Source organism: Enterococcus sp. 12F9_DIV0723 (genome assembly GCF_002174375.1).
Taxonomy (GTDB): Bacteria; Bacillota; Bacilli; order Lactobacillales; family Enterococcaceae; genus Enterococcus_A; species Enterococcus_A gilvus.
Genome location: NZ_NIBK01000001.1, coordinates 468,525 through 526,195, shown reverse-complemented (window position 1 = coordinate 526,195; position 57,671 = coordinate 468,525). Strand labels below are relative to the sequence as shown.

At 43.2% G+C, this 57,671-nt stretch carries 45 protein-coding genes, 1 pseudogene and 1 riboswitch (1 of these 47 only partly in view); of the genes and pseudogenes, 12 read left to right on the top strand and 34 right to left on the bottom strand.

Annotation, left to right across the window (positions count from 1 at the left end; all coding sequences use genetic code 11):
* Window positions 1-24, bottom strand: the start of a protein-coding gene (locus A5868_RS02685; RefSeq protein WP_010781865.1) for a DNA-3-methyladenine glycosylase I. The gene continues 483 nt to the left of window position 1, outside the view; 24 of the gene's 507 nt are visible here — the first part of the coding sequence; the start codon lies at window positions 22-24; its stop codon lies off the left edge, out of view.
* Between the two features lie 168 nt (window positions 25-192).
* Window positions 193-5,073 (bottom strand): SpaA isopeptide-forming pilin-related protein, encoded by a 4,881-nt coding sequence (locus tag A5868_RS02680; protein ID WP_086306135.1) that lies wholly within the window; start codon window positions 5,071-5,073, stop codon window positions 193-195.
* Window positions 5,074-5,897: 824 nt separating this feature from the next.
* Here A5868_RS02680 and A5868_RS02675 point away from each other — a divergent pair.
* Complete coding sequence (locus A5868_RS02675; protein WP_086306134.1) at window positions 5,898-7,367, top strand: helix-turn-helix domain-containing protein; 1,470 nt, start codon at window positions 5,898-5,900, stop codon at window positions 7,365-7,367.
* Window positions 7,368-7,413: 46 nt separating this feature from the next.
* Here the strand turns inward: A5868_RS02675 and A5868_RS02670 are convergent, their stop codons facing one another.
* Together A5868_RS02670 and A5868_RS02665 are read right to left on the bottom strand one after the other, a co-directional pair.
* Window positions 7,414-8,121 carry a DUF975 family protein gene (locus A5868_RS02670; protein ID WP_086306133.1) on the bottom strand — a complete coding sequence of 236 codons (708 nt, stop codon included), beginning with the start codon at window positions 8,119-8,121 and terminating at the stop codon, window positions 7,414-7,416.
* Between the two features lie 59 nt (window positions 8,122-8,180).
* Window positions 8,181-9,065 (bottom strand): LysR family transcriptional regulator, encoded by an 885-nt coding sequence (locus A5868_RS02665; protein WP_086306132.1) that lies wholly within the window; start codon window positions 9,063-9,065, stop codon window positions 8,181-8,183.
* Window positions 9,066-9,176: 111 nt separating this feature from the next.
* Here A5868_RS02665 and A5868_RS02660 point away from each other — a divergent pair, with 111 nt between their 5' ends.
* The 4 genes from A5868_RS02660 (at window position 9,177) to A5868_RS02645 (ending at window position 12,068) form a co-directional block, all read left to right on the top strand.
* Window positions 9,177-9,740, top strand: a complete 564-nt coding sequence (locus tag A5868_RS02660) for a chromate transporter (protein ID WP_176281394.1) — start codon at window positions 9,177-9,179, stop codon at window positions 9,738-9,740.
* 2 nt (window positions 9,741-9,742) lie between these two features.
* The gene (locus A5868_RS02655; protein ID WP_086306130.1) at window positions 9,743-10,291 is read left to right on the top strand and encodes a chromate transporter; all 549 of its coding nucleotides are present in this window, start codon (window positions 9,743-9,745) and stop codon (window positions 10,289-10,291) included.
* A 96-nt stretch (window positions 10,292-10,387) separates the two neighbouring features.
* Entirely contained in the window at window positions 10,388-11,305 is a 918-nt protein-coding gene (locus A5868_RS02650) for an ABC transporter ATP-binding protein (RefSeq protein ID WP_086306129.1), read from the top strand.
* Complete coding sequence (locus tag A5868_RS02645) at window positions 11,298-12,068, top strand: ABC transporter permease (RefSeq protein WP_086306128.1); 771 nt, start codon at window positions 11,298-11,300, stop codon at window positions 12,066-12,068. The genes A5868_RS02650 and A5868_RS02645 overlap by 8 nt, the downstream gene beginning before the upstream one ends.
* Before the next feature lie 43 nt (window positions 12,069-12,111).
* Here A5868_RS02645 and A5868_RS02640 read toward each other — a convergent pair whose 3' ends face one another.
* From A5868_RS02640 to fdrA, 5 genes are all read right to left on the bottom strand, one after another.
* Window positions 12,112-12,963 carry a DUF2877 domain-containing protein gene (locus tag A5868_RS02640; RefSeq protein ID WP_086306127.1) on the bottom strand — a complete coding sequence of 284 codons (852 nt, stop codon included), beginning with the start codon at window positions 12,961-12,963 and terminating at the stop codon, window positions 12,112-12,114.
* Window positions 12,964-13,033: 70 nt separating this feature from the next.
* Window positions 13,034-14,257 carry an amidohydrolase family protein gene (locus A5868_RS02635; protein WP_086306126.1) on the bottom strand — a complete coding sequence of 408 codons (1,224 nt, stop codon included), beginning with the start codon at window positions 14,255-14,257 and terminating at the stop codon, window positions 13,034-13,036.
* A 60-nt stretch (window positions 14,258-14,317) separates the two neighbouring features.
* A complete protein-coding gene (locus A5868_RS02630; RefSeq protein WP_371191122.1) occupies window positions 14,318-15,643 on the bottom strand; it encodes a citrate transporter in 1,326 nt (441 codons plus the stop codon).
* A gap of 50 nt (window positions 15,644-15,693) precedes the next feature.
* Window positions 15,694-16,632, bottom strand: coding sequence for a carbamate kinase (arcC, locus tag A5868_RS02625; protein WP_086306125.1), 939 nt, complete (start codon window positions 16,630-16,632; stop codon window positions 15,694-15,696).
* Window positions 16,633-16,645: 13 nt separating this feature from the next.
* The gene (gene fdrA / locus A5868_RS02620) at window positions 16,646-19,639 is read right to left on the bottom strand and encodes a DUF1116 domain-containing protein (RefSeq protein ID WP_086306124.1); all 2,994 of its coding nucleotides are present in this window, start codon (window positions 19,637-19,639) and stop codon (window positions 16,646-16,648) included.
* 120 nt (window positions 19,640-19,759) lie between these two features.
* On the opposite strand from fdrA, the pseudogene A5868_RS02615 reads away from it, so the two are divergent.
* Window positions 19,760-21,348: pseudogene (locus tag A5868_RS02615) on the top strand (PucR family transcriptional regulator).
* Complete coding sequence (locus A5868_RS02610; RefSeq protein WP_086306123.1) at window positions 21,320-22,132, top strand: alpha/beta hydrolase; 813 nt, start codon at window positions 21,320-21,322, stop codon at window positions 22,130-22,132. The pseudogene A5868_RS02615 and the gene A5868_RS02610 overlap by 29 nt, the downstream one beginning before the upstream one ends.
* A gap of 27 nt (window positions 22,133-22,159) precedes the next feature.
* Here the strand turns inward: A5868_RS02610 and truA are convergent, their stop codons facing one another.
* Complete coding sequence (gene truA, locus A5868_RS02605; RefSeq protein WP_086306122.1) at window positions 22,160-22,897, bottom strand: tRNA pseudouridine(38-40) synthase TruA; 738 nt, start codon at window positions 22,895-22,897, stop codon at window positions 22,160-22,162.
* A 239-nt stretch (window positions 22,898-23,136) separates the two neighbouring features.
* Between truA and A5868_RS02600 the strand changes: the two genes are divergently transcribed.
* On the top strand, window positions 23,137-23,988 hold the full coding sequence (locus tag A5868_RS02600) for a MurR/RpiR family transcriptional regulator (RefSeq protein ID WP_010781883.1): 852 nt from the start codon (window positions 23,137-23,139) through the stop codon (window positions 23,986-23,988).
* A 45-nt stretch (window positions 23,989-24,033) separates the two neighbouring features.
* On the opposite strand, the gene A5868_RS02595 is transcribed toward A5868_RS02600, so the two are convergent.
* From A5868_RS02595 to A5868_RS02575, 5 genes are read right to left on the bottom strand one after another with little or no spacing between them, the layout of a single operon-like run.
* Window positions 24,034-24,918, bottom strand: a complete 885-nt coding sequence (locus A5868_RS02595) for an ROK family protein (protein WP_010781884.1) — start codon at window positions 24,916-24,918, stop codon at window positions 24,034-24,036.
* Window positions 24,919-24,959: 41 nt separating this feature from the next.
* On the bottom strand, window positions 24,960-25,595 hold the full coding sequence (locus A5868_RS02590) for a hypothetical protein (RefSeq protein WP_010781885.1): 636 nt from the start codon (window positions 25,593-25,595) through the stop codon (window positions 24,960-24,962).
* 12 nt (window positions 25,596-25,607) lie between these two features.
* Complete coding sequence (locus tag A5868_RS02585; protein WP_086306121.1) at window positions 25,608-27,740, bottom strand: hydantoinase/oxoprolinase family protein; 2,133 nt, start codon at window positions 27,738-27,740, stop codon at window positions 25,608-25,610.
* A 22-nt stretch (window positions 27,741-27,762) separates the two neighbouring features.
* The gene (locus tag A5868_RS02580; protein ID WP_086306120.1) at window positions 27,763-29,043 is read right to left on the bottom strand and encodes a citrate transporter; all 1,281 of its coding nucleotides are present in this window, start codon (window positions 29,041-29,043) and stop codon (window positions 27,763-27,765) included.
* Window positions 29,044-29,053: 10 nt separating this feature from the next.
* The gene (locus A5868_RS02575) at window positions 29,054-30,463 is read right to left on the bottom strand and encodes an FAD-dependent oxidoreductase (protein WP_254908395.1); all 1,410 of its coding nucleotides are present in this window, start codon (window positions 30,461-30,463) and stop codon (window positions 29,054-29,056) included.
* A gap of 121 nt (window positions 30,464-30,584) precedes the next feature.
* Here A5868_RS02575 and A5868_RS02570 point away from each other — a divergent pair, with 121 nt between their 5' ends.
* A complete protein-coding gene (locus A5868_RS02570) occupies window positions 30,585-31,523 on the top strand; it encodes an aldose epimerase family protein (RefSeq protein WP_086306119.1) in 939 nt (312 codons plus the stop codon).
* 135 nt (window positions 31,524-31,658) lie between these two features.
* On the opposite strand, the gene eno is transcribed toward A5868_RS02570, so the two are convergent.
* The 8 genes from eno to A5868_RS02530 all read right to left on the bottom strand — a co-directional run bounded on the left by eno (window position 31,659) and on the right by A5868_RS02530 (window position 39,536).
* Window positions 31,659-32,930 carry a phosphopyruvate hydratase gene (gene eno, locus A5868_RS02565; protein ID WP_086306118.1) on the bottom strand — a complete coding sequence of 424 codons (1,272 nt, stop codon included), beginning with the start codon at window positions 32,928-32,930 and terminating at the stop codon, window positions 31,659-31,661.
* A 166-nt stretch (window positions 32,931-33,096) separates the two neighbouring features.
* A riboswitch (Fluoride riboswitch) is annotated at window positions 33,097-33,163 on the bottom strand.
* A 102-nt stretch (window positions 33,164-33,265) separates the two neighbouring features.
* On the bottom strand, window positions 33,266-33,775 hold the full coding sequence (locus A5868_RS02560) for a DinB family protein (RefSeq protein WP_086306117.1): 510 nt from the start codon (window positions 33,773-33,775) through the stop codon (window positions 33,266-33,268).
* Window positions 33,776-33,839: 64 nt separating this feature from the next.
* The gene (locus tag A5868_RS02555) at window positions 33,840-34,190 is read right to left on the bottom strand and encodes a hypothetical protein (RefSeq protein WP_086306116.1); all 351 of its coding nucleotides are present in this window, start codon (window positions 34,188-34,190) and stop codon (window positions 33,840-33,842) included.
* A gap of 4 nt (window positions 34,191-34,194) precedes the next feature.
* Window positions 34,195-35,808 (bottom strand): FAD-dependent oxidoreductase, encoded by a 1,614-nt coding sequence (locus tag A5868_RS02550; RefSeq protein WP_086306115.1) that lies wholly within the window; start codon window positions 35,806-35,808, stop codon window positions 34,195-34,197.
* A gap of 121 nt (window positions 35,809-35,929) precedes the next feature.
* A complete protein-coding gene (locus A5868_RS02545) occupies window positions 35,930-36,376 on the bottom strand; it encodes a hypothetical protein (RefSeq protein ID WP_086306114.1) in 447 nt (148 codons plus the stop codon).
* Between the two features lie 138 nt (window positions 36,377-36,514).
* Window positions 36,515-36,901 (bottom strand): C-GCAxxG-C-C family protein, encoded by a 387-nt coding sequence (locus tag A5868_RS02540; protein ID WP_086306113.1) that lies wholly within the window; start codon window positions 36,899-36,901, stop codon window positions 36,515-36,517.
* 25 nt (window positions 36,902-36,926) lie between these two features.
* The gene (locus A5868_RS02535; RefSeq protein WP_086306112.1) at window positions 36,927-37,364 is read right to left on the bottom strand and encodes a GNAT family N-acetyltransferase; all 438 of its coding nucleotides are present in this window, start codon (window positions 37,362-37,364) and stop codon (window positions 36,927-36,929) included.
* Between the two features lie 15 nt (window positions 37,365-37,379).
* Window positions 37,380-39,536 (bottom strand): ATP-dependent helicase, encoded by a 2,157-nt coding sequence (locus tag A5868_RS02530; RefSeq protein WP_086306111.1) that lies wholly within the window; start codon window positions 39,534-39,536, stop codon window positions 37,380-37,382.
* A 201-nt stretch (window positions 39,537-39,737) separates the two neighbouring features.
* Here A5868_RS02530 and A5868_RS02525 point away from each other — a divergent pair, with 201 nt between their 5' ends.
* Window positions 39,738-41,159, top strand: a complete 1,422-nt coding sequence (locus A5868_RS02525; protein WP_086306110.1) for an MFS transporter — start codon at window positions 39,738-39,740, stop codon at window positions 41,157-41,159.
* A 76-nt stretch (window positions 41,160-41,235) separates the two neighbouring features.
* Here the strand turns inward: A5868_RS02525 and A5868_RS02520 are convergent, their stop codons facing one another.
* A complete protein-coding gene (locus A5868_RS02520; protein WP_086306109.1) occupies window positions 41,236-42,615 on the bottom strand; it encodes a CHAP domain-containing protein in 1,380 nt (459 codons plus the stop codon).
* Between the two features lie 458 nt (window positions 42,616-43,073).
* Between A5868_RS02520 and ypfJ the strand changes: the two genes are divergently transcribed.
* Window positions 43,074-43,967 (top strand): KPN_02809 family neutral zinc metallopeptidase, encoded by an 894-nt coding sequence (gene ypfJ, locus A5868_RS02515; protein WP_086306108.1) that lies wholly within the window; start codon window positions 43,074-43,076, stop codon window positions 43,965-43,967.
* Between the two features lie 30 nt (window positions 43,968-43,997).
* Here the strand turns inward: ypfJ and A5868_RS02510 are convergent, their stop codons facing one another.
* The 8 genes from A5868_RS02510 to A5868_RS02475 form a co-directional block, all read right to left on the bottom strand.
* Complete coding sequence (locus tag A5868_RS02510; protein ID WP_086306107.1) at window positions 43,998-45,023, bottom strand: DUF916 and DUF3324 domain-containing protein; 1,026 nt, start codon at window positions 45,021-45,023, stop codon at window positions 43,998-44,000.
* A 27-nt stretch (window positions 45,024-45,050) separates the two neighbouring features.
* Window positions 45,051-45,653, bottom strand: coding sequence for a hypothetical protein (locus A5868_RS02505; RefSeq protein ID WP_240318380.1), 603 nt, complete (start codon window positions 45,651-45,653; stop codon window positions 45,051-45,053).
* Window positions 45,654-45,679: 26 nt separating this feature from the next.
* Window positions 45,680-46,243: a hypothetical protein gene (locus A5868_RS02500; protein ID WP_086306106.1), complete on the bottom strand. Its 564-nt coding sequence runs from the start codon at window positions 46,241-46,243 to the stop codon at window positions 45,680-45,682.
* Complete coding sequence (locus A5868_RS02495) at window positions 46,218-46,583, bottom strand: LPXTG cell wall anchor domain-containing protein (RefSeq protein WP_086306105.1); 366 nt, start codon at window positions 46,581-46,583, stop codon at window positions 46,218-46,220. Before A5868_RS02495 ends, A5868_RS02500 begins: the two co-directional genes overlap by 26 nt.
* Window positions 46,584-46,597: 14 nt before the next feature.
* Complete coding sequence (locus A5868_RS02490) at window positions 46,598-48,856, bottom strand: lectin-like domain-containing protein (RefSeq protein ID WP_086306104.1); 2,259 nt, start codon at window positions 48,854-48,856, stop codon at window positions 46,598-46,600.
* A gap of 544 nt (window positions 48,857-49,400) precedes the next feature.
* On the bottom strand, window positions 49,401-50,411 hold the full coding sequence (locus A5868_RS02485) for a CdaR family transcriptional regulator (protein WP_086306103.1): 1,011 nt from the start codon (window positions 50,409-50,411) through the stop codon (window positions 49,401-49,403).
* Between the two features lie 78 nt (window positions 50,412-50,489).
* Complete coding sequence (locus tag A5868_RS02480; RefSeq protein ID WP_086306102.1) at window positions 50,490-51,626, bottom strand: glycerate kinase family protein; 1,137 nt, start codon at window positions 51,624-51,626, stop codon at window positions 50,490-50,492.
* Between the two features lie 72 nt (window positions 51,627-51,698).
* On the bottom strand, window positions 51,699-52,991 hold the full coding sequence (locus A5868_RS02475) for a GntP family permease (RefSeq protein WP_010781909.1): 1,293 nt from the start codon (window positions 52,989-52,991) through the stop codon (window positions 51,699-51,701).
* Window positions 52,992-53,176: 185 nt separating this feature from the next.
* Between A5868_RS02475 and A5868_RS18915 the strand changes: the two genes are divergently transcribed.
* Complete coding sequence (locus A5868_RS18915) at window positions 53,177-53,344, top strand: hypothetical protein (RefSeq protein ID WP_010781910.1); 168 nt, start codon at window positions 53,177-53,179, stop codon at window positions 53,342-53,344.
* Window positions 53,345-53,630: 286 nt separating this feature from the next.
* On the opposite strand, the gene A5868_RS02460 is transcribed toward A5868_RS18915, so the two are convergent.
* Entirely contained in the window at window positions 53,631-56,009 is a 2,379-nt protein-coding gene (locus A5868_RS02460; RefSeq protein ID WP_086306101.1) for a leucine-rich repeat domain-containing protein, read from the bottom strand.
* Window positions 56,010-56,380: 371 nt separating this feature from the next.
* A complete protein-coding gene (locus A5868_RS02455) occupies window positions 56,381-57,490 on the bottom strand; it encodes a tyrosine-type recombinase/integrase (RefSeq protein WP_086306100.1) in 1,110 nt (369 codons plus the stop codon).
* Window positions 57,491-57,671 lie beyond the last annotated feature (181 nt).

Genomic DNA, 57,671 nt, shown 5'->3' with positions numbered 1-57,671 from the left:
ACTGTACCATTGCGATTTTTTCATTCCTCTGCACCTCCTGCTTTTTGATCCTGCGAAACGACACGCCTTTCACAGGACCACGTTGGATTTTTTTCTGACCGATCTCTGTTTCCATTTCCTTTAAAGATACCATGTGCTGCCTTGAGAGACAAAGATCCGACCAGTCTGTCGACTAGCCGGATCTTTGGTTACTTATTTTTTACGTTTGATGTAGACGATCCCTGCTAAAAGAAGCAACACGACAACACCCATGATCACTAGGATCATTGATTTTTGTTCGCCTGTTTTAGGCAGATACGTATGGTTACGACCACTGTAATTGCTTCCGTATGTGGTGTGTGACTTGTTCGTATCCGTCGTTTGGCTTCCGCCCTTCTCTTTAGCACTCGTCCGTTTCTTGACGTTTTCCTTTTTGACTGTCACTACTCGTTTCTTCGCAGTCGTCAATTGGAAGGTCACTGGTTTCGTGTTCAAGATATAGCCCTTAGGTGCCTCTGTCTCTGCTAGTTGATACTTGCCTGGTTCCAAGTCCGATACAACAAGCGTCCCTGTTTTATCGGTCTTCAAATTTTCTTTTAAGACGTTGCCTCGTTGGTCTTGCAAAGCAAACGTCGCGTCGGCTAAGCCTTCACCCGTTTTGCTGTCTATTTTTCTCAATGCCACGGTACAAGTAAGACCGTCGATCGTCTTGCCCTTATTCGTTTTCGTTACGTGTACAGGACTTGTTTGGTCTGCTTTGATGGTAAATGTCACAGGCTTGGCATCCAGTTGATACCCCGCTGGTGCTTTGGTTTCCACAAATTGGTACTTGCCTGGGGCCAATTTTTCCACTGCTAGACGGCCATTGTCGTCCGTACTCATCGTATCCGTTTTGATCGTTTTGCCTTCTTGCGTTTGCAACTCAAATTCTGCGCCAGGTAGCGGCTGTTTCGTCGCTTCATCGACTTTTTCTAAAATTACTGCGCCAGTGACGATGGCCTTATTGGTCTTTTTCAGTTCGATCGTTTCTGCTTGATCCTTCACTGTAAAGGTCACAGGCGTCGTATCCTTCACGTAGCCTGTTGGTGCTTCTGTCTCAACCAATTGATAGGTGCCGGGCGCCTGTGTTTTAAGGACGATTTTCCCTGATTTGTCGGTCACAAGATCAGACTCTAACACAGTCCCTTTCTCATTTTTCAGCTCAAAGGTCGCACCAGACAATGCTTCTCCCGTTTTTTCGTCCGTCTTCGTTAAGGTGATCGATCCGGGTTTCACAGGTGTCTTCGCATTGGTTTTCTCTACTTCTGCGGCTTTAGACTGAGCTTTCGTGATCGTGAATTCTAATGGTGACGCGTCTTTCTCGTAACCCGTTGGTGCTTGGGTCTCCACAAATTGGTAATCTCCAGGAGCCAGATCTGCAACTTCTAATTTCCCGTTGCCGTCCGTGATCAGATCCTCTTGCAGCGTCTTTCCAGCCTTGTCTTGTAATTGGAAGGTCGCGCCTTTTAGTGTTTCCTTCGACTGCTCGTCCACTTTAGTCAAAATAACTGACCCAGTTGACAAGGTGTTGGTTTTCGTCACATTGACAACTTGACCTTGACGTTCGGTGATCGAGAAGGTCACAGGTGTCTTATTCAGCGCGTAGCCTGTCGGTGCTTCAGTCTCCACAAATTGGTAGTCTCCGATCGTCAGATCCTTCACGGTGAAGCGTCCGTCAGTTCCTGTTTCGTGGTTCTCGCTGATGACAGTGCCATCCGCTTTTTCTAGACGGAATTTTGCACCTGCTAAGACGTCTTTCGTTTGTTCATCCGTTTTAGTCAGCTCGACACTGTTTGCGACCGTTTCTTTATTAACGACTTTGATCGCCGCCATATTCTCTGTCAACGTGATCGCTTTTCCATCTTTATACTCTGGATTGATCTCGTAGCCGTTTGGTGCTTTGCTTTCCTTCAGCAAGTACTCGCCCAGCGGCAAGCCTGTAAAGGACAGTTTGCCCTCGGCATCCGTATCTGCTTTCAAGCCTGTTTCTGTTCCGTCTTCTTTAAGGATCTCAAAGGTCGCACCTGCTAACCCTTGATCCTTCTCATTCACTTTCAACACGTCTAGGTCCGCAGTTTTCACCACACCCGTTCCGCTGCCGTTTGTAAAGCTTAGATTGACAGCCGTATTGACTTGGCGGTAATAGGCATTCAGCGCGCCATAGCTTGAAGAATTCACTTGAGAATTGTTTTTTACTCCGCCTGGAAATTCACTGACGGTATTGTATTTTACTTGAATGTTGCTCTCTGCTTTGTAATCAGAAAACGCAATTTTGAACGTATTTCCTGTAAAGGACAAGCGGTAATGGTCGGTGCTGATCTTTTCACCAGTCGCCGTATCCGTCACAACAAAAGAAGTCGGATCATAGGCCGCATTCGTCGTTCCAGGGGTCAATGTGTCCGTGACCTCAGGATCTTGGACAGGCATGCCTGCTGTAATGTTTCTCGTGGTCACGGTCCAGTTCGCTACATTTTCTTTTACTGGGTCTTTGGCAACGGACTTCAATAGCGCATACTCATAATTGTAGGCATACACGCTTGCTTTGTACTCCGCTGGTGTCTTGTCATCATAGGTAACTTTTGCAACGTTGTCTAAGCGATTGTAGACATACCAGTCGCGTTTGACTCTGGTTCGGTATTTCACGTATACCCGTTTGGCGCCTAAATTGCCAAATTCCAGATTGACCTGATTGTTCGCCGTATCGATCTTCGTTGGGTAAGCGTCGGAATTTTCTGGAACCAGATTGTAGTCCGTACCAAGGTAACGCTGGATGTTGTCGATCATTGATTGACTGGTCACTTCTTCAAAGCGGAGTGAGCCTGGCACAAGTTCTGTTCCTGCTGGCAGACTATCTTGCATTTTCGTTAAGTTGAAGTTGGCTCCGGTCGAATTTACAAAGACCAGCCAGTTTTGATAAAGATAATCGCCAGAAGTACTTGCTGTCTGGGCTAATTTTGCCCCGCCTGTGTAGTACGGATCAGTAAATGTCCCTTTCGCATCATACTCGATGACGCCTGGAGAATTGCCGTAGTTCAACGTCGCTTTGTTTTTGATCTCGGTTTTCTCAGCAGAGGTTTCGATCTTCGTTTTGATCGTGATGACTAAGGTATCCTTCAGCTCGTTGTAATCCCCTAGGAAATCAATGCGCACCCCGCCGTTGAAGCTATCTGGAGCGCCGTTGACATTTGGCTTGGCACCAACCGGCGACCCATTTTCATCAAATTTAGTGACTTTATAGTCCACATTCTCAACTAACGGCACCGATTCCGTGTCAGAGATTTTCTTGCTGATCGTTAATCCCGTATAGTCCTTGACCGCGCCAATGAAGTAGTCATGCACCACTGGATTTGTCATCTTGTATTTTTCAGCATTGACCGTGATCTTCCATTCCATCGTACGATTGAAGATGTCGATGGTCCCCGCTTCTTTTGACAATAGATTCGGAATAAGACTCACTTGCGCTTCTTTTGTTACCGTCCCATTCGTTACTTTGTTCTTGATGACGCGTTCAGTAGGATCGGTAATTTTAGTCGAATATCGAACGATGTACGCTTGTGTCGTCGCCGACTTAGGCGTAAAGCTCAAGGAATCCTTCCCATCAGGCGTGATCGTAAAGTCAGAGGTGCCCTCGCCTTCAGAAACGACCTCGTAATTGTTTTCACTCGTATAATTAAATTTAACTTTTTCAATACTGATCGAACCGTCAACCAGCTCGACACCTTGGTCTTTCAAATTGGCGAGCAACTGAGAAGACGTCGTCAGCGGCTGCTCATTAAAGTTGTATTTGATCTCCCAGTCAATGTTTCCTGTGTCTGGATTGATCTTTCCTTTTGCTTCTAACGGCTGCAGCGTCACAAACGCTTTGCTCGCATTGGTGTAATTCAACTGAGTGCCATTTTCATTGGTATAAGAATACGCATAAAAATAATTGTATTCATTTCCCGCGACAGATTCATCAACATAATTGTTGCCGTCAATGCCGGATACGACTGATTCTGCGATGACCGCTTTTTTCCCGATGGACTTCAGCAGCTTGATTTCTGCGACAGGTCGATTGCTGTCTGCATTTTTATAGGTAATGGTATAATCAACGTCTTTTGTTAATAATGTTTTGCTGCCCACCAGCGTGCCATTGAAATCGACATCGCTGGAATAGACATTGACAGACTCAAAGCTCATTTTGCTGCCATAGTTATAGCCTTCCACTTGGTACATCCGATCGTTATTATCCGTCCGATCCAAATTGAACGCGGAAGTGATCGTCGCCTTCTTCGGATTCAATGTATCCATAGTGAGAGCAGTGGTGTTTTTCCCTGGATCAACACTAGATGTCACATCGATCGAGAAGGTCGTTGGTGTGGGTGCCGTGTCAAAAACGACTTTCTGGTTCTCTTCGTCAATGCCGTTGACCTTTTCCAAAGAGGTAGTCAAGGTCAAATCATAAACTTCTGAGGAAACATTGTCCTCTAAAAAAGTGATCGTTAATTTCTTCGTCGCCGCATCGATCGTCCATTTTGCCGAAGTCATTGGACTAAAATCGCCAGATAAATCTTTTGCGATGGCTACTTGAGCAGGCAATTGTGTCGTGAAGGTATCTCCAGTCTGATAATTCTTATTAGAGAACGAGAATTTCAATGCCAGCTTGATCCCAGTCATATCGGGCAGCGTGTCATTCGGCTTTACTTCATCCCCATTGATTTTGTACATTTTTACCGAACTGAAAATATTGTCCGCGATAGCTGCACGCGCTTGTTTCTTTGCTGCTTCTTTTGTTGTTGACGCCGTTGTTGCTTGCGTGGCTTCTGCGGAAGACCCCGTGCTGTTGCCGTCAGCCGTTTGGTCTTTGCTGCTTGAAGTCGTTGTTGTTGCTGTCGTTGCCGACGTTGCTGCGGTCGACGTACTTGCCTCCGGCGGTTTCACCGCTGAAGAGAGGCTCTCCTTCTTCGCCGACTGCGTCGTTGATTCTGTGGTCCCTTGTGCATAAGCAAAGGTTGGACTAAGTATTTGAAGAACAAGTAACATAACCAACCCAACCACAACTAATTTCTTTTTCATTTTTATGAACACCTTCCTTAACTCGCTAATCAACGAAACCGATATCATTTTTTGAACCATTATCTTTCCGTTACATTAGACGTTTTTTGCTTTATTTTCATTATATAAATACCTAAAAATAAACTTTTAGTAATCAATAAATTATAAAACAATGTCAATTGTAAAACAACGTCATAAATTGGCACACACTGTGTTAAATTTTGAACATACCTACAACAAATCTAGATAGAAAAGAAGGAAAGTGGTGACAGTTACAAAAATAGGTCCTTTAGACAAGCAAAAAGGTGCTCTCTATCCTATAGAATAAAGAGCACCTCATCCTTCAATGTGCTTTCCTAGTGAGCGCAGTTTAATTCAGTAGGCGTTAAAAACAGGCACGCCTTTCGGCTAATCTGTGACGCTTTGCACGTGGAATTCTGCTGAAAAGCGGCATAACGTTATAAATAACTTATAGCAGCTTTTCTGTTTACTTAATAATAAAAAAAGTTGCTCCTCACACCCAAGCTGACCGCCCAAATTTAAGGGGAAAAATAATGATTTTGGTGTTTGCTAAAAAGGAGCGAACATTTTAACAAGATTGGATGCTTTTGTCCGCGATTTTGCCGCTACAGCCATACCGCTCATACTTCCGTAAAACGATTGCATGAATAACCGAACGTTCCAATAAACTCATCATTTCTAAGAAAAATGAACGGCCTTCAGCTATGCTAGAATCAACCTATAAATAAGTTTTAATTAAGTAACTAATCGCTGATTTTCTAGACACTTTTTCTTAGATGTCTAAAAAGAACAGCGAATAAATAGCATAGAAAGGTGTGGCTCTTATGTTTAGAGAACTCTTCTTGACCCGCCAGCAGCAGAAGAAGATTCATTTCTTTCAGCTGATGGAAGGGTATCCCGCCGGCGAGTATTCCGTTCAAAGCCTCAGTCAACAGCTAGATTGCAGCTACCAGTCCTTTTTAAACATGTTGCAGGAGATCAACGACACACTCCTTGCCATTCACGAAGAGCCCCTGTTCATTAATTCTTCTACTATTTATTGGGAAAGCACGCCCACTCGTTCCAATAACTTTCTGATCACACAAGTCAAGCACTCGCTGCCGTATCGCTTTTTACTTTCCTCTTTGTTTCACCCAGATAAAAGCCTCCACAGCTTTTGCGAAGAACATCGGGTGAAGGAGATGACCGTTTTAAAACAAATGCGTCCCTTAACAAACTATTTGGAAGAATGCAATATTCGTACGAATTTGGCGAAGATGGCATTGATCGGTCACGAAGCGGTCATTCGAATGTTTTACATCAAAACGCTGTGGTCGGCATCGTTTGGGGATGATCTCAATACATGTGCCATGGATTTCACACCAGAGGACAATCTGGTCCGGGATTTGATGGACGTTTTCCACCTGCCTCTCCATCCTAAACTGGTTCGTCTCATGCTTTGCGTTTCCCGTTTGCGGAATACGCAACAGAAGCACTTGACCGCACTGCCTTTTGATGACCTCTTGTTTTCCCAGATCACGCCGCTGCTAGAGAATTATTTGAGCAACCAACTGAAGACGGCTGAAGCAATCACGCATCAAGTGGAATTTTTTAATTATCTTTTCTATTACTACCCCTACGAAGCAAAGAATCAGCACCCTTCCTCCAATCCTTTGATGTTTTATTACACAAAGAACGTGGAAGAACGCGACCCCTTGTGTTTGGCGATCGACAGCTTTTATCGCTACTGCTCCTGCGAACTGCTGCAAGGAGTGCTGGGGGAGCAGGAGGAACGGATGCTGCTGAACAACGTCGCCCGAACGTTTTTGAGTTATTCGATCCAGAAGAAGGAGATCCCGCTGCTGTTTGAAACCGGCAGCAAAGAAAAATTCGTAGACTCGGAATTATACGGCGAACTCTATCCGGCGATCAAAGCAGCGGTTAAAAAACTTAGTCGCCGCAGACAGCTTGCTTGGCTGGAGAACGTCCTCGACTCCTTAGCCAAAACGCTTTGCTTGAGTCTATTGCCGCTATTTTTCGTCACAGATGAAAAAATTCGTGTCGGCCTCGTGTCGATCCCAAATTATTTGTACCTGCAGCATGTCATCAAATACCTGCAAAGTCTCACGTTCATCGAGATCGTCTTTCAACCGCAGCCCAATGATCAGATCGACCTCTTCATCACGACCTTTAAAGAGCTTCTCCCCAAACAAAACGCGGCCTATTACCTATTGAATATTTTAAATACCAATTACGAAACGGATCTGCTGCCGCTGTTACTGTCTATTCAAAATAAAAAAAGATTTGCCTCATAAAAAAAATGCCTGTACTCAACATTTCCATTGAGCACAGGCATTTTTGTTAGATATTTTGTTGTAAGTCTTCATAAAAGGCAGCTTTGGTAGCTGAGATATACGGTGCCAACCATAAATAAGCGATCCCTAATGTCAACGCTGTGACAAGGTACCAGCCAATAAATGTCACATCCAGCCAGAAGAGGCGGCCCTTGTGACCGTCCATCAAGCGGCGGCTTGCAGTGATCGTATCCAATACTTTCGGTTTTTCTCCCGTTTGTTGGATCTGATCATAGTAGATAAAGTAGCTTTGAGAATACGCGTACGCTTTTACGATCCCCGGAATGATAAATAGCAATGTCCATAAAGAAGTAAAAATGCTCGTAAGCAAGGCTAACAAGATCACTCCGCCAAGGAATACGCCTTGGAATCCACGAAATGCATCCTTCAATGGTTCGATATGCGTGCGGTCTCCCCGTAATAAATCTAAATAAGTCCAAGAAATCCCACTCATGAACAATGCACTGATGATCGAGGAAATGATCCCGGTTCCTCCGCCACTCGCACTGCTTTGATTGTAATCCGAAGCATAGGAGAACATACTGGTGCTATCTCCTCCGCCATGGATAATGTAGGCGATCACGCCGGATAGCAGGAAGAAAAATACTATCGCTACCGTCAACAATGTTGGGATAAGATTCAAAATAACCGCTTGTCCCCATTTCCCTCTCAACGCTTCTTTCGCTTCTGCTTTTAATTCAGCAGTCGTCTTCATAAATAATAACCCCTTTCTATCCAATAGTTTAATCTATTGTGGATTTTTTAGAAAGTGATTTAAACATTTGGCGGCAATTCATCCACTGCATCCAGTGCCTGCCAAAATTCAGACAACACCTGAGAATGGTAGCGGCTCTTTCGCATCACGACAGAAATATCATTGACCGAGCGCCAGTCTTTGACCTTTACTTCCTTCACTTTCCCCTGCTGGATCGCTTCTTGAACCAAGGGATACGGCAACACAGAGAGACCGAATCCCCCTTTGACCGCTGAAAGAAGCGCCTGCGAATCAATGCTCTCCCAAAGCGGAAAAAGCTTGTAGCCTTTTAATACCGCCGCAGACTCAAACGTCTCTCGAACAGCACTCCCGCGTTCACGAAGAAGCAACGGCTGCTGCAAAAGTTCCGCAAAGCTGACTTCAGTCACTTCTGCTGCGGGCGCGGCGACGACACAGAGGCGATACTCCGCGATCTTTTTCGCCTGAAAAGAGTTCTGCAAGACATGCCCTTCAATAAAGGCCAGATCTGCCTCTCCGCTTTCTAGCCGAGTGATCGATTCAGAAGCTGGAAAGACCTGCACCTTAAAATGAACGTCTGGATGCGTCATCGTGAAACAGTGCAGCAACTGGGGCAAGGCGATCTGCGCATAGGTGATGCACGAAGCGATCGTTACCGGTGTCTGCTTTTCCAGACTGGGCAAGCGCGCCTCTACTGATTCAAAGGCTTCTATGATCGGCTGGATCTCCCGCAAAAACAACGCGCCAGCAGGCGTCAGCTTGACACTGCGGTGCAGTCGTTCAAAAAGCTGTGTCCCCGCCTCCTCCTCCAAATCTTTGACTGCGTGAGAAATGGCCGATTGCGTCATATATAGCCGATTAGCCGCCTTAGTAAAATTTTGCGTTTTCGCAATCTCGCGAAAAATGACACATTGCTTGTAATTCATACCTGTCACCTTCCCATGAATTTTATTCATGTCTATAGCTTAATAGTATCATTTCACACATGGCAAACCAACCGATATACTAGAGAGAAAGCAGTAAGAAAGGGGCTTTCCATGACAAAACTCAAATTTTATTTATGGCTAGCAGGAATCAATTTATTCATCAGTACCTTCACCTTTGGCGGCGGCTATGTGGTGGTCCCCATGATTCGGAAGTATTATGTCGAAGGAAAAGACCTGTTCTCCAATGATGAATTGATCGAAATGGCGGCAGTGGCGCAGTCCTCTCCCGGTGCGATCGCCATCAATCTAAGCGTACTAGGCGGAAAAAAAGTCGCGGGAATGCCGGGTGTTTTCATCAGCGCCATCTGTGCCATCATTCCGCCACTCGTCATTTTAGGATTGATCTCAAATTGGTATGCGGCTTTTGCGGCCAATGTAACGGTGATGGCTGTCCTAAAAGGCATGCAGGCCTGTGTCACGGCTCTGATCATTGATTTGGTGATCGATATGTATCAATTGATCCGACAAGAAAATTCTAAATTATTGAGTTTACTGGTGCCTGTCGCCTTCATCGCAAATGCCTTTTTCAACTTGAATGTGGTCTATATTTTAGTATTCAGTGTCGGGATCTGTCTCCTTCACACCTATCGCCAACAGCAAACAAGGGAGGTCTGATCATGGAATTATTCTGGACATTTTTAAAAATCGGCTTATTCAGTATCGGCGGCGGGTATGCCATCATTCCGCTGATCCAAGAGCAAGTCGTCACGCATCAAGGGTGGCTCAGTGAAAAAGTCTTCAGTGACATCATCACGATTTCGCAAATGACGCCCGGGCCATTAGCCGTCAATACGTCTACCTTCGTGGGGATGCAGCTAAACGGGATCACTGGCGCTATCGTAGCTACTGTCGGCTGTATTTTAGGCGGCTGTCTCATCTCTATCGGCCTGTATCAATTTTTTCAAAAGCACCAAGACTCCCTTTATGTTTCCACCGCCTTGAAAAGCTTGAAGGCCTCCTCCGTAGGCTTGATAATGTCCGCAGGGTTCACGATCCTGCTCCTGACCTTTTTTGAGACCTCTGACTTTTCCGGCAGTCTGCTCGCCCACTTTGATTGGAAGGCCGCGATCCTGTTTCTTGTTTCCTTGATTGCGCTGCGCAAGTTCAAGCCCAACCCGATCCTCTTGATGTGCTTCGCCGGAGTTGTCGGCTTCTTTATCTATTGATAATGATCAGCACCCTCTTCTCGTTTTTAAAACTTGTGTTCCCCAAAATCAATGATAAAATAGGGGAATCACAGAAATTAAGGAGAAGCGGAATACATGACCAATGCATTAGAAATAAAAGACCTAAAAAAAAGATACGCGACAGGCGTTGAAGCGCTAAAAGGCATTGATCTCGTCGTTGAAGAAGGCGACTTTTATGCTTTATTGGGACCAAATGGGGCTGGAAAATCGACCACGATCGGCATCATCACCTCGTTAGTCAACAAAACCTCCGGCAACGTGAGCGTCTTCGGCTACGATCTAGACAAGCAGCTCGTTATGGCGAAGCAGCAGATTGGCTTAGTCCCGCAAGAATTCAACTTCAATCCCTTCGAGACCGTCCAACAGATCGTTGTCAACCAAGCGGGCTACTATGGGGTTCCTCGGAAAGAAGCCATGATCCGCAGTGAGAAATACTTGAAGCAATCCGACTTGTGGGAAAAACGCAACGTCCGAGCACGGATGCTTTCAGGCGGGATGAAGCGTCGTTTGATGATCGCACGTGCACTGATGCATGAACCGAAGCTGTTGATCTTGGATGAACCAACCGCTGGCGTGGACATCGAATTGCGTCGTGAAATGTGGACGTTCCTTAGAGAATTGAACGAAAATGGAACAACGATCATCTTGACGACCCACTATTTAGAAGAAGCAGAAATGCTTTGTCGCAACATCGGAATCATCCAATCAGGAGAATTGATCGAAAACACCAGTATGAAATCCTTATTGGCAAAATTACAATTCGAAACTTTTATCTTCGATTTAGAACCCTACGACACGCAACCAACGATCAATGGGTTCAAGCACACCTTTGCGGACGAGCAGACGCTTGAAGTCGAAGTCGTGCGGGATCAAGGGATCAACGAACTGTTTGAACAATTAACAAACCAAGGAATCAAGGTCCTTTCTATGCGGAATAAATCTAACCGCTTAGAAGAACTATTCCTGAAGATCACGGAGGAAAATCATGTCTAATCTTTATCTCACTGCCCTAAAAAGTTTGGCAGCTAAGGAAACCAATCGCTACTTGCGAATCTGGGTGCAGACACTGGTGCCGCCAGTGATCACCACGTCGCTATATTTCGTCATCTTTGGAAACTTGATCGGCGGACGGATCGGAGACATGGCGGGCTTTTCCTACATGGAATTTATCGTGCCCGGTCTGATCATGATGTCTGCGATCACCAGCTCTTATGCAAACGTCTCTTCTTCCTTCTTCTCTCAGAAATTCCAGAAGAACATCGAAGAGATCCTTGTCGCTCCAGTTCCGACCCACATCATCATCTGGGGGTTCGTCGCAGGCGGTGTCGGCCGCAGCGTCTTGGTGGGGACACTCGTGACCATCATCTCGCTCTTCTTTGTGCCGCTGCATGTCTATTCTTGGGTGATCGTCGTCGTTACGCTGCTGATGACAGCGATCCTATTCTCATTAGCAGGTTTGCTGAATGGAATCTTCGCTCAATCGTTTGATGATGTCTCGATCGTACCAACCTTTGTGTTACAGCCGTTAACGTACCTTGGCGGTGTTTTCTACGCGATTTCGATGTTGCCGCCTTTTTGGCAAGGTGTATCAAAGATCAATCCGATCGTTTACATGATCTCCGGCTTCCGCTACGGCTTCCTCGGTATCATGGATGTATCGATCGTTGTCTCTCTGTCGATCTTAGTCCTGTTTATCATTGTTCTATATAGCGTCTGCTGGTATCTGATCGATCGCGGACGCGGGTTAAGAAGCTAAGTAAAATAGAAAAGCGAAACAAAAAAGAACTGGATGTGCCGAATCAATGATTCGCATCCAGTTCTTTTTTGTAGTTTTGTACCGCCTCGATGCCTAGAAGCAGGCCATAACAGGTATCACTGCCGGAGGTATGTCCGATCGCCAGCAAGCCCTCCACGACAGAAGCCAACTCAGCCTCAGAGCTTTCCCGTTGCAAGGCCTGCTGCAACGCGATGAAGGGAGAGCTGGCATAGCCTGAGAGCATCGCTGCTAAATAATCCCCACTCACGTCTGTTGTCCGCTTTTGCGCCGCAGCAAGCGGTTCTGTCAACTTATCCAGGAAGGGATGCTCGTACGACCGAAGCATAAATAAGTACCCCATCAGAAGATCGTCTCCGCTAGGTGTCAGCCCTTTTCCCCTTCCGACAAAATAGGTGACCAGCTCGTGCCAATCGTAGGACTCCTGACCGGGATTCCTGAGAAATTCACTATAGGCGCGCTCTTTTTCTCCAAGAACCAGCCCTAACCGTGTTTCCAATTGTTCCTCTAATAAAACCCGTTTTAACCGTTCAAGGACGCTTCCTTCATAGACCATCGCTCTCACCTTCAGCGAGACAGGAAGGACTTCAGAGAAAACTACCTTTTTGACCCCTGAAGCATCATAGACCGTGATTGAATCTTCAGCGAGTTTGACCACATTGCCTTGCTGACAAAAGGGGCGGAACTGGCGAAACGTTTCTTGAGAAAGCTGAATACCAAAACTAGATAAGAATTCTTCTGAGGCGGTCAGATTGATCAGCTGATCCTTGACGCTCAGATTCAATGACTGATCGAATACACTGTGTACTTTTCCCACCGTACCGAAACGATCTATCGGCAGCAAATACGTGCTGATGCGTGCTGCGTTAGGTTTCATAGCCGATCCTCCTTCCCTTCTCAGATAATCCATAAAAAGGCAGAAGAAGCTCCTGCCTTTTCTTTCTATTCTACTCTATGATGGACACGTGGTGGTCTACTTTTACTGTCACACGACCATTTTTGATCACATACAATCTTTCTGGCACATCAATGATCGCATTGGCTTTTACCTTCGTATCCAATAAAATCAAATCGGCCTTTTTCCCGACACCGATCCCGTAATCCTTCAAACCTAATGCTTTCGCTGGATTTTCAGTGATCATCGGCAGCACCGTCGGCAAATCATCCGCCCCGCCTAAATGTCCTACAGGGATCGCCAACATCGCGATTTGAATCAAGTCGCCATTGCCATACGGAGTAAACGCATTGCGGATATTATTTGTTGCTAAACAAACATTGACACCCGCGTCGCGCAATTTACGAATCGGTGTCACCCCTCGACGAACATTGTATTCATCATTGCGTGCACCGAGATGAAGGTCTGTTGCCGGTAATGGCATCACATTGATCTTGGCTTTTGCCATCTTATCGATCACACGATCCAACTGTTCCTTCGGCATTGCGTGCAATGCGGTCAAATGTCCTACCGAAACGCGTCCTTCATAGCCTTCCGCAAGGATCTTATCACAGAGATACTCGATCGAGGTGTCGTCCGCTTCATCTGCAAAATCCTGATGCAGATCAATGTCCTTGTCGTATTTCTTCGCGATCTCAAACACCAGATCAATATGCTCATTGGCAGGTGCATCGTTATAAGGAATCCCCCCTACCACGTCTGCCCCCATGTCCATTGCTTCATACATCATTTTTTCCGTTCCAGGAGCTTTGAAGATGCCTTCTTGAGGAAAGGCTACGACTTGCATATCGATCCGATCTTTGTATTCTTCTTTAAGCTTCATGATCATGTTGAAGCCAGTAAATCCTTGTGCCGGATCAAACTCTGAATGTGTTCTCACCGCTGTTGCACCACGGCGAATGATCATTTCCAGCGCTTCTTTGGCACGGGTGTACACATCCTCTTCCGTAAACGTCGGCTTCAGCTTCGCCGTTACCTCGATCGCTTCTTTTAATGTTCCAGATTTGTTCGGTTCACGATCCGCGATCAATGCTTTGTCTAAATGGATATGGCTTTCCACCAATCCGGGAATCAGCACACGCCCCGCAGCTTCAATGACTTCTTTCGCTGTTTCGTTGATTTGCGGCGCAATTTCTGTGATTTTCCCATTCTCGATAGCGATATCCTGCAATTCTTCGCCATCAGCGAGTCTTGCCTGTTTGATTAATAAATCCATTTTCCCACTCCTTGTCTAATTAAGAATCTATTTTTATCTTTTTAAGTATCACTCGTCCCATTAACCAAAGATCAAGCCAATGACCAACAGTAAGACAGACGCCATGCTCAACCACTTGATATTGCCCTTTACGACATCCAGAATAGGAATCTGGAAGCCGGATGATAAGGCCTGCATCGTTATATTTACGAAACTCATTTGACTGCCCAAGCCTACCCCGATCGTCACAAAGCCTAAAGCCAACGGCGGGAATCCTAAGGATACAGCTACTGGCAATACTAAGGTCAAGACGGACCCTACATACGCTCCTGCCGGCACCCCGATCAACACTCCTGTCAGGATCGCCACAGGGACCACGACAAATTCTGGCGCGTTCTGAGCCACTCCGGCAATTACCGCAAAGGTGCCTGTTTGAGCGATCACGTTGATGAAGGCTAAGAAGATTCCTACTTGGAACAAGCGCGTCAAGATATACGTCGAGCCATCTACCATTGCTTCGACCGATTGGTTCATGGAGAAATCTGTACAAATAAATACCAACGCCAACGTCAAGACCATATAGACCAACGGCGTGAAGAGTGTGAAACCGATCAGCTCATTCACGATGGGTCCAAAGATGACCGCAAACAGTAAAAAGATCGCAGGCAACGTCAATTTGAACAATTCGCCATTTGTTTTTTTATCAAAGACATCATCGGCAGATTCTTTAAAACCGATCTTCCGACGTTTCGTTCCCCAAAAAGCCAAAATAATTGCCAGAACTACAAATAGCAACCAATAAGGACGCATCGTTGACACATAATCACTCACACTGACATCGCCTAATTTAGAGACGATACTTGATTCTAATGAAGCTGGAGACGTTGTAAATGACACGGCTGCTGAAAGCGACATTGCCGCGATCAACTCAGGTACGACACCGACTGCAGCAAATGCCAAGGGAGCAATAACCATGGCGCTTCCGCCACCGATCCCCGACATATACGTTGCAGCCGCCAGCAAGATGACAATAAAGGCAGAGACATATTCCACTTTTCCTTTTGTTCCGCGTTTCGCCAACGTCAATGCGGCAGAATAGCTTCCTGCCTTAAACACAGCCATGGCGATCGCTGAGTTGATGATTGGGACAGTGATGCTCAACATAGAAGGGATCGTCTCTAATAATTGTGCATTGGCATCGGCCAAGCTGATCCCTCCGATCACCATGGCTAAGACACCCGCAACCAACCCGGCAATGATCATATCTACTTTCAAAAACAGCAATACCAATACTAAGATCAACGGGACAATGACCAATAGGGCTTGAAAACCTGTTGGTGCAGTTACTTTATCCAAAGCCTCAGCAGCGTATGCGTTGATTCCTGATGTCGCGCCAATCAGCAACATCAATAAAAAGAACGTTATTTTTCGCTTCATCGCTATACTCCTCACATTTTTTATGAACAACTTATCCTTGTTCCATAACCATCTACGATATTGCTTAAATTCTCGATCGAGGTGATCACAGCTTCACGTTTTTTACTTTCCTGAACAAAATCAATCGCCGATTCTACTTTAGGCAGCATACTTCCCGCTGGAAATTGATTTTCTTGGATGTACCGCTTGGCTTCTGCGATCGTCAGCTTTTCTAATTTCTTTTGATTCGGTTGATTGTAGTTGATGTAAATATTATCAACTCCCGTCAAAATAATTAAACGATCTGCCTTGATTTCTTTTGCCAAATGGTTGGCAGACAAATCTTTATCAATGACCGCTTCGACTCCTTCGTATTCTCCCTGCTCGTTTTTGATCACGGGAATCCCGCCGCCACCAACACAGATCGTAATGATCCCTGCATCCACCAAGGACAAGATCGCTTCTTTTTCAACGATCCGCTTTGGTTTTGGTGACGCAATGACTTTTCGATACCCGCGGCCTGAATCCTCTTGATACGTGCCATCTCCAGCCGCCATTTTCTCGTCTGCTTCCGCCTTTGTATAAAACGGGCCGATGGGTTTCGTTGGTTCTTCGAAGGAAGGGTCCTTTGCGTCCACTTCTACTTGTGTGATGACACTGACGACAGATTTCTGAAGGTTTCTCTTTTGCAATTCGTTTTGGACCGCTTGCTGAATCCAATAGCCGATACTGCCTTCTGTCATCGCCACATTGGAATCCAACTTCATCATAGGGGTCTTTTCTGAGTCTCCCGCTTTTTGCTGGATCAGCAGATTCCCGACCTGTGGACCATTCCCATGGCAGATAACGACTTGTTCTCCTAATGCAATGAATTCGATAATATCTGACGCGACTTTGCGTACGACCTCCTTTTGTCCCTCGTCAGTTGGAATGGTATCTAAAATGGCATTTCCGCCTAAAGCTATCACATTTAATCCCATATATTTTTCCTTTCTATTCCGTTTTTATGCCGAAAGAGTGCGCATATTCCTCTAGCGCATTTTCGAAACAGGCCAAAGGTGCTCGAACTGTTCCCGCACCGATCTGTCCGATTCCGGCTTCCTTGTGAGCGATCCCTGTATTGATCAGCGGTGTGATCCCCGTTTCTACGACTTTGCGAATGTCGATCCCGAGACACGTTCCTCGGAAATCCCATGTCGGGATCGTCCATGCTGGGTTTTGTCCCACACAAATTTCTGCCATCTCATTTGAGATCGATAAGGCATCCTGGAACCCGCCTGCACCAACGAAACGAGTGACACCTGGAGCGGCCACCATAGCCATTCCGCCAACGCCGACTGTTTCAGTGATAGCACTGTCTCCCATATCCGGGTTTCCATCCTCTTCAGAAAAACCAGTAAAATACAAGCCTTTTGGCAGATTCACGGGTGCGGTGAACCATTGATCCTGTGTCTCGGCGATACGAACACCAAAATCAACCCCGTTTCTCGTAAGCGTGGTGACGATCGTCCCTTTCGCCTCTTTTCGTGCGCAGTCAACGATCGCTTTTCCCGCAGCCATCATGATGTTCAAGAAGAATTGATCCGTATCCGCCAAGAATTTCATGACCTCCTGCTTGTCCTTCTCGTCCATCTCCAAACAAACGATCAAAGGAGCGATCTCCCTCAAGAAGTTCAATGATGCCGCAAAATTCCGTTGATGGAATTCATCTCCCATCGTGATCGAACGCGCGATCAAGACACTTAAATTCAATCCATTCTCGCTTTGCTTCAGAGCGCCTGACAAAGTCGGCCCCAACACATCCTTCATCCAATTCAGGCGATTTACCACCTCTTGGGAGAAGGCGCCGAAGCGTAAGACTTTTCCGATTCCTTCATTCATCGTGCAGTAGCCCTTTGAGCCATCCAAACGGTTTTCAACAACGAATACCGGCATATTAGCAGACGTGATACCGCCCATCGGACCGACCGCATGAACATGGTGGCAAGGAATAAAACGAATCTCTCCTGCTTCTACTAAAGCGAGGACTTCTTTTTCACTCTCAGCCCAACCTTCAAAAATTGCCGCACCGACGACAGAGCCTTTCATTGGACCCGTCATCGCCTCCCACGTGATAGGCGGTCCAGCATGTAGTAAGGTTTTTTGTGCGTCATTTAATTCCGGGATCACATTTTTTGCTGGAACAACATCCGTCAAGAAAGGCTGTGCATTCTTGATTTTATCCATGACCTGTTGATTCTCTTTCCCGATCTTATCCGCGTGCTCTTCTAGTGCATTTAAAATATGGATCATCTTTTTATTTCCGCCAGCCCGTGGTTTCCAATTGAACTGGATCGACTTGCCATCAAAGGCTTGGATCGATTCATTGAAGCTTTGAAGACCGACATTGATCACCCGCGGCTTCGTATTCAGTAATTCTGCTACGCTTGGACTGGCATAGGGGATTTCGATCGTTTCTCCTTGATAAGGAACGACCGGCTTATCCGCCTCTGTTAATTCAATGCCTTTTAGACGCAGGGCAAGTTGCACGGCCTTGGCATTGCTTTCGGCAACCAATACGTGCTGCTCCTGTAATCGCTGAACCGCCTCCTGATAATTTTGCGGATCTTTGTCTGTCCCAACGACGGTCGCGACCACTTGGAGCTCAGGATTTAGTTCTTGTGCGTCCTTGATAGCAGGCAGTAATGCACCGACCATATCTTCATGGGCGCCATACCCCAATACGATATCTACTAATAGAATTCCCGTAGAGGAGTCTTGCGCATACTCTTTAATTTTCTTTACGCGTACTTCAGGGTCGATCATCGGATGAGGTTTTCCTTGAGTATAAATATCGTCGCCTAAATCAATGATGTCATAGCCCTGTGATTTCAGGATATAACCTTCTTCTTTGACCAGTCCTTCTAATCCCAACGCCTCTGAGATAAGCATGCCTGCCTCTGCGGCCAATGTTCCGCCAGAATACAAGCCTTTAATCACTTTTCCCTCTGGAACTGTTCGTTCTGGTGGCGTCACCGCTTCAAAATAATTGGCTTTCACGGAGGCATTGTTCGCGAGATCAACGGCAATTTTCGCCGTTTCTTCAAGTGTATGAGCGAGGTAGACTTTTCCTTCATGAGCTTCCGGTTTTTCACCAAGGAAGATCGCGACAACTGGCTTCGTGATACTTTGTAAAAGCTGTACGACTTCATCACGCACTTCTTTTGCGGGCGGCTTAGAAATCACACAAATCACGTCTGTCGGTTCATGGTTTTCCAGAGCGACGATCGCATCCTTGACGGTAACCGCTCCCACTTTGTCGCTCAGATCGCGCCCGCCCGTTCCAATCGCATGGACGACCCCATTTCCTAAACGGTCAATGATCGTCGTCACCTCTTGAATCCCCGTTCCAGATGCCCCGACAACCCCAATATTTCCTGGTGCCACGACATTCGTGAATGCGATCGGGATACTCGAAAGAATGCCTGTCCCACAATCTGGTCCCATCATCAACAGACCTCTTTCATGGGCCAATTGTTTTAATCGGACTTCCTCTTCAACCGGAATATTGTCTGTAAAAGAAAAGACGTGCAGGCCTTTTTTTAAGGCCGTCTCCATTTCCGCTGCCCCGTATTCACCAGGAATACTGAAAAGAGCCATATTGGCATCGGGCATGGCATCCAGCGCTTCCTGCCACGTCGTTGCGATTTGCGCTTGTTCCTCGCTCCCTTTTGAAGACAGATCTGATAAAAATTGTTCGACCTCAGGCAGGACTTGATCCATGATCGCCGCCTGGTCGCTTTCCACAACGATCATCAGGTCATTGGGTGAAGCCGCAGTTGCCTCTTCCGTTAAAAGGTTTGTATTATTTAAAATGTCTTTATTTGCATTTGTTCCCATCATGATTTGACTCATCGTAACCGTCTCTAAGTCATTGATTCGATTCGTCAACAACATCAAATTGATCGAATCTTGATAATTGTTCTTTAAAATAACCGTATGTAACATTTTATTCCCTGCCTTTCTTCCAACATCTTCATTTTAAATCCAAAAGATTGCGTTTTCATCAGACGATATTCTAAAATGAAGCTATGCTTTTTATCCAAAAGAGGCAAAAAGGAGAATTCGATGAAATTAAAAGAATTACTGACTATAGGAGAGCTAAGAAATTGTAAGATTCTTACGAAGGAGATCGGTCTGGACAATGAAGTAGCGTCCGCGATGGTCTTGGAGGCACTCGACATCGAGCAATGGAGTAAAAGCAATCAATTGATCCTTACTTCCTTTTACGCCTTCAATGGTATTTCAGAAGCAGATCTGGAAGATTTCTTTTATAAAATGCAGAAAATCGGTGTAAGCGGCTTGGTCGTCAAAATGGATCGTTTAATCAAGATCATTCCTGAATGGGTCATTCAATTGTCCTTCAGCTATCAGATCCCACTGATCAAGATCGCACAAGACGTTAGCTATGAAAAAATCTTGCTGACCATTTACGAGCCATTATTGAACCATCAAACGCATGTATTGAGGACCTACTATGAAGTCCGCCAGCGCTTTACACAATTGGAACGCCACCATCCTTCCCTACAGAAAATCATGGAAGAGTTTTACCTTCTTTTTCATTCTCCCTGCAGCCTGAAAATGTTCGATCATCAATTGGAGATCACTTTTGGCGACGTTCCGAAAGCCCCCGTGGTCCTTGATCGGAAAAGCTTGTCGAGCGGTGAGTTCACTAAAAACGACTATACGCTGCTGACGCTTTTCTCTCAGGAACGCAGCCAAAATCAAACGGCGTTAGAGATTAGCTTATTCAATCCCTACTCCAGCCATTGTTTGTTGCTGGTCTACTTAGAGCAGCCTGAGGTCAAGGAGACAGACTTGGTGATCATTGAGAATACGATCGATGTTCTGCAAGAACGATTCAATACAGAATACTTACTAAAAAAGGAACGCTATGAACGGTTGAACAATCTCGCAGATGCCATCTTACAAAATACACCAAATAATCCAGATGAGCTGGAAAGTTTGCTGCAAGAAGCGTCCATGAACCACCATCGTTACTATCAAGCAGTCGCTTTTTCAACCAAAGAGTCCAGCATGAAATTATTGAAAGACAAGACACTCAATCTATTGAAGAGGCTAAAACCCGATTCGATCTTTTTTGACCACCACAATTATTCTCTGATTCTCTTTAACTTTGATCAAAAAAATGAAATTTCAAAAACCAGCGTAAAACGATTGCTTGCAGAAATCCTTGAGCTCCAGCCGACGACGACATTTGTTATCAGCAGTTTGAAAGAAATGACTTAAAAGAAATTTTGATGGAGTGTTTGGACATCTTACGATTCAGTGAGGAATTTTATCAAGACACGGTGGTCAGTCTAGCAGACATCGGCATTTTTCGACACTTTGTGCGTACGGAGCAGCTCCAAGCCATCGACGAAATCGTCCCTGAAAATCTGCTGCATTTATCCCAATCAAATTTCGAACTTTTCGAAACGTTTTATCAATTTTTACGCAACAATCGAAACTATAAGCAAACCGCAGAAGCGATGTTTCTTCATTCAAAAACGATCCGTTACCGTTTAAATAAAATCGAACACCTTTTGGCGATCGATCTAACCGATCCGCTCCAAGTGATGAACCACGAAGTAGGAACATATATTATAAAAATGAGGAAAAACGCCCATGAAAAAAAGCACACACTCGACACCTAATGGAACCATCGACCTGTATGAATCTCCAGAAAACAATCGCTTTGTTCTTTATCTCCACGGAGGCGGACTGGTCTATGGATCAAAAAGCGATCTCCCTACAGACCTAAAAACACGCTTTTTGACTAAAGGCTACTCCGTGATTGCCTTAGATTATCCATTGGCACCCAATCATTCATTGAAAGAAATCCTTGAGGCGCTAGAGAAAACAGTCAGCTACCTGCTGGATACGATCATAAAAGACCGACCTTTTGGTATCTGCGGCCGCTCTGCCGGTAGTTTTCTGATGCTTCATCTAACGAAATACTTACAAAAAGCCCATGTATCGCCACATTTCTTAGTCAATTTTTACGGCTACACGGACCTGCAATTTATCGATGATCCTCGCGAACTGATTCCACAAAAAATCGAAGCCAAACAAATCGAAGGAATCGACTTAAAGAGTCCTATCCAAGATGACCCTTCGCTGTCTCGTTACCTGCTCTATCATTATGCGGTCCAGCAGCACCTGCTTCCAGAATACTATGGCATAGAGACATTGGCTGAGTTTGCATTAACAAAAGAAGCACTAAAACACTTCCCAAGGACATTCAGTACGGCCAGCACTTCGGACAAAGAAATTCCTTTTCGCTACAGCAAATCTCTCGCTCGCAGCATCCCGAACAGCCGCTTTGTTCCCCTGTATTACTTGGACCACGATTTCCTGAAAGACATAGAAAAACCCGAGGTACAACGCCTGTTGGATACGTTGGAGGAGTGGTTGGAGGAACAAAAAAAACAGGTGTGAACACTCACTGTTCACACCTGCTTCGTCTTAATAAAATACCTCATCTAAAAACAGACCTTGCGCCGGTGCAGTCTCCCCCGCAGCTTCTCGAACTTTGTTTTCTAATACGTCATCGATCACGGTGACTGGCAATTTTCCTAAACCAATCTCTAAGATAGTCCCCATCAAGATACGGACCATCTTATGTAAAAAACCGTTACCGACAAACGTGAATCGCAGCATACTTCCTTCACGTTCGATTGAAATTTTTTCAATCGTTCGTGTCGTTGATTTTTTCGATTTCTTCAATGCAGAAAAACCGATAAAATCATGCGTCCCCACTAATTTTTCACAGGCTTCATTCATTTTCTCCATGTCTAATTTATCAGGCACGTAAAAGCTGTGATAGCGTTCAAAGGCGGTTGGAATCGAATCATTCCAAACATAATAGCTGTACTGCTTGCCCTTCACATTATAACGAGCATGGAAGCGTTCCGGCATCTCTTCCACCTTCTTCACGACGATGTCACTTGGCAGATAACGATTAAAGAACGTTAGCATTTCATTCCGCGCCATTTCCGAGTTCGTTTTAAAATTCGCGACTTGCCCATGGGCATGAGCCCCCGCGTCGGTTCGGCCAGAGCCAATAATCTCGATTTTCTCGCCAGTCATTTGCGCGATCACACTTTCGATCTTCCCTTGGATCGTCTTTTCTGAATCCCCTAAACGCTGCCAGCCCAGATAACGTTTGCCATCGTATTCGATGGTTAATTTCATATTTCGCATAGGATAATATCCTCCTCTATAGTTTCCACTGACTCACTGTACCACAGAAGTCTGAGATGCTCTAGTGGCAGAAATGTAGTATCACCTGATAGACTCAGTAAAATATAGTTATATTAATCCTGTCCATCTATATATTATATGCAATTCTTTTTTATTAAATTTAGAAAAAAAACTTAAGTTAACTAACTACTCAGTACTTAGTTTTATTGATATAATGGGGAAAGAAACGAGGAGATGACATGCAATCCGCTGTATTATTAAAAATAAAATCATTAGAATCAAGTTTTACTTCTAGTGAACACGAGATCAGTAAATTTGTAATTGAAAATCCTGAATATGTTATTTCAAATACCATCACAAATTTAGCCAAAAAAACCGATACTTCGGAAGCAAGCATTAATCGCTTCAGTAAAAAAATTGGTTTTAAAGGGTTCAATAAATTTAAGATCGCATTAGCTCAAAGTATGACTCACTTGGAAGATCAAGAAAAGTCTTTCGATGAATCGAACTTGATTGAGTACGTAACGCTTGATTATAAGAAAATGTTAACGAATACATGCGCGATGTTGGATGCTCAAAATATTGAAGATGCTGCGTCAATGATCACGCTCAATCGTAAAGTATTTATTTTATCAATCTATAATACTTCTTTTGTCAGCAAAGAATTTGCCTTCAAATTGCGGCAATTAGGTATGGAAGTTACTACCTTAAAAGAGAACCTAGAAACCCAATTGGCGATTGAAAATATGAGCAGCGATTCGGTCCTAATCGCCGTTGTCCCTTCAGTGATAACCAAAGATATTATTCCTTTCTTAACGAAAATTAAGCGAAAAGATGTAAAAACCATTTTGATTTCAAGTAATGACAATCCGAAAGTCAGTGATATGATTGATATCAAATTCATTATTCCAGACCATATGTCCGCGAATAATTCGCTCGTACTGACAAACTCTGTCATGATCTCTTTGGTTTTCGATATTATTTTCGCAACAATTTTACGAGACAATCGGGGACTACGTCAGCGAAAACTAAGCAGCGATACGATTATCAATTCCTATGAATCTGCTGATTCTGCTATTTACGAGTGGTAATAAAAATACTCAATCAACCGTTTAACGTTGATTGAGTATTTTTATTTAATTGGATTTAGTCAGTACTTTTTGTGCCAATGCGAAATTCCCGACTGTAGCACTAGTGTTATCTTGAAAAGCTGAAGTAACAATGAAATCATCTAATTCTGGGACAGAAACATAACCCGCATTAATCATTACAAATTGTTCGCGTGCCAATTCCATCAATCCTTCATTGATGACTCCCCCTCCAAAAATAATTTTTTCTGGTGCAAAATTTACTCGTAGATTATAAGCTAATTGCGCTAAATAATTAGCTTCAATCGACCAGACAGGATGATCTTGCGGAAGCATTTCACCACGGACCCCCGTTCGTTTTTCAATACTTGGGCCAGCCGCAACTCCTTCAAAACAACTTCCACCATGATAAGGACACACACCCGAAAAATCTACATCATTCTTATGTCGATGAACATACCCATGGCCTATTTCTAAGTGCGTCGTTCCACCAACAAATTGGTCATTTTGGATCACACCAGCTCCGATTCCGGTTCCAACCGTGATATATACGCAAGAGTTCACATTTTTAGCATCCCCCATTGTAAATTCTCCATAAGCGCTCGAGTTCACATCAGTTGTTAGAAATATTGGACCTGAAAACCATTCTTTTACTGCTTGGATAAAGTTAAACCCTTGCCAAGCCTTTTTTGGCGAAGCCAAAATTTTACCATAAGTTGATGACGTTGAGTCAATATCTACTGGACCAAATGTTCCGATGCCCAATGCATCTACTGGGTAATAGCTAAAAAAATCTTTTACTTGCTCCATAGTCTCTCTTGGTTCCATGGTTGAAAAAGTGTTTGTTTCAAGAATCTTAAGTTGTTCATTACCTACAGCACAAACAAATTTTGTTCCACCTGCTTCAATACTTCCAAATCTTTTTTGTGACATCTAATCTTCCTTTCGAAACAAATGGCTAGACGCTTACGCATCTAGCCGATTACTTGCTTTCTAATTAATGCTTTAAATTGATCATGTTCTTCTTCAATATCCTGTAGAGTTATCTGGTTTGTCTTCAAGAGGTATTGATAGTCATAAAAACTTGGTAAATGGCTTAAATTTAACAAATATTTTGCAAAAGCATTCGCTGCTATTTCACTTGTTCGACGAATATGCGCTTTTCGAGAAATTCCTAAAATTTTTGCACTTTCGATCGGTGCAAATTGATCATAGACATGGGTTCTACCTTTTTCTTCTAAATAATGAAAATATTCATGGGATAAAATAATTCGCTTCATTTCTTTTAATCCCAAATGGTTTGCTTCAGCCAATTGAACAATGGATTTTTCATACAAGTAAACAAGATGGTTGCCTTTTCGATCCGATTCAAATTGCGCGCGCATCTGAACCTTATAGAAAACGCCGTCATGTTTTTCTTCTTTTATTTCGATTTCATTGTCCTCGTAAAGTGCAAAAATATCCTTTGACTTTGATTTTGAAGCAAAACTTTTGCCAATTGCCAAAGATTTCTCAAGATAATGCCAAAGATCCTCTGATGGTATCTTATGGAATAGCATATCCTGCTTCAATTCCAAATAAGCTAAAAATTCGTCCGAAAAATAATCCATTATTGCTCCTTTTTATTTGTATGCTACCGCTATGACTTCCTCATTATTATCCAAATTTTCTGTCTCAACATCCATGATTGATGTTAATTGTTCTAATGTTTGCATTCCAGTCAAGTCTAACATTTTTTCTCTAAAGAACAAGAATACTTTCGGAATCGTTGCATTGGCATCTGAATAAATTGTATGTTCATCAATAAAAGAAAGAAACTCTTTGTCTGATTGATTTTTAGGAAATTTGAAATAGTGAGCATTACTATGTTTGAAACGAACAACGCCTTCACGGTCAACTACACAAACATTCGTCCGTTTACTTTTAAAGAAAAGTTTCTTCTTGATGATTGTCGCATCCATCAAGTTCCAACGGCCTACCTTCCCTGCACATTTGATGCTATTCGTGTCAAGTCCCAGTGCTTCCGAAGTAATTGTCTTTAATTGATCCTCATTAACATCTGAAGCGCCTAAACTTTTCTGGCGAAGCTCTGTTGCTCCGGTCGCTACTGCACGAACAATATTACGTTGAGTATCAATCTCGATATTGACTTCAACCGTTTCTTCGTTTGCACCCGATTGAATGATTTTTTCGATAACATCTGCCCGAATCTTCTTAATATCATTTTCGCTTGGATTCGTGATAGATCGCTCGATTTGCTCGCGAACCATCGCTAAAGCGACTCCGATTGTTGAAATATAAGGTGCGTTTTTAGCTAACTTCCATTTATAGTCATAATATTCTGCTAACGCTGGTACGACGATTGCACCAGATCCTCCGCCGCCGACTAGTGTAATGAAATTGCGATCCATCTCGTATTCGTCAATCAAATCATTAATGACTGGTTCTAGTTTTTCCATTGCAAAATTCATGACTTCTTTTGCCACTTCTTCAGCAGATTTTCCAAGATAAGCTCCTAATGCATCCCACGCTTTTTTATTTGCTTCAGCATTTCCTTGGGCGTAATCTCCCTCCGGTACGTAACTTAATAAATTCGCTGCGCCTGCTAATGTATAAGAATATGCATTTGTGCCGGTACCCTGAACGATGACATATTCATTCGGATCGCCGTCACGAGGAGATACAAACTCGATTGTTGGATTATCTAAATTTTCCACGTCAGTAAAGCATTCATATTCTAGACCAGCGATATGGGCACTACGCGGACCAACATCAACGATTTTTTTGTCTTTCACACGGATCATACTTCCACCCGCAACAGCTAATGTACGAACATCCAATGAACGAAGGTACGTTTTATGACCGCCGACCTGGGCGTATTTGATCATTACTTTCCCATTCTTGATGACAGAGATATCGACACTGGTTCCACCGACTTCAAAAAAGATTCCATCGCTGACTTTTTCATACATCAATGCACCCGCAACACCAGCAGCTAATCCTGATAACATCGTTAAAATAGGCCGTTGGCGCACTTCATTGATGCTCATAACTCCACCATCACAACGCATGATCATTAAACCAGACTGAATTTTAGTATCCAATACTGCCGATTCTGTCATATTTGCCGTTTGCATCATTTTCGGAATCAATGACGCATTCACCACCGCTGTTCGCGTCCGCATTTTCAATCCATAAAGCTGGGAAATTTCGTGCCCACCCGTAGCAAATAACTCTTCTTGCTGTGCCTTTTCGATTACCTTTGTTTCATTTTCGGGATCATCCACAGAATATGCTTCACTGGCAACAATCACCTGACAGTCTTTATTGATTAATTCATGAATATTTTTTTCAACTTCTTGTTCTGTTAATTTCGATGAATCAATGAAAACATGTTCAGAATGCAAATATTTATTGGGAGCTAACTCAATATGCTCGATTGATGTTTCTTTTTTTGCGGTACGAGCGTCCATTCCAGTTCCCATACCCACAATACCGACTTTTGCTACATCACCTTCAAGTAATGCATTTGTAGCTTGAGTTGTTCCGTGGGCAATGAAAATCACATCTTCCGGAGCGATATTGTTTTCAGTCAGAAGTTTTTGGATGATTTTAACGATCCCTCTGGCTACACCATCTTCGTGAGTAGTTGGGATTTTTAATTTTGCAATCACTTCATAAGTTTCATTATCGATTGCCACTGCATCAGTGAAAGTACCACCGACATCAATTCCAATCCTTACTTTTTTTCCCATTTTTGTTTACCTCAATCTCTAATTAATATAGGAAGAACGAAGCAACAACCAAACCGAGGAAGGTTGAAACTGCTACCCAGCCAATTGTTTTCTTCATTACTTCATTAACATCTGTTTTAATAAAATCGGACACCCAAACATTATGCGAGTTGGTTGGGTCGCAGACTGCTTGAACATTACTATCTAATCGTAAAGCTACCATCGCTGCGATTGGATTCATCCCACCTGCAACTAATAGGGAAATGATGCCGCTTCCTAATCCCCAAACATTTAACGGACCACGATAAATTGCTAAAGGTGAAAGTAGTCCAAAAATCAGAACAAACATCAATTGATTTTTAGGGATCATCATAGAGATTGCTGGTTGTAAAATTGTTGATACCTCTGCAGACATTACAGCATTTAGCAGCATTCCAATACCAATCATCAAACCAGCAGCACCAGCAACCTCTTGTATTCCTTCAACAAAGGCACTACTTACGACATGAATCGGATTTTTTGGTGTACTCAAGATCAAAGTGACGAAAATTCCAACAATAATTGCAGCTACCAATGGAACTTGGAAAGCAAAAACTAGAACAACTGGAATGATCGGCGAGATCAAAGCAATACTGCGAACTTGACCATTTCTTCCTTGCTTAGTAGGCATCGCCCAAGCTTTGCGACGCTTTCCGCTGAATTTTACATAATAGACAATCATAATTACTGAGATGAGGATCAACGGTAGTCCGACCATCCATGAATACGAAGTAACTTCACTTAAATTCAAACCTAGTACGTCGATATAAACAGCTAATGTTGATACAGAGAATGTTACACCAATGCCATTTGACAGTAGTAAGATAATTCCACTGACCATTGGCGAAAGACCTGCTGATATCATAATCGGGACAATAATTGTACCAACTAAAATCACCATACCTAATCCATTGCTTGCTGCAAAAATTACAGAACAAACCGCTAAGAAGGATAAGGCAATTGGTAGTGCTCGATCCCCAGCCATTTCTGCCGCTTTTTTTATAATTGTCTCAGTGACCCCAACTTTAGATAATACTTTTCCGAACAATGATCCAAAAATCAAACCTGAAATTGCAGTCGACATTCTCATCGACCCAGCTTCTAAAACATCTTTCACAATTGTGAATTGTTCTGGGTCTTTTGATATCACTGTGATTCCCGCAATTAAAGAAATCGCGATAGCCATTATTGGCAATGCTAGAATCGTCGGGACCTTTCTTGTCATCATCAAACCAACTAAAATAAAAAATACTAACAATATTCCCACTAACTGTACCGTTGCCATTTTTTTCCTCCTAGATTTCGATAAAGCTCTTTTGCTCAATCAATTTATTTTGTAAAACTTTAATATCAATATTTCCAGTTGCTTCATTTTTTGATGCAGCCAATGCTGCTGCTGTTCCGGCTGCTTGTCCCAATGCGGTCATCGTTGGTGTCGTACGTATTGCTGCTTGAGCTTCAAAAGAAGCTGAGACACAACGTCCTGTTACAATCAGGTTGCTGATTTCATTCGTAATCATTATTTCATAAGGAATGCGATAATAGCTGTCGAATACAGTTTTATCAAATTTTTCATGCGCGACTTCTTCGGTCTGATTAGCGTGTACGGAGACAGTACCTTCCCCTTTCGGATTATGAATATCAATTGGATACCCTGAGTGGGCGATCGTAGATTTAAATGGTTTATTTTCCAAAACATCCTGATTCGTCAGCGTATATTTTCCTTTGATCTGCCTTGTTCCGCGAACACCAACACTTGGTCCACTATAAGCAATTTTCGCGTTTTCAAAACCGGGGACTGATTCAACTAAGAAGTGGTATAATTCCTCGCATTGCTTGCGTCCAATCATCTCTGCTCGGGTCAACCCCTCTGCAGATACACCGCTTTCATTAATGATCCGTGATGTGTTCATAATAAACTCTCCCGGTACATTGGTTTCAAAGAAAAGAATATCCTCTCTCGGAATGCTGATTCGACCCTCTTCTTTAGCTTTTCTAAATTCATCATCAAAACCGACGAAAGATAGAATCTCTGTATTCTTCATAACATCTAAATCTCTATTTAGCCGTGGAAACTTGTCTGGATCATTTAACACAGCCTTACGAAGCTTTTGTGTATCAACACCGTAAACCTTAAGATTCATCGTCATCGGTTGCATCGCATTGTCTGTTTCTCGCCCTAATTGGAATGGAACTTCTGACATTACGGCTAGATCTCCGTCTCCTGTTGCATCAATAAATACTTTACTGGAAATTTGTCTGATCCCATCTTTATTCACGATCGAAATGTTCTTGATTGCTCCAGCTTCTTTGTCTAACCCGATTAAGTAGGTATGGAATAAAACATCTGCCCCTGCTTCACTGACCATTTCATCTAAAACAATTTTCAATCCCTCAGCTGAAAATGGCGTTACATAAGAAATATAATTTGTTGAATCCAAGACATGACCTGGAGAATAGCCACGTTCGACTAATCGTTCAACCATTTCTTGTCCCAATCCTAAAATAACTTGTTTATCTCCAGCAAAGTATGTCATCATCGGACCAACCCCGTTTGCTGTCAAGGTTCCTCCAAAGTAACCATTTTGATCAATAATCAATGTCTTTGCACCGTTTCTTGCAGCTGCGATAGCGGCAAATGCTCCAGACATTCCTCCACCAGCTACTACTACATCATAATTTTCCTTCAAAATATTTGAATCCAAAATAATTGCAACCCCTTTCTGTTTGCGTTTACAAAAACAATAATACATCATTTCCAAAAAGTGTCAATACTTATGGAAATTTTTTTCAGATAAAGTTATACTAACTTAAAGGAGGTATCTTATGTTTCAATTATCCTATGATTACATTGATAAAGAAGTAATTTTCACAAAAATTTCACTAAAAAAAGAGTTAGAAGTAACATTTTCAAATCTTGGTGCTTCTGTTTTCGAAATTATATTTTCAGATAATAGCAATAATATGGAAAATATTTTAGTAGCCCCACCAATAGATATTTGGTTAGCTGAAAGAACATTCGCCGGCAGTATTGTCGGACCTCTAGCTGGACGATACGAAGTAGGAAACACTACTCTCGAAAAGAATCGACCCCCTCTTCATTTTCACGGAGGTTCTGATGGATGGGACAAGATGATTTGGAAACAAACAGTTACAGAAAACAATGATTCCGTCAAAATTTCCTTTAGTCATTCGACATCTCTTTATGATTCTTCCGTTATTTACACTATTGATGATAATTGTCGTTTAATTATGGAAATTTTCGTTAACCCTAAAGATACAACTTACCTCAATCCAACAAATCACATGTATTTCAATTTGAATGGTTCCGCTCTCTCACCTGTAACAGATCATTTTTTTCAAATTGAATCAGATTCAATTTTTTGCGAGGAGAATAGCTTGATTCAATCTCCTATTCCTGTAGGCGTTCCCAAACATTTAAACTTTCAGCAAATTAACCGCCTAGACTCATTACAGAATTTTGGCGGTATCAATCATACTTACGAGCTTACTGGTGAGCATTCCGGAGTTTTGAGTCACCCCACAAATGGTCGACAAATCTCTTTTACAACTTCTCTACCAAGTATCGTCGTTTATACATTCAATGTTACACAAAGAACTTTCTCAATTAATAATCAACCTTATCCTGTTTACAGTGGAATAACCCTTGAAGCACAATACCCTGCAAATAATTTGGATCTAGTAAAATTTGGCCCCGCACATCCTTATCATTCTAAGACAATATACAGTTTTTCAGTTATTTAAGTAAGATGAAAAATTATGAGAATGACTAACTATTCGCAAAAAAAATAACAACGTATATTGGGAATTTTTTATTGATCCTAACAAAAAAATCCCGATCATCTGACTCGATGATCGGGATTCTTCTCAGTTATTTTCTTAGTTTTTCGGGAAACGGGCTAGTTTTGCATAGCCTTCTAGTTCTTCTTCGATACGTAGGAATTGGTTGTATTTTTCCACGCGTTCGCTGCGGGCCATGGAGCCTGTCTTGATTTGTCCGGCATTCATCGCTACGGCGAAGTCTGCGATGAAGGTATCGCCTGTTTCACCAGAACGGTGAGAGATCATGGTCGTGTAGCCGTTGGCACGAGCCATCTTGATGGTTTCGATGGATTCTGAAACGGTACCGATTTGGTTTAGTTTGATCAAGATTGAGTTTGCAACATTCTTTTCGATTCCTTCTGCGAAGATCGCAGGGTTCGTAACGAAAATATCGTCACCGACTAATTGGATCGTATCGCCCATTGCTTCGGTCATCTGCTTGAAGCCGTCCCAGTCATGTTCTGAGAAGCCGTCTTCGATGGAGATGATTGCAGGGTATTTCTTCACGAGGTCTTGGTAATAGATCAGCATCTCATCAGAAGACATCTCTTTGCCTTCGAAGGTGTATTTCTTTGTGTCGTCGCTGTAAAATTCGCTGGAGGCTGGGTCTAATGCGATGGCGATTTCTTCACCTGGAACATAGCCTGCTTCTTTGATGGCGCGGTATAACATGTCGATCGCCGCTTCCGTGCTTGCCAGTTTGGGTGCGAACCCGCCTTCGTCGCCGACGGCTGTTTCGTAACCTTCTTTTGCAAGGACACCTTTCAAAGTGTGGTACGTATTCGCGATTTTTTCGACACCGTCACGGAAGCTTTCACGTTTTACTGGTGTGATCAAGAATTCTTGCACATCGATTCCTGAGTCAGCATGGACACCGCCGTTGATGACGTTGAAGAAGGGTTGCGGCAATTCTAGATCGACACCGCCCAGGTAACGATACAATGGAATTTTTTGGCTTTGAGCTGCTGCACGAGCAACGGCCATGGAAACACCAAGGATCGCATTTGCGCCTAGGCGTCCTTTATTGGGTGTACCGTCTAGATCGATCATTGCTTTGTCGATTTTTGCTTGGTCAAATGGAGACAAGCCCTTTAAGGCATTATTGATCTCAGTATTGACGTTTTTTACAGCTTTCATGACGCCTTTACCCATTAGGTAGTCGCCGCCATCACGCAATTCAACGGCTTCGCGATCGCCTGTAGATGCGCCGCTTGGTACTTCTGCGCGTCCTAAAGTACCGTCAGATAAAAGAACATCTGCCTCCACCGTTGGGTTTCCCCGTGAATCGAAAATTTCTCTTGCTTTTACTGTTTCAATTACGACTGTCATGTTTGTTTCCTCCTTGATTTTAACTACTCTATGTGCCCCGATAAAACCGTCTATTTCTGTGTTTCTACCCGTTCTATCCTGCTGGAGCCCGCAAAAAAAGCCTGTTACAAATGGAATACCTCTAAAAAACCTTCAGCGATTTGGCTAAAGTCTTAGAACTATTTCACTCATAACAGGCGCCATCAGCTGATTGAGTCAGCGGTTAGGAGGGGAGCACCATCCCTCTTACAAAAAGAAGGATAGCACGCTTGATTTTATTTGGCAATCGAAAACCCTCGCTGTCATTTCCCAAATAGAAACAGCTCCTTCTTCACGAAAGAGCTGTCTAGTCATTCTTATTTTCCAATTACTAATCGTCTTGTATACACAGCCTGACCCGAATGCATCACGGCATCATCGATCGCCGAGATGAGGCGTACTTGCCGCGTGACTGGCGGGTCCCAATTGGTATCGATGACGTCATCCAGGCTGCGCTCATCCAGTGTCGTCAAATATTCCTGTGTGAAGGCGATACTGTCGGCAAGATAATCCAACACCAATTGCCGATCAGATACAACGACCTTTGCGGCTTCGTCAGGTGTATGGCGATAGTCTTCTGTGTCGTCCGGCAAATCCAAATCAAATTTTTCAGACCAGCCTTTGCTTGTCCACAAGTATTCCGTCCCATTCATGTCGGAGATCTGAATATCTAGCTCTCGTGCCGTATGCCACATCAGCCAAACCACTGATTTGATCAATGGTGCCGGCATTGTATTGGCTTCTTCTGTCGTCATCTGATCGAAAGTGTCTTCAAACCGTTCTTGCGCGCGATCCATCATTTCCCTCGCGAATTGTGTATTGTCCATCACGTCTGCCTCCTCATTTGTAATACGCTACCTTCACTTTACTACGACGCTTTTTTTAGAGCAACTATTCGGGGTTCGTATACAAATAAGCAAAATCTTTTTCCACTTGTTGGGCTTCTTCGCTGTCCTCAAAGACAAAGCGGACTGCTTGTCCAGGCAACTCAAGGATCAGCTCGCGGTCTTGTCGGCGAATCTCAAGCTGCTCTTTTGAAAAGAACGCATGAGTAAAGTTCCCTAGATCGAGGGCTGGTTGGATGACCATCACCCCGGCAGAATAAAAAACCACAGGAACATCTTTGGTTGATTCTAAGAGGGAGAAATTCATCAATTCTTCCTCTGTCAGCTTCGAGTCGACATACGCCTGCAACATTAAAAACTGCTGCGCTGGAGTGAAGAGCTCTTTGAATGCGTCCATCTTCTTACTCCTCGATCAAAATCGCTGGAATACCAAAGCCCGCCAAAATGCGTGCGGAAGTATACGTATCCAAGCCTTTTCTAAACGTAATATACACCTTTTTGTCCCGAGGGATTTCATTGATCCGATCACGCAATTCGTTCATCGGAATATTTTTCGTGGCTTCGATACTGCCGGATTTGGCCTTGCCGGGTTCGCGAATGTCCAAGAAGAAGGCAGTTGCCAGATCTTCTGCTGGGATCTCTGAAGCCTTGACCGTTTCAACAACATTGGTCATTTGATTGATCGCGACGTATCCCGCAATGTTCAATGGGTCGCGGGTGGTTGAATAAGGCGGTGAGTATGGCAATTCCAGATCTGGTAAATCAAAGACCGTCAGATTTCCAGTGATCGCCACTGATAATTCACCCATGCGCTTGTCAACGCCCTTTTCCCCCACTGCTTGACCGCCTAAAATTTTCCCGCTTGTCGCGTCGAAAATGATCTTCAGATTCAGACGCGTCGCACCTGGGTAGAAATAGGCATGATCAAAGGGCGTTACAAAGACTGATTTGTAGTTGGTCACGCCCGCAGCCTTCAACGCATGCTCCGTCATTCCCGCATAGCTTGCAGTATAATCAAAAATTTTCGCGACGCCCGCACCGACATAGCCTCGGTAATGCATCGGTGTGCCGTTGATCATGTCCGCCAGCATATGGCCTTGGCGGTTTGCGGCGCTGGACAGCATACTTGAGGTGGCCAATCCAGTCACTACACTGGTCGTTTTGATGATGTCGCCGATGGCATAAATATCCGAAAGATTGGTCTCCAGCTGATCATTGACGATGATCTGTCCATCGTCCGACAACTCGATCCCTGCTGTTTTTGCGACTTCATTATTTGGTGCGACCCCGGTAGCGAAGAGGATCATGTCTGGATCGATCGTCGTGCCATCAGATAAGACGACCTCTTTTCCGGCTTGACGAATCTCTTCTACACGTGTTTCCAAGTGAACGTGCAACCCATTTTCGATCAATTTATCGTAGATCAAGTCTGCAATTTCTTCATCATAAGGAAAGGCGACCTGCGGCAATTGATCCACTAATGTCACGTCCATTCCGCGATGTTTGAAGTTTTCAGCTACTTCCAGTCCCATCACTCCAGCACCTAAAACCAGGACCTTTTTCGGATCATGAGTATCGATAAAGGTTTTGATCTCCGCTGCATTCGTTACGTTGCGTAAAACAAACCCATTTTCTGCTTTATCTGCGCCAATGATCGGCGGAAGCGTTGGACGCGCGCCTGCGGAAATAACCAATTTATCATAATTCGTAGTCGTTTCTTCTCCTGTTGCCAGGTCTTTAACGACCAATTGTTTCTTATCTGGATCAATAGCGGTCACTTCGTGTTTCGTGAAGACATCGATATTGTTTTTGACTTTTAATATTTCGGGTGTTCGCTCGATCAATGAATCCAAGTCTTCGATCACACCGCCTAGATAATAAGGCAGCGCACAACTGGCATAGGAGATATGTTCTCCACGTTCATAAATAACGATCTCATGTTCTTCATTCAAACGGCGCAACCGTGTGGCAAAGGAAGGTCCCCCTGCTACTCCGCCGATTACTACAACTTTCATGATAAAATCCCCTTTTTTATTCATCCTATTTTCCGATAGTACTATTTTTTTAGAAGTCCCGCAAAGAATTGTTCTTCTCACGAAAAAAGATCGCACATCTTGAATCGATGAGCGATCTTGGCTATTTTTTACTTAATTCAATGAGTTGGTCAGACTGGCCATCCCTTACTATTTTCAATTCCAATTGTTTTCTGCCGGTTCGCGTCGCATGGTATTCGATATTGTTGCCATCATCCGTCATGACCACGCATTTTTTCGTAGAATTAACAGCGACCTTGGCCTGCTTCAACGCGACTTTATTTCTACACTTGATCGTCCAGCTCGTAAATGCTTCGTTTCCAGGCTTAAAGGAATAAGTCACTGACTGGCTGGACCATTTTCCCTGCAGCCAAGCAGAATTATGGGGCATCAGTGTATTGATAAGCGTCAGCAATAGCAGAACACTGATCACTATCAGACCGCTGGCGATTTGCTTTTTCCATCTAAACAGACCGATCACTGCGTACTCTTTTACTAGCTTGATTATTGAACGGCTCGTTGCAGCTATCTTCTTCCACTGTTTCTCCATTGCTTCTCCTTTTCCCTGTCTGGATAGTGAAAATCGTAACATAGCCTGTGGCGTTTGACAAACTCTTTTTGTACAGCGCTTCTTTTCTGAATGAATAAAAAAGCCCCTTCCATACTTTTACGGAGAGGGCCCCACTGCTTATTCGGCTAAATGTTCTTCCAGGATGTCCAGAGCCCTACGAACATACTCTAGACAAGGACGGTTATTGATCAGCTTCCCGCAATACAGCGAGCCGCAGGTTTGTTCAAAGGCCTGCGTCATCGCAACGATACGATTGCCTGCCTTGTCTGCCTGACACTTCGCAGGATCGGATTCGTCAAGGGTTCCCTCGAGGGCGTTCGCGACGATATAGGTTCCCGCCAACGCACCGCAAAGGCCTTGATAGTTTCCTCCGCCATAACTGGCTCCTAGTAGATGAGCCTCCTCCTCAGAGATCCCCATCTCCTCGCAATAGGCCTCGACAACAGCCTGGCAACAATTTTTCCCAGCTTGAAAAGACGTCAATGCTTGTTCTTGATGCACCATAACTCCTCCACCCTTTCGGTTTCACCTACAGTTTTTTTACCAGTGTTATACAAGGTACGCCATCTTCCTCGTAACGCTCGCCCATTCGAACATAACCCAATTGTTCATAAAAGGCGGCCGCCGTTAATTCTGCATGGATCAGGATTTGTTTCATCTGTTTTTCTTTCGCAAATGTCTCTAGCGCGGTGACTGCTTGTCGGCCTAACTGCCTGCCTCGGTAGTCTTTTTGTGTCGCCACACGGCCAATTCGAGCAGTGCCCTCCTCATCCAACAAAAAGCGCGCGGTCGCTACAGGGAGGTCTTCCACGAAAAGGACGCTGTACACGGTATCTGGCGTATCGTTTTGATCGAATTCATCCGTCATCGCTAACGCTCGTTCACGTACAAATACCTCCATACGAATAAAACAGCTCGCAGCTCGCAAATACCCAGCATTCCCCACTTCTATTCTTACCTTCGTCATACGCCCTCCTATTTCCTATAGTATACTATTTTTTTGATATTCTTTGAGGGGCAATCCTGCTTCTTTTAAGAAAGGGGAAGCCGTGACCGTCTTGTTGTTGACTGTTTTAGGATAGGTGACATATAGGTTTTCTTTTGCGCGAGTGAGAGCCACATACATCAGACGTCGTTGTTCCTCCATCGTCGTAGGGGGCGCCGCTTCTTCTTTGGCTCGTTGCAGATCACACTCGGCCTTTTCCACCGTGTGATGATTAGGCAGCGCATCTTGGTAGACGCCTTTAATGAAAACCGTCCTCTTTCCCAAGCCTTTGCTGGCATGGATAGAGAGTAAATAGACTGCGTTTAATTTTTCTTGGTCGTAATCCTGCAGCCGTTTCTTCATCGATTGGTTCTGTTCACTGGCTTGCTGATAGGCCTCCAGCAGACCGGGCCAATCCTTTGCTGCTATCAATTCTTTCCTTAGCCAATCGCTCTCTTCGTCACTCAACTCTTTTTTGATTTTGGGTGTCGCGAGCAGCGCCTCCGCCAGTTCAGCTAATTCCAATTGCTGCTGTTGATAAAACAGATAGATCTGCTTGAAAAATTGCTTTGCCTGCTCCTGTGAAGCCTGAGAAAGGTTTCGTTCACTGACTAAAAACGCGACGAGATCCTTGACCTTGAATTTGTTTTTACTAAACAATTTCTCACTAAAGGCGGCACTGGCACCAAATTTAATAAAATGAAGAAACGCATACTGCTGAATGATCTTTTTCAGCGCCTCGTTTTTCTGCTGGATCGACGATGCCGAAGCCAGCAGCTCTAATTGTTGGAAAAGCGTCTTGAATGGAGGCAAACCGAAAATTCCCAGCAAGTCGTCATTCGAGGGTGTAACAAAGGGAACTTTTTGTTTTTTTAACTGCTTTAACAAAGAACGCAGCTGCACCCTGGTTGGGTATAAGACCATCGTCTCACGATAATTTGGACGCCCATCTTTTCCCGCTGTCTGCCGGGTCAGTTCCTGGATTTTCATTCCGATCCAAGCGGCTTCTTCGTCGTCATCTTTGAATCCAATGCCATAGCACTCATGCTCAGACGTTTTTTTATTGGCGATCATCGTCTTTTCTAGACGATCGTGACCATTGTATTGAATGAGGCGATTTCCCGCTTCAACGATCGGCGCCTCTGACCGGTAATTCGTCATCAGTTGCAGCGACGTTTGCTGATACTCCTGTTCAAACTCTTTGATATAACGAGGTTCTGCTCCTCGGAAATAATAGATGCTTTGATCGTCATCGCCGACGATGATCAGTTTTCCTGCAGCCGTTTGCTTCGAGTGCTTATCCGGCGGACAGATCAAGGCGATGATTTGTTTCTGCAAGGGATTGATGTCCTGAAACTCATCAATAAAAATATAGCGGTACTTTTCCTGTAGGATCTGACGTGCGTCGGCGTCATTTTCCAACATCTGCTTAAGGTTGAACAGCATGTCATCAAACGTAATAAAACGTTGGGACTTCTTCAGCATTGCCAGCTCCGCCAAAAATTGTTGGAAAACGGTACTTAGCGAGTGGTTCAGGATCAGATCTTCATCATCGAAATAGTTTGCCACAAACCCTACCATTTCGTCATCCGAATAGCCCATGTTGCGCCAATAGCTGATTCGAGAAGCAATCGTCCGTTCATCAAATTTATCAAAATTATACAACTTGTACTTTTTGATCAGCTGAGTCAGTGTTTGATAATATTGGTCCTCATCGATCGTTCCTTCGATCCCCCATTGATTCAAGCGAGGGTCGCGGCGGATCAACGCGTTGTATTCCCCATTGAACCAGCCGTGGAATGTTTGAACGTTGATCCGGGCATTGCCGCCCAAATAGTGATTGACCCGTGCCTCCATTTCTAGTTTGGCCTTTCGAGAAAAGGTGCACATCATGATCGCCTTTGGATCAATTCCTTGTTCCAGTAAGAGGTAGGCAGCTTTGGCACAAATCGTTTGCGTTTTGCCGCTTCCTGCTCCTGCGATGATTCGTAAATGTGTCTGCATAGGAAATCGAATAGCCGTTAACTGTTCATCGCTAAAGGCATTGCCGCCATTTGCTTCGGTTAATCGTCGCAGTGTCTCTTTATCTTGAAGCTCATCTGACTTTGTTTTGAACAAATCTGAGCGTATGTCCTTTGAAAACTTTGTAAACATGCTTTAGTGGTTCCCTTCTATGTAAAAAATCATACTTGTCCATTATAACGGAATCAGTGGATTTTGATAGTCCCGAGACCACGGGAAAAGACGAACCTTTAATGAGAGGCGCAGACGCAGCGATACAAGATCGTCGTATTTTTCGTGGATTGTTCCTATAATAGGACCGAGTACCATTTCTAAATCGTAGGAGCGATCATCATGGAAAAACAACGAACACTAAGTAAATCGATTATTATATTAGGTCTTTTCTCTTTTATCACCTCTCTTTCTGGTGAGAGTACGAATTTGGCCCTGCCGACGATCAGCCGTGCACTGATCATTACAAACAATGAAGCCACTTGGATCGTCCAGATTGGCTTGATCACTACAACGATCTTGCTCGTCGCCTTTGGTCACCTCGGAGATTTATTGTCAAAAGAATTCATCTTTCTGATCGGCGGCGTGCTATTCACGATCGGCTCACTCATCAACGGCCTTTCGCCAAATTTTACGATTCTTTTACTAGGACGAGTGGTTCAAGCGGTCGGGTCGGCGATGATCATGGCGAACTCCATTGGACTTACGACAGAGTATTCCACTCCGGAAACACGAGGGACCGCCTTGGCGATCATCTCGATGTTCATCTCGGTGGGGGCGATCTCTGGTCCCGCTCTTGGCGGGGTGCTGCTTTCGGCACTATCCTGGCGTTGGATCTATTTGATCAATGTCCCTTTAGGTGTGATTTTTAGTCTTATCGGCTATCGCGTCTTTCACTTCCCGAAAATGACTAAACAAACGATCGAACAACCGTTAAAAAATGCGAATTGGTTGGGACAAGGAATTTTTTCTGTCGGGATCATTGTCTTATCCCTATCCAGTCTCTTTTTCCAAAGTGCCAGCGCGCGTTACTTGGTCGGCAGTTTGGCCTTCTTGATCGGTGCTGCTTTGACGGTCTACTCCTTCATCCAAGATGATCGCAGCGAAAGTCCCTGGATCTCCCCACATGTGTTAAGAAACAAACGCTTCATGCTTTCGATGTTCGCTTTGTTTTTGGCGATGCTGACAAATGTCGCTTCAAATATTCTGCTGCCTTTCTATTTGCAGAGCTTCCATCGAATCAATCCCATGATCAGCGGTCTCGTGATGGTCTTGCAATCAGTCGTGATGCTGATCATCGCACCCATTGCTGGACGTTTGTCGGATAAGATCGGCTCGAGTAAATTAATCCTCTCTGGAATTTTGGTTTTGATTCTTTCACAGATCGGGTATACCTTTTACCCGTTGCAGCTAAACTGGCTGCTGGTGCTGCTCCCTATTCTATTGAACGGCGTCGGCATGGGCATCTTTTTGTCACCTAATAATTCATTGGCGATGTCCTTTGTTGAGAAACAATTCACCGGCGTTGCTGGATCGCTCACTTCCTTTTTCAGAACGATCGGAATGAGTCTCGGAATCAGCATCGCTTCGGCAGTCCTTTTTGCTCAATTACCTGGTGTGCGGTACATCACACCTCAACTGGGCGCTCACTTTGTCCGTGCCTTCCACAATGTGTTTTGGGTGATGACCTTTTTAGCGGTCGTCTGCCTGCTGCTGTCGATCTATGCCATTTCCACCGATCAAAAGAAGCCGCGCGAACGTTGATTTCCGAGGCTTCTTCCATTTCAGCGCATAAAAAAAACGAGTGCCCGATTTCTCGGACACTCGTTTATTTCGTTTTTTATGGGTGAATATATGTTAGACCTGCTGCACTTAATGTTGCAGTGTTTGGTCCAGTTGGTGATGGGAAGCCCATACCGCCTTGAGTGATCGTGATCGTGTTGTTTGAAGCGTTGTATGATTGAACATACGCCACGTGTCCATAAGTAGGATCAGCATTCCATGTTCCCACAGATTGACCTTGACCAAAGCTTACGATCGCGCCTGCTGCTGGTGTACCATCAACTTGGAAACCGTCAGCTGCAGCTGAAGCACCCCATTGACAACCATTGCCCCAATACGTTCCAGCCCATGGTGCAACTTGTTTCACATACCATGTACATTGACCAACTGCATACATATTGCCTGAACCGGTGTGGTCTACTTTGTTTCCGCCGCCTGTTGAAGGAGTAGGAGTAGGTGCCGGTGTTGGGTCTGGTGTTTTTGAATTTTCAGTAGAACTTGTTTGCTCTGTTTTTGTTTCAGTAGTTGAAGCGGCTGTAGAGCTTTCTTCAGTTGCACTTGATGATGACGCTTCTGTTGAAGAAACTGACGAGCTTTCAGAAGATTCTTTTGCTTGTTCTGCTTTTGCAGCTTCTTCTTTCGCTGCTTTTGCTTGAGCGTCTTCGAAGGCTTTTTGTGCTTTCGCTGCTTCTTTTGCTTGACGTTCTTGCTCTGCTTTTTGTGCTTTTGCTGCTTCTTCTTGCTCTTTCAAGATGCGCGCTTGTTCTGCCTTCGCTTCTTCTTGTTGTTTCTTCAATTTCGATTTATCTTGTTCAGCAGTCGCTTGTTCTGCAGCGTAGTTCGCTTTCACAACATTCAATTCTGCTTGTTTGTTCGCGATTTCGTTCTTTTGTGCTTCTAGTTCTTTTTGATTTTCTTGAACTTCAGCAACTTTCGCTTCGTTGTCTTTAACCTTCGCTTCAACGGCTTTTTCATCCGCTTTTTGTTGTTCCATCAATGATTTGTTGGCTTTGACAATGGTTGACATCGCTTGAACACGGCCAATGACATCTGATAATGAATCAGCATCTAATACGGCTGATACATAGCTGGTCGCTTGACCCTTCACTTGTGTATCACGTGCTTGATTTTTGATAACTTCGTTACGTTTTGCGATACGTACTTTCAATGTTGCAATTTTATCTTGCAACTTCATCGTGTCTTTATTTAATTGATCTTGTTTCGCTTCTAAGTCTTTTACTTGTCCGCTAACTGTTGCGATTTCACTTGTTAATCCGTCGATCTGTGATTGAACACCCGACTGTTTGCCTTGTAATTCACTGATCTTTTGATCTTTTTCTTGGATTTGTTGGTCATAATTATCCGCTAGTGCGATACTAGGAACTGCTGATACAGCGATTGTACACACTAACAATGCTGATAATATACTTTTTTTCACGAATTATTCCTCCGGCTATTATGTAGAATTAAAATTATCTTTCGCATAAGGTCAGAAGTAATTCTAACATAGTGATATATCACGCATATAAAAGAATTGTTACAAATATATTTCAATATTGTTTTTTATTAAATTCATTATTTAGTGAATCACTTTTAAACCTGCTAAAAACATTGATATATCAGTATTTATCTCTCCTGTCGAAGAATTTCCCTTTTTCTCAACTAGTGAATAATTACTTATTTAAACACCATTTTCTTTCAGCCAAAAATCGGTACTCGTCATTTTTCTTCAATTAAGTGAACCATTTGTCTATGTTTTAACGATTTTAATTTTTTTGTTCTTGGGAATCGCTTTTCTACTATTAATAAAGCAACAGTAATTCAACGCGAAGCGATATCGTTGGCGGCTGTTGCATTTTCCTCTAAAATAAAAGTGAAAATAAAGGGGGAACTGTTATGCGTTGGCGAGGAGATCGACAAAGTTCAAATGTAGAAGACCGTTCAGTGGGCGGACGACCGACTGGCAAGATCGCTGCTGGCGGCGGGGTCGGAGTATTTTTGATTGCTATCATTGTTTTCTTTCTCTCAGGCGGAGATCTAGGTACCGTCACTGATACGTTGGGAGGAGGCGTCACACCGGCGACTTACGAGACGGAGAATGTCTCTTCCAAGGAATATACCGATGAAAAGGAATTTGCGGCAGTTGTTTTTGCTCATTTAGAGGATTATTGGAATGGTGAGTTCAAAGAGTTGAATGAGCCTTACCAAAATCCGAAGCTTGTCTTATTTACCGATAGTGTTAATTCTGCCTGCGGACAAGCAACTTCTCAAGTCGGTCCGTTTTATTGCCCCGCGGACCAAAATGTTTATTTAGATCTAAGCTTTGCAGATGAGCTGTCAAACAACTATGGAGCAACTGGTGATTACGCGATGGCCTATGTGATCGCTCATGAAGTCGGACATCATGTCCAAAATGAGCTGGGTATTTCAAAGCAATTGGACAAAATTCGCCAACGTGTCTCTAAGACTGAATACAATCAATACAGCGTTCGCTTGGAGCTGCAAGCAGATTACTTAGCCGGCTGCTTCTCCAAATACCTCTCTGGTGAAACCTATCAGGGACAACCAATTTTGGAAGAAGGCGACATCGATGAAGCAATCACTGCCGCAAACGCGATCGGAGATGACACGCTCCAAAAAGAATATCAAGGCTATGTCGTTCCTGACAGCTTCACTCACGGCACCAGCCAACAACGAATCAACTGGTTCAAGCGAGGCTACAAATACGGAGATTTAGAACACGGCGATACCTTCAATGAAAAAGATTTGAACCTATCGACAGCCGCGTAAAAAGAGGATCGTGCACCCGCACGATCCTCTTTATTTTGTTTCTTTATCGTCTTTCTTTTTGCGTTTGGCCAAGAGCAACCAAATGATTCCTAATAGGATGATCGCCAATAAAATCCCAATAACGATGAAGACCCAACTAGGCAAACGGTCATTGTCTGTTGCCTCGATCGTCGCTTCATTGACATCCTTCGCTTGTTCTTTGGAAATAGTAAAGGGACGATCAAATGTCCATACGTTCTTTTTCGCATCGGAGACTTTTAAGTGCAACTCGTATTTTCCAGCTTCTAACTTCTTATTCTGCCAGTCGATGGCAAAGAGGTACGTTGAATTCGGCGCGATTTGCATTTCGTTGTCGTAGGAAACGGTGCGAACGACCGATCCTGACGAGGCCTTTTTTACTTCAGCTTCGTACTTCAAATGACCATACGCATCCATCGTAGGATTTTTTAACGCTGCCACTACGCTTGTCTTGCCAAAGCTTTCAGCCGCTTTGACACTAGTAAGTGTGAGCTGACGTTTGATCACGGCATCGGATTCTGTCAGTTTCAGCCCAAGAATATACCCATAGTTATTAGAGATGCCCGTCTCGGATTCTTTATCTGTTTTCACGACTTGGATCGCAGCTAAAATTTGTCCATCATATGATTTTTTGGGCATCGAAAGCGTGATAGGTACTTCTTTACTACTATTCTTAGGAACCCTGACCTGATCGTCGACCTTCGCAATCGAATGGATCGCATAGGGATACTCATTTTCTGTTGCTTTTTTGGGATCACTGTAATCAATGAATCCTTGGTCACTGGTATAAGCTTGATTAATGGTGACTTTATATTCCGAATCTTGGTCCGAAGTGTTATTGATCCTTACTGAGATTGTTTGTTTTTGATTCGGCTGCATCCGTAGATCAAAGAAGCTTTTTGTTTTGTCTACCTGATTTTCAGGAATCACCGCCTGGACATCGTAGCCTACGTCCGCTGCGTGGGTGACTGTTGGAGTCAGCAACGGAAAGGTACATAGAACCACTCCCGCCAGTCGCATCAATGAGTGTTTGAACATCGTATTTTCTCCTCGCTTCTTAGCGCCTTATTGGGCATCCGCGGTGTTGAACAATTGATAATCGATCTTCCCTGCTAACTTATCATTTACTCTCAGTGCTTTATCCGTATCCGTAAATCCAATCGAAACCGCGGTCACAGATGTTTTGATCACACCCGTATTATTCGTGTCTGTTTTTGCGGCTTGCGCTTTGGCCACGATACCGTCGACGCCTGTACCGTTTGTCAGTTCTTGATCGTTGACTTTGAAAGAAGTCACTGCGAAGGTCTTGGAATCCCCATTTCGTGTGATCGTATTGCCATCAACAGAGGCTTTGACAGACCAGTCTCTAGCGATCGTATCATTAAAGACATCGATAGACCCGTCCGTGATCGTTCCACTGGCAATCGCGTACTGATTATTTTGCAATTTGGATTCAAAATTGTAATTGCTTGGTACTTTTTCTAGTGTCAATAATTTTTCATTAGGGGCAGTAGGATCAGCCTTCGTATCTGTATCGTCTTGGATCGTTACGACAGTCGGTGTATTTTTTTGCTGATCAGGTGCAGCGGCAGCATGGGCGCTAGTCACGCCAAATGCTACTGCTATTGTGCTAAATGCAACGAAGGACAATAAATAGTTTTTTTTCATGGTGATTCTCTCCTTAAAGTTTTTTTCTAATTTGCTTCTGGGATATTCACTAATGTCACAGTTTGTTTCGCAACAAAGTCTCCTTCAGGGAGGTTTCCCGGAATCGTCAGTTTGATTGCTTGTTTGTTGATCCGATAGCGGTATTCTGATGCCTTCGTCGAATAGGCAGTCACGAGGGTCTTGGTTTCATTTGATCGCAGTGATACCTTTTTTGGCTCCGATGAAACCTCTTGTCCGTTATCTAAGGTGCGTAAGTGTCCTTTTCCTAAATCAAGAAATGCGGCATATTCTTTCCCATTTGAAAAACTGCTTAGCTGGTAATACAGGCGCCATGGCGTTTTTTTATTTTCCCGCAGGTCTTTCACTTGGATCGTTAAGTCGCTTGTTGCTCGCAACTCCTGTGGTCTGACTGATCGTTCATAGGTACCGAAAGTCGGTGCACTGACCTTCTCTAACCGAATCGGCGTTTCCACGATTCTGATCGAAACAGGTGTCTCCTTTTGTGCTTGGACATGCGTCTCAGCGGCAGTCAGACCAAAAAGACACAGTCCTATTAGAACAAACTTAGCGCTTCTTTGTTTCCTCTTCATCCTGCTTCCTCCTTCGTCTCCAAAAAATCAGCAGTACCAGTCCCACTAGCAATGTTCCGATAAAAGAAAGCAGCACTAGGTTTGTATCATTTGTTTTAGGCAGCATATGCCATCTTTTACCAAATATGACTATTGTAGGAGCGCCTTTTTTGATACTGCTGAGTCCTTTTCTCGGAGACAAGTGATCGTCATGCGCAACATTGGGATTTTTATCGATCAAACGGAAGATGACGGACTGTTCATCCGAAGTCACGTTTGATTGTTCAGACGCAAGCACCGATGTTCCGCCGCAGATCATGCTGCCGAGTAATAGAATCCATATGCTGAATGCTTTAAACATGCGTGTTTTCTCCCCTATTCTGGTGTTTCTGTGTCATAAAGGTTCCAATGAACAAGAATCTTCCCGCTGTAATCGCCGACGTGCAAATACTCCTCGCTTTGCAGCAATACTCCTTCAGATTCCTTCCACTCTTTGGAATAGACATAATTTTTTGCTGAAACACTGCTGGCATTCATCACCGGGATCGGCGTATCAGTGATTGGCTGATCCGATGCATTTGCTTGCCGCCAAACCAAATGAAAAGGCGTTTGAGGCTGCGTTTCTGCAGTGACTCCAACCGACCACTCATGATCCTTTTCTCGGCTGTCCAGCACATTAAGTGCCATTGTGTTCCCGGCATCACGCTTCAAAGTTCCTTTTGAATCCCCAGCCAAACGACCAGTCCATTTTAATGCAGAAGGCGCAGATTGAAGGATCAACTTCCCGCTTACATTTAATTTTAATGTGAGACTGTTTTTTTCCTTGATCTCTTTTGCATCCTTGTCTAAATGATAAGCCTCTACTTTCAAATCATTTTCACCATACGTTATTTTGTCGTTCGGGATCGTGAAATTTGCCGTTTGCTGTGTCGGTGTTCCGTTTGTTGTTACTTGAGGCAGTTTCTGAATCGTTTCATTGCCTTTTTTTAAATAAAACTGTACTTTTTCACCGTTGTCTGAGTCGTTCCAAAGAAACGTTCCTTGGTATCCTTGAGTAAGCTCCGACTTATCTACATTGATTTCTTTGACAGGATTCGTCGTACTCTGATCCCAGTCGAGTTGCGTCGGTGCTTCCGCATGCGTCCAAAAAGACACAGGATTGCTTGGAAATGTTCTCGGTGTATTATTTCCTAACTCTGTTGTATGGATAGAGCTAGATAACATTGTTTTTTGTGTTTCTCCCGTCGCTTTCGTCTGTGCCGTGTATTGAAGATCAATCGCTTTTCCTGGCGGCAGCTTCAACCCAGGAAACGTTACTTTGACTTGGCCGCTGACTGCATCCTGTTCAACAACCGTTCCTTGCATCACCTTATTGTCAATGATTGCCTGAACATTAGTTACAGATTTTGTTAAATCAAAAACAGTTGGATTGATCACGGTATCCCAGTCATTGATAGCTAAAGAATCTTCTCCTTGCATCACAGAAAAGTGACTTTTCATCGTCACTGGGTCACCGTATTGCGCAGCAGGAAGCGATGCTTGATAGTTGTCGTTCCCACTAGGGTCAACAATGGAGGCTTGACCACTCGAGACATCATTTTTTAATCCAGCATCTAGATCGACGGGAACTTGCGTAAAGACAAATTTGACCTCGCCATTTGCCGCACCATTCGAGCCTGTAAATCCCCAGTATGCCTTATTATTGTTCTCAGATAATTTCAGCGCAGAACTTAAATCTGACCAAGGGATCGACGTGACAGGGGTTTTAGCCCCTGTCATCGGATTCATCAAATAATAGGTAAAAGAAGCGCTTGTCTTGTCAAAATCGTAACGGAATTCATACCACGTATTGTCCTGAATAGTATCTCCTACAATTCCGTTCAGAAGCTGCGGACTGTAGTGATGGACTTTAGCTTTTACTCCCCCACCAAATTCTGTCCAATTGTTACCGTTAGATCCATTTGAAACATATCCTTTATTCAAATCACCTGGAAAGCTATAAGCCATATGTGGAACTTTAGGAAAATCAGCATCGTACATATTATCGCCGCTGATATTAGCATATAAATCGAACTCAATGGATACTGAGTTCTGAATTGCTTTTTTTTCAGGAGTCGATACTAGAACTCCAAAAAATGCACTTGATCCTGAATCTCCATAAACCCCAAGATTTTGACCATCATTTCCGGATAACGCCTTGGTCAAAGCAGCTGTTTTTCGACTATCATTTTGCATCACAAACGCAAAACCATCCGCTTGTACTGTTCCAAAGTTGACATACGCTCGTCCATGAAAGCTTTTCGAGAAGTCCATTCGATACGGGGCATCCGACCAGATGGATACGGCGTTTTGTTGACCAGATAACGTTACTTCCGAGAAGGGAACCCCATTATTTTCAGTGCTTGGTCCTACAGTGACACCGGTATTCCCACTTGTCCCCCCTGATTTCGTTTGTATATTGGGTGGAGCAAAAATTCCGTCTACGGAGATTGCCCCTTTAGGAACGGCAGGATTTCCTGTGACCGCTTGGATAGTCGGTGATCCTATCAGAAAGACTGAAAAACCAGTAAAAAAACAGAAGAGACAAAAAACAAGGAGGATCCGAACTTTTTTACTAAAAAAAGCCTCTCGCATTTATCACACCTCTTTTCAGTTTTGCAACCAATTGCTCGTTGCATCAGATCTCATCTTCATTCATTTTTATGTTCTTTGGGTAAAAATAAGGATAAAAATAAGAATCCTAAAGATGATAATAACAGAATGATTGTTATTTTAGTAACAATTAAACTCTCATAAATCAATCGTCAACAATTAGAAAAAATCTGTCTGAAAAAGAACATATAAAAGGCTTTAAACAAGTAATTAGGAGGTTTTATTAATAAAATAAATGCTGTCTCTTATACACATCTAGATGTGTATAAGAGACAGATCGTCAACAATTAGAAAAAATCTGTCTGAAAAAGAACATATAAAAGGCTTTAAACAAGTAATTAGGAGGTTTTATTAATAAAATAAATGTAGCGACAGGAAGGGACTTCGGCTTCAAAAAAAGGATAGGTACACACTAGCAAACGCCATTCTTGTTAGCGTTTATTCTTATTTTTGATAAGTAAAATAATTGAATTTTTATGATTATTTTTAAACGCAAAAAAAAGACGATTGAATTAGATACGTCTTTCTAATTCAATCGTCTTTTAAAGCAATAAGCAAAGTGATACATCAATAGCCAGAGATCCGACCATGTCCGCGGGTCTTTTCCAGTCAACTCTGTGATACGCTGGATTCGGTAATTTAGGGTATTTCGATGGATGTGCAGATGCTCTGCTCCGGCCTTGATATTTGTACTAGTCTCAGCCAGACAAATCAGTGTTTCATAGTACTCTTCATAGATTGTTTCCACTTTTTTTAACAGTATAGAGTCTACAGACAGCGGAAAATCAAACAACTGCGCATAATAATAGGACTCTGTGAAAAAGAGCTGAGTCATCGGAATCTTTAAAAAGAGCAGATACAAATAGGTATTCTCCACCTCTTTCAAGCATTCTCCCAAATTCAGACGTGGTGGGCTTACGATCAGGGAGCCTTTCAACTGATCAATCGTTGTCTCTGTATCTACAAAAACCAAATAGCGACCATTCCATTCAAATATTTCATGTAAAGGAAACAGTAGACGCAAATCCTCTTGTTCAGATGCCCAAACACACCGATTCGGCATCAGTAAATTGATGCCATACGCCTCCAACGCTCTGTGGACCGTTGCTTCCTCATACCGTTCTTTCGTCGCAAGCAGTTCATTTAAAAAATCACGCTTCTGCTGATTTTTCTTTTCCTTTTTACTGAATTCATTGAGCTCTTCAACTAAAAGAAGCACGATGGACTTTACAAGCTTGGTGAAGGGGCGCACTTCTTCCGGTTCTCCAGAGATTCCTACTACTCCCAATAATTCCCCATTCAAGATGATTGGTTCATTAGTACCTCTTTTTTCTAAGGATGTATCCTTGTAGACTTCAACCATTTGACCTTGAGAAATGGCTCGCTCAGCGCCGCGGTGACGTTCGCCGATTCGTCCTTTCTTCCCACTTGCAATGATGAACCCTTGCTCGTTCATGATATTAATATTATAAGGAATATCCGACATCAACTTCTGCACGATCAAATTGGCTTGTTCCTTCGTCAATAAATTGCTCACTGTTCTCCCGCCCTACACATGCTTTGCTTTATTCTTAGTTTAGCGATCTTTTCATAGATGACAAAATATCCGCTTCGCTTAGACAGATAAAACACGCACGATATTTTCGACGGTTCGTTCCAAATTGCGCTCTCCTGACTGCAACGCAGCCTCTATGGACTCTGCTTTAGCCAATATCCCAAAAATAGCTGTCATGCCTTCGTCATAGAGCACGTCCACTTGTTCACCAATATATCCTGCGCATGCAAAGACAGGCTTATGATGCTTTTTGGCAACCTTTGCTACACCATAAGGTGCTTTTCCGAACTTGGTTTGAAAATCCATGCCGCCTTCACCGGTGAACACGTAATCCGCCTGCAAGATCGCCTCTTCCAAGTGCGTCAACTCGATCACTAGATCGACTCCTGAACGCATCTTCGCTCCCGCAAAGACTAAAAGTCCGGCACCCAACCCTCCCGCGGCACCAGCACCGGGTTTGGCTTCAATATCTATGGCGAACTCTTTTTTGATAACGGCCGCGTAATGAGCGAGGTTGTCGTCTAATACTTTGACCATTTCAGGTGTCGCACCTTTTTGCGGCCCAAAGACCACCGAAGCGCCATCTGGTCCAGTCAAAGGATTGGTGACATCGCTGGCAATAATGATCTCTGTCTGCTTTAATAGCGGATCTAATGGCTTCAGATCAATCGTTGCCAGTCTTCCCAAGGCGCCGCCGCCAACAGGCAATTCGTTGTTTTCTTCATCTAACAGACGGGCGCCTAAAGCTTGTGCCATCCCGGCTCCGCCGTCATTCGTCACACTGCCGCCGATGCCGATGATGATTTTCTTTACCCCTTTTTCTAACGCATCTTTGATCATTTCACCCGTTCCGTAGGTAGAGGTAATCAGGGGATTTCGCTTATTCTCAGCCAAAAGTTCGATACCGTTGGCTTTGGCCATTTCCATGACTGCAGTCTCTTCGTCCGCCAGCAATCCGTAATATGTCGAAACTTTTTCTGTAGGGATCGGTCCAGAGACCTCAACTGAAACACGTGTCCCTTTGCTGCCATCGACTAAGGCATCTACCGTTCCCTCTCCTCCGTCAGCCATTGGAATATGAATGACCTCCGCGTTCGGCTGGACTTTGCGAATCCCTCGCTCCATTGCCTCACAGGCTTTTTTAGCGCTCATACTTTCTTTGAAAGAATCCGGCGCTAACACAAACGTTTTTTTCATGGTCATTCTCCTTATCTAAAAATAATCTTAACTCTTCGCATACTTACAAGCCAGTTGGTAAAATAAGTTCCTTTACTTCAAAATAAATCCGTATAAAACCGTTGCAACGATCGTCATGACCCCACCTACACAAATCTCATAAGGAATGACTTTCATCCGTTCCTTGATGGACATGTGCATACTATTGGCGGTGATGTGAAAATAGTTTCCTTGCGGCACACTGTCAATCACTGTAGCACCTGTATGGACCATAACTGCCGCTGCTAATGAAGAGGTTCCTGTTGCAAGGATCGCATTTCCGAATGAACCCGTCGCCAAAATAACGGCGGTAGAAGTCGAACCGACTGCCAGTCCCATCAAAATACCTGATATAGGTGCTAAGAATGTTCCTGATATGCCTGTGATGGAGATTAAATGAACGACTTGCTTCGATAGATCAGAGACCGAGATCAAACCCGCGATCGCCCCTGCACCGATTAAAATCAGAACGGTATCTGTCACACGATAGATACCAGCTTTTGAATAATCGCGGATTTGTCGTGCATGTCCCATTGCAATCGTACCAACAACGGATGCAAAAGGTAAGATGTACATGGCATCAATTTTCAAATTCGATAAAGCTTGAATATGGAGCATCGTTCCTATTGGGTTGATCAGCAGCAAGACGATGGACAAAACTGGCGCAATCAAGGCTTTACTTAAAGGCATCAATGGTTTTCCCTCTTCATCTGCGATGTCACTCTCTTGTACCATGATCCCTTTCTTTTTGATCAAACTGGCAATAATGACAGCCGCTGCCAGCCCACAAAGTGCAGGGACGAGCCCAGCGATCATGACACTGCTAAGATCTAATTTGAACCCATTCGCCGCTGCAATCGTATTCGGATTCGGAGAAATGATATTCCCCGCTTTTCCTCCACCAGATAGCGCTGTCAATAATGCTAGCTTACTGATTCCCGTCTGTTTTCCTACTGACAATGCAATCGGCGCAACAATCAATACAGCTACTGGAATGAATACGCCCACTGCCGTGATGATCATCGTAGACAATGCTAAAGATAAGAGCGCTTTGTTCGTACCAAGCTTATTAACGATCGCGTGTGCAATCGACTCTGCCGCACCAGACTCCATCATTACACCCGCCAGCATCCCTGCTGCTAAGACTCGGATTGCAGTCCCCATGATACTTTGCGTGCCGCTAATCAAGATATTCACTGTATCATTTAATGAGGCGCCTCCGATTAGACAACCTATAATCGCCCCTAAAAACAATGAATAAACCGGATTCATTTTCTTTAAAATCAAAAGTATTGCACAAACCAAACCTATAATCGCCGCATACCACGGAATCGTAATACTCGCCATGTGAATTCTCTCCCTTTTTTTTTTGATTACGTTTCCATTTTAATATTTTGACACTCAAATAGAATTGGCAGATTAACAGTATCATTTGTGCATCTGCACAAATGTTTTTTGGTATGAAGCAGAAACATTGCTTTCCTTTTTTTCATCCGTATACTATAAGCTAAACTTCAAAAGCAGGTGATCGTATGTATGTTGTCAAAGTTTTACATGGTTACATCGGTAAAGAAGGCCAACGCACCCGTGACAAAGACCCTGAGAAATTGTTAGTTTTCCCTAGTAAACGAGAATCCGATCACTTTGCCTCAAAAATCGGCGGACGCAGTAAGCATGTATCTAAGATCCGCAAAGATTGACCCCTAATAATAAAAGCTTCGCGGCTCCTTCTGCTGAACAATTTTCTATAGAAAAACGAACAGAATTGCGCAGTTCTTCTTGAGCCGTGCATTTTTTGTTTGCGATTGAATTTAATCGTCGTCCTTCTCGATTTATAAATATTTTTTCCTCACAGACGTCATCCAAATAAAAAACTCCCAATCATCTAAACGTGATGATTGGGAGTAAAGAGAAACAGAAGGGGAAATTTTTCTATAATCATGTCGCTGTTCCCTTTTATTCAAAGTCGTTAATGACTTTTTACTATTAGAATCCTGCTTTTAATACGGTCCATAAAGAACTATCTTTTGATTCGTCGCGCCAGCCATGTGCCACAACGTCTTTATGCTCTTTCAAATCTGTAGTAAAGTTATGGCTGCCGGCAGTGTGTACATCGGGATTGAATTCTCGATATATTTTCACATCGCCTTCTGATACCCAAGTATAATTACTGTCGGTTTCATGACGCCACCCTTTCTTAACAGCAGCATCTGCTTCAGATTTATTCGTCGTATAGAAATGTTCGCCGCTGTTAGGATTGTAGATACGATAAACTGTTTTTTTACCCGCACTATCTGCTTGGACCGGTACATAAAAGGCGGCTCTTCCATAGTCATTTTTTGGATTCGTTTCAACTTTCCAGCCTTTAGCTGCAATTTTGTTTTTCTCATTTTTATTTTTCGTCAATAGATGGTCACCATTATTTTTATTGTATAAACGATAAACCGCTGCGCCAAATTTTGCGGTAAAGGTTGTATCTCCATTAATCGTTACATTTTTAGGATTAACTGCTTTCCCATTTTGGTACCAGTCTAAAAAGTAAATATCTTCTATATTATTTTTATTTGCCACTGTTTTGGGTAAGTCGGTCACTTTTGTTCCTTTAGGGACTTCTAGCGTTGTATTGCCTGACAATGACCCGCCTTTTCCTGCATTAAAAGTAACTTTTGCGGTGTCTGCTTTTTTATCTTCTACAGTTACCGAGATTGATTTGTCCGTTTTAACTCCATAGGAATTTGTGACAGAATAGTTTACTGGGTAGACACCTGGCTTTTTAGTTTTTACATTGTTTTCTAGAACTTTGATATCTTTTGTTAGATCAACTTTATGTGATCCATCCTTCTGTTGATCATAGGCAATTACTTTAGCCTTTGGATCGAAGGAATCGCCTACTTGTATCGTTTGATCCGCTGCTTCTATGACTGGTGCTTGGGCGTTTATCCAATTCACGTAAATATTTGCTTGACCTTGAAATACACCAGCTGCCCCTGTCCAACCAAAACTATACATAGAATTGTTGTTGCCTTGAGGTGCTGTTACTGCCAAAGACTTAATTCCCGCAGTACTAGTTGCGGTGCCATCCCAAAAAGAACCAAAATCTCCATTAAAATAATTTAAGTAGAATGGACTCCCCATTCCCATACCAGACATAAGGTTTAATCCTTCATTCTCTGCATCAGGCGTTACATTGATCGTTCCTCCTTCGTTGAAGGCAAAAGAAACGCTTTTAATAGGTAACGGGATCGTGTAATATTTTTTATCCGGAGCGATTGACCGTACCATCGTTATGTCTTGGACATATTTTTGTCCAACAGCTACATTAGCAGTAGTTAAATTGTACCCTTCCATAAATGTGATATCCGAGATTTGATTTCCCGACGCGTAAAAGGATTGTAAATTAGGATATCTGCTTTGCAGGCCTTTCATAACAGAGATATCTTTTATTTTATTATTCGAGACATCCAACATTTTTAAATTAGTTAATGTAGAATCCTTAAAGGCACTGGTATCTTCAATTAAATTATTTGCTACGATCAACTGTTCAACACTTACGATTTTAGAATGTTTAATAGGTGTGATATCACTAATTTTATTAGAGCTTGCATTTAATATTTTTAGCTTGGGTACGTCTATATTTTCTAGGATAGTTATATCCGTTAGCTGGTTATTAGAGATATTTAACGTTTCCATTTTTGGGAAGCTCGCACCTTTTAGACTATTCAAGTCGGTTAAGCTATTATTAGAGATATCTACACTTGTTAATGAAATCAATTGAGAACTTGCTAAAAATGAAAAATCTTTAAGGTTATCGTTCGTTGCTACAATCGTTTCTAACTTTGTTAAGGTTCCTATCTCTGCCATATTAGCCGTATTTGAAAGGTCAGAATTCGTTACTGTTAGGCTGGCTAAGTTTTTTGCATAAGATATGCCTTTTACATCTTTGACTGTTACGTCGTCAACAGAAGCACTCGTAATAGACAACATGTCTTCTTTTGTAAAATCATTTTTCCCAAGAATCCCCGCTACGATCGCTTGAAGATTTTTATCGGGCATCCAGTCATCAATGGATTCATCGCTTGCATCTTTAGTAGAGTCTTTAGTAGTCACTTCAGCGGCTTTGTCTGAATCTGCCGTCGAATTTGCAGGCGCAGTCTTTTTATTTTTTACTTCATCATTGCTTTGACTGTCTGAATTTTTTATTGAACTGTCCAATGTGTTGCTGATCGTCTCGCTGGTTTCCTGACTCTGCGATGTACTTGAAACGCTCTCATCTGATTGCTGTGTGGTAGCTAAACTAGTGGCAGGCAATGCCAATTGCGAAGTCAAGATAATCGTCGCTGCTAATAATTTAGTTTTATTTTTCACTTATATCCCCCCATGATTCGTTTAGTTAAAAATACTCTGTACTATAGATAATTCGCTTTAAGCAGTGAAAGAAAAATGGACGAACGTACCTGCTTCCTTTGTTCAAAAAGCGGATTCTATTTTTCTTCAAAGCTAGAATTTGAACTATCTGCATCCCTCCAGTTTAAATTCACTAAAAAACAACTAAAAAATAACTTATCAACCCCTTCGATGGATCAATAATATGGTAGAATAACCCCCTGTCTTTACATGTATTAAGGATTTTTTATTACCTAGTATCACGTATACTAGGTAATAACGAATGAGCCTTGATAATACAGACTTTTTTTAACTCGATTGACGGCTGATGACGGGGTAAAACAACTTTAAACCTATTTTTGTGTCTGTTCTTTTTTCATAATTGTTTCCTTCAAACTAATGCTGTCCGCATCTGTATAGATATCTAGCGTCATCTGCGTAGAGGCATGTCCAAGCAATGCACTGATAGCGGTGACGTTTCCTTGCGCCTCCATACACCTCGTTGCAAAGGTGTGTCGCAATTGATGGAAATGGATGTTTTCCAACCCGCATTCTTTTAATAATTGATGAAAATGATAGGTGATCAGGCGCGGCTCTCTTGGACGCTGATTCTCGGAACAAACATAAGGACCTTGAGCTTTTCTCTGTCTTCGTTTTAACCACTGATAGAGATCTGTTCCGATTGGGATCATTCGAACAGAATTGATCGTTTTCGCAGGCGCTAATAACAACTCTGATCGTCCGTGGCTGCTTTCCTTAGGGATTCGTTGATAAGTATTTTCAATTTTTAATACCCGATTATTTAAATCAACATCGTCCCATGTCAGTGCAGCAATTTCCCCAATGCGTAACCCTGCTTTTAACGCTAACAGGATGGGCAAGCCTTTTGATAGCGGGCTCTTCTTCGCCTGATCCTCAAGTTTCATTTCATCTGTTCGCGAAATTGAACGTACCTTCTCTCTTTTTTTTCTAGGCAGCAAAATATTTTTACAGGGAAATTTAGCAATCTTTTCTTCTAAATAGGCTTCGTGCAGCGGCTTTTTCATTATTTGGTACGTTACATGGATGGTCGATGGCTGCAACTCCTCGTTGATCCACGTTTGGACAAGTGTCTGAATCGTGTCCGCTGTTACTTGATTTAAAGGTATCTTCCCGATAGAAGGAAAAACATATTTATTTAACTTATACAGGTATGTTGCATACGTTGATTTTTTCAGAATGATTTTTCTTTTAGTCAACCAGGTCATACAAAATTCTTGATAGGTTACCGTACTCTCTCCGTTTACTTCTATAAGAGTTTGGTATTTTACTTTCTCCATCATGAGACGCTCTTTGACTTCGGTATAATTTTTTCCATAGATATATCCATAATGTATTTTGCCGTTTTCTTTTCTTCCTTTTTTGTATCGGCCTTCCCAGCGCTGATCTTTTCTTTTATAAATATTTTCTCCTCTTTTTGACATGAAATATTCCTCCAAATTTGACGATTATTCTGACGGCGCATAATAAATGTTTATAAAACGGCTATATCAAGCTATTTTTAATCTTTTTAAATTAAAAACAACTGTTATGTTGATAAAAAATAACCTTTAATGTATACTCAGTTTGTAAGATCAAAGGGTTTTTCTTGGTATACGTGATACC

Excerpts from the sequence above, each read along its gene's own strand:
- A5868_RS02560 (WP_086306117.1), bottom strand. The coding sequence starts at position 33,775 with ATGGACAATACACAATTCGCGAGGGAAATGATGGATCGCGCGCAAGAA.
- arcC (WP_086306125.1), bottom strand. The coding sequence starts at position 16,632 with ATGGGATTAAATGTGATAGCTTTAGGCGGAAATGCCATTTTAGATACC.
- A5868_RS02510 (WP_086306107.1), bottom strand. The coding sequence starts at position 45,023 with ATGTTCAAACACTCATTGATGCGACTGGCGGGAGTGGTTCTATGTACC.
- A5868_RS02550 (WP_086306115.1), bottom strand. The coding sequence starts at position 35,808 with ATGAAAGTTGTAGTAATCGGCGGAGTAGCAGGGGGACCTTCCTTTGCC.
- A5868_RS02475 (WP_010781909.1), bottom strand. The coding sequence starts at position 52,991 with ATGGCGAGTATTACGATTCCGTGGTATGCGGCGATTATAGGTTTGGTT.
- A5868_RS02645 (WP_086306128.1), top strand. The coding sequence starts at position 11,298 with ATGTCTAATCTTTATCTCACTGCCCTAAAAAGTTTGGCAGCTAAGGAA.
- truA (WP_086306122.1), bottom strand. The coding sequence starts at position 22,897 with ATGCGAAATATGAAATTAACCATCGAATACGATGGCAAACGTTATCTG.
- A5868_RS02530 (WP_086306111.1), bottom strand. The coding sequence starts at position 39,536 with ATGTTTACAAAGTTTTCAAAGGACATACGCTCAGATTTGTTCAAAACA.
- A5868_RS02630 (WP_371191122.1), bottom strand. The coding sequence starts at position 15,643 with ATGTTGCTGATTGGCGCGACATCAGGAATCAACGCATACGCTGCTGAG.
- A5868_RS02555 (WP_086306116.1), bottom strand. The coding sequence starts at position 34,190 with ATGGACGCATTCAAAGAGCTCTTCACTCCAGCGCAGCAGTTTTTAATG.
- A5868_RS02505 (WP_240318380.1), bottom strand. The coding sequence starts at position 45,653 with ATGAAAAAAAACTATTTATTGTCCTTCGTTGCATTTAGCACAATAGCA.
- A5868_RS02640 (WP_086306127.1), bottom strand. The coding sequence starts at position 12,963 with ATGAAACCTAACGCAGCACGCATCAGCACGTATTTGCTGCCGATAGAT.
- A5868_RS02570 (WP_086306119.1), top strand. The coding sequence starts at position 30,585 with ATGTTTCAATTATCCTATGATTACATTGATAAAGAAGTAATTTTCACA.
- A5868_RS02580 (WP_086306120.1), bottom strand. The coding sequence starts at position 29,043 with ATGGCAACGGTACAGTTAGTGGGAATATTGTTAGTATTTTTTATTTTA.
- fdrA (WP_086306124.1), bottom strand. The coding sequence starts at position 19,639 with ATGTTACATACGGTTATTTTAAAGAACAATTATCAAGATTCGATCAAT.
- A5868_RS02635 (WP_086306126.1), bottom strand. The coding sequence starts at position 14,257 with ATGGATTTATTAATCAAACAGGCAAGACTCGCTGATGGCGAAGAATTG.
- A5868_RS02455 (WP_086306100.1), bottom strand. The coding sequence starts at position 57,490 with ATGTCAAAAAGAGGAGAAAATATTTATAAAAGAAAAGATCAGCGCTGG.
- A5868_RS02585 (WP_086306121.1), bottom strand. The coding sequence starts at position 27,740 with ATGGGAAAAAAAGTAAGGATTGGAATTGATGTCGGTGGTACTTTCACT.
- A5868_RS02495 (WP_086306105.1), bottom strand. The coding sequence starts at position 46,583 with ATGTTTAAAGCATTCAGCATATGGATTCTATTACTCGGCAGCATGATC.
- A5868_RS02680 (WP_086306135.1), bottom strand. The coding sequence starts at position 5,073 with ATGAAAAAGAAATTAGTTGTGGTTGGGTTGGTTATGTTACTTGTTCTT.
- A5868_RS02670 (WP_086306133.1), bottom strand. The coding sequence starts at position 8,121 with ATGAAGACGACTGCTGAATTAAAAGCAGAAGCGAAAGAAGCGTTGAGA.
- A5868_RS02665 (WP_086306132.1), bottom strand. The coding sequence starts at position 9,065 with ATGAATTACAAGCAATGTGTCATTTTTCGCGAGATTGCGAAAACGCAA.
- eno (WP_086306118.1), bottom strand. The coding sequence starts at position 32,930 with ATGACAGTCGTAATTGAAACAGTAAAAGCAAGAGAAATTTTCGATTCA.
- A5868_RS02590 (WP_010781885.1), bottom strand. The coding sequence starts at position 25,595 with ATGGATTATTTTTCGGACGAATTTTTAGCTTATTTGGAATTGAAGCAG.
- ypfJ (WP_086306108.1), top strand. The coding sequence starts at position 43,074 with ATGCGTTGGCGAGGAGATCGACAAAGTTCAAATGTAGAAGACCGTTCA.
- A5868_RS18915 (WP_010781910.1), top strand. The coding sequence starts at position 53,177 with ATGTATGTTGTCAAAGTTTTACATGGTTACATCGGTAAAGAAGGCCAA.
- A5868_RS02595 (WP_010781884.1), bottom strand. The coding sequence starts at position 24,918 with ATGTCACAAAAAAGATTTGGAAGTATTGAAGCAGGTGGAACAAAATTT.
- A5868_RS02675 (WP_086306134.1), top strand. The coding sequence starts at position 5,898 with ATGTTTAGAGAACTCTTCTTGACCCGCCAGCAGCAGAAGAAGATTCAT.
- A5868_RS02610 (WP_086306123.1), top strand. The coding sequence starts at position 21,320 with ATGAAAAAAAGCACACACTCGACACCTAATGGAACCATCGACCTGTAT.
- A5868_RS02650 (WP_086306129.1), top strand. The coding sequence starts at position 10,388 with ATGACCAATGCATTAGAAATAAAAGACCTAAAAAAAAGATACGCGACA.
- A5868_RS02490 (WP_086306104.1), bottom strand. The coding sequence starts at position 48,856 with ATGCGAGAGGCTTTTTTTAGTAAAAAAGTTCGGATCCTCCTTGTTTTT.
- A5868_RS02535 (WP_086306112.1), bottom strand. The coding sequence starts at position 37,364 with ATGACGAAGGTAAGAATAGAAGTGGGGAATGCTGGGTATTTGCGAGCT.
- A5868_RS02600 (WP_010781883.1), top strand. The coding sequence starts at position 23,137 with ATGCAATCCGCTGTATTATTAAAAATAAAATCATTAGAATCAAGTTTT.
- A5868_RS02525 (WP_086306110.1), top strand. The coding sequence starts at position 39,738 with ATGGAAAAACAACGAACACTAAGTAAATCGATTATTATATTAGGTCTT.
- A5868_RS02540 (WP_086306113.1), bottom strand. The coding sequence starts at position 36,901 with ATGGTGCATCAAGAACAAGCATTGACGTCTTTTCAAGCTGGGAAAAAT.
- A5868_RS02660 (WP_176281394.1), top strand. The coding sequence starts at position 9,177 with ATGACAAAACTCAAATTTTATTTATGGCTAGCAGGAATCAATTTATTC.
- A5868_RS02545 (WP_086306114.1), bottom strand. The coding sequence starts at position 36,376 with ATGGAGAAACAGTGGAAGAAGATAGCTGCAACGAGCCGTTCAATAATC.
- A5868_RS02655 (WP_086306130.1), top strand. The coding sequence starts at position 9,743 with ATGGAATTATTCTGGACATTTTTAAAAATCGGCTTATTCAGTATCGGC.
- A5868_RS02500 (WP_086306106.1), bottom strand. The coding sequence starts at position 46,243 with ATGAAGAGGAAACAAAGAAGCGCTAAGTTTGTTCTAATAGGACTGTGT.
- A5868_RS02480 (WP_086306102.1), bottom strand. The coding sequence starts at position 51,626 with ATGAAAAAAACGTTTGTGTTAGCGCCGGATTCTTTCAAAGAAAGTATG.